The 56077-nt window shown below is 71.2% G+C and carries 54 protein-coding genes and 1 pseudogene (2 of these 55 cut by a window edge); 26 read left to right on the forward strand and 29 right to left on the reverse strand.

Annotated features, from left to right (window positions below):
• From ABZ796_RS07820 to ABZ796_RS07840, 5 genes are all read left to right on the forward strand, one after another.
• Positions 1 to 277, forward strand: partial view of a RidA family protein gene (locus tag ABZ796_RS07820; RefSeq protein WP_357335956.1) — the 3' portion only. 245 nt of this gene lie to the left of the window's left edge; the window shows 277 of its 522 coding nt (coding positions 246-522); its start codon lies off the left edge, out of view; it ends in the stop codon at positions 275 to 277.
• 147 nt (positions 278 to 424) lie between these two features.
• Positions 425 to 2206, forward strand: a complete 1782-nt coding sequence (locus ABZ796_RS07825; protein WP_357335957.1) for a BCCT family transporter — start codon at positions 425 to 427, stop codon at positions 2204 to 2206.
• A 25-nt stretch (positions 2207 to 2231) separates the two neighbouring features.
• Positions 2232 to 4514 (forward strand): FdhF/YdeP family oxidoreductase, encoded by a 2283-nt coding sequence (locus ABZ796_RS07830; protein ID WP_357335958.1) that lies wholly within the window; start codon positions 2232 to 2234, stop codon positions 4512 to 4514.
• A gap of 145 nt (positions 4515 to 4659) precedes the next feature.
• On the forward strand, positions 4660 to 4947 hold the full coding sequence (locus ABZ796_RS07835) for a WXG100 family type VII secretion target (RefSeq protein WP_008356172.1): 288 nt from the start codon (positions 4660 to 4662) through the stop codon (positions 4945 to 4947).
• Between the two features lie 250 nt (positions 4948 to 5197).
• Complete coding sequence (locus ABZ796_RS07840; protein ID WP_357335959.1) at positions 5198 to 6490, forward strand: hemolysin family protein; 1293 nt, start codon at positions 5198 to 5200, stop codon at positions 6488 to 6490.
• On the opposite strand, the gene ABZ796_RS07845 is transcribed toward ABZ796_RS07840, so the two are convergent.
• From ABZ796_RS07845 to ABZ796_RS07855, 3 genes and pseudogenes are all read right to left on the reverse strand, one after another.
• A complete protein-coding gene (locus ABZ796_RS07845) occupies positions 6441 to 7415 on the reverse strand; it encodes a 2-hydroxyacid dehydrogenase (RefSeq protein WP_357335960.1) in 975 nt (324 codons plus the stop codon). The two genes, ABZ796_RS07840 and ABZ796_RS07845, sit on opposite strands and share 50 nt — an antisense overlap.
• Positions 7416 to 7441: 26 nt before the next feature.
• The gene (locus ABZ796_RS07850) at positions 7442 to 7633 is read right to left on the reverse strand and encodes a hypothetical protein (RefSeq protein ID WP_357335961.1); all 192 of its coding nucleotides are present in this window, start codon (positions 7631 to 7633) and stop codon (positions 7442 to 7444) included.
• Between the two features lie 58 nt (positions 7634 to 7691).
• Positions 7692 to 7934 (reverse strand): annotated as a pseudogene (locus tag ABZ796_RS07855) (dihydrodipicolinate synthase family protein); the annotation flags it as partial.
• Positions 7935 to 8260: 326 nt separating this feature from the next.
• Between ABZ796_RS07855 and ABZ796_RS07860 the strand changes: the two are divergent.
• The 6 genes from ABZ796_RS07860 to ABZ796_RS07885 are packed head-to-tail and all read left to right on the forward strand — an operon-like array spanning position 8261 to position 14502.
• Positions 8261 to 9814 (forward strand): ABC transporter substrate-binding protein, encoded by a 1554-nt coding sequence (locus ABZ796_RS07860; RefSeq protein ID WP_357335962.1) that lies wholly within the window; start codon positions 8261 to 8263, stop codon positions 9812 to 9814.
• A 31-nt stretch (positions 9815 to 9845) separates the two neighbouring features.
• Positions 9846 to 10775 (forward strand): ABC transporter permease, encoded by a 930-nt coding sequence (locus ABZ796_RS07865; RefSeq protein WP_357335963.1) that lies wholly within the window; start codon positions 9846 to 9848, stop codon positions 10773 to 10775.
• A gap of 13 nt (positions 10776 to 10788) precedes the next feature.
• Positions 10789 to 11763 carry an ABC transporter permease gene (locus ABZ796_RS07870; protein ID WP_357335964.1) on the forward strand — a complete coding sequence of 325 codons (975 nt, stop codon included), beginning with the start codon at positions 10789 to 10791 and terminating at the stop codon, positions 11761 to 11763.
• Between the two features lie 44 nt (positions 11764 to 11807).
• A complete protein-coding gene (locus ABZ796_RS07875; protein WP_357336028.1) occupies positions 11808 to 12767 on the forward strand; it encodes an ABC transporter ATP-binding protein in 960 nt (319 codons plus the stop codon).
• A complete protein-coding gene (locus ABZ796_RS07880) occupies positions 12764 to 13777 on the forward strand; it encodes a dipeptide ABC transporter ATP-binding protein (protein ID WP_357335965.1) in 1014 nt (337 codons plus the stop codon). Before ABZ796_RS07875 ends, ABZ796_RS07880 begins: the two co-directional genes overlap by 4 nt.
• A complete protein-coding gene (locus ABZ796_RS07885) occupies positions 13777 to 14502 on the forward strand; it encodes a sulfite exporter TauE/SafE family protein (protein WP_357335966.1) in 726 nt (241 codons plus the stop codon). Before ABZ796_RS07880 ends, ABZ796_RS07885 begins: the two co-directional genes overlap by 1 nt.
• 2 nt (positions 14503 to 14504) lie before the next feature.
• Here the strand turns inward: ABZ796_RS07885 and ABZ796_RS07890 are convergent, their stop codons facing one another.
• Genes ABZ796_RS07890 through ABZ796_RS07905 form a run of 4 tightly spaced genes read right to left on the reverse strand, consistent with a single transcriptional unit; the run spans position 14505 to position 17411 of the window.
• Positions 14505 to 15509: a 2-hydroxyacid dehydrogenase gene (locus tag ABZ796_RS07890; protein ID WP_357335967.1), complete on the reverse strand. Its 1005-nt coding sequence runs from the start codon at positions 15507 to 15509 to the stop codon at positions 14505 to 14507.
• A gap of 50 nt (positions 15510 to 15559) precedes the next feature.
• Positions 15560 to 16387, reverse strand: coding sequence for an IclR family transcriptional regulator (locus ABZ796_RS07895; protein WP_357335968.1), 828 nt, complete (start codon positions 16385 to 16387; stop codon positions 15560 to 15562).
• 21 nt (positions 16388 to 16408) lie between these two features.
• Positions 16409 to 16741 (reverse strand): alpha/beta hydrolase, encoded by a 333-nt coding sequence (locus tag ABZ796_RS07900; protein ID WP_357335969.1) that lies wholly within the window; start codon positions 16739 to 16741, stop codon positions 16409 to 16411.
• A complete protein-coding gene (locus ABZ796_RS07905; protein ID WP_357335970.1) occupies positions 16728 to 17411 on the reverse strand; it encodes an alpha/beta hydrolase in 684 nt (227 codons plus the stop codon). The genes ABZ796_RS07900 and ABZ796_RS07905 overlap by 14 nt, the downstream gene beginning before the upstream one ends.
• A gap of 92 nt (positions 17412 to 17503) precedes the next feature.
• On the opposite strand from ABZ796_RS07905, the gene ABZ796_RS07910 reads away from it, so the two are divergent.
• Together ABZ796_RS07910 and ABZ796_RS07915 are read left to right on the forward strand one after the other, a co-directional pair.
• Positions 17504 to 18127 (forward strand): superoxide dismutase, encoded by a 624-nt coding sequence (locus ABZ796_RS07910; RefSeq protein WP_357335971.1) that lies wholly within the window; start codon positions 17504 to 17506, stop codon positions 18125 to 18127.
• Positions 18124 to 18390, forward strand: a complete 267-nt coding sequence (locus ABZ796_RS07915) for a hypothetical protein (RefSeq protein WP_357335972.1) — start codon at positions 18124 to 18126, stop codon at positions 18388 to 18390. The genes ABZ796_RS07910 and ABZ796_RS07915 overlap by 4 nt, the downstream gene beginning before the upstream one ends.
• 42 nt (positions 18391 to 18432) lie before the next feature.
• On the opposite strand, the gene gdhA is transcribed toward ABZ796_RS07915, so the two are convergent.
• The 12 genes from gdhA to ABZ796_RS07975 form a co-directional block, all read right to left on the reverse strand.
• Positions 18433 to 19770 (reverse strand): NADP-specific glutamate dehydrogenase, encoded by a 1338-nt coding sequence (gene gdhA, locus ABZ796_RS07920; RefSeq protein WP_357336030.1) that lies wholly within the window; start codon positions 19768 to 19770, stop codon positions 18433 to 18435.
• A 250-nt stretch (positions 19771 to 20020) separates the two neighbouring features.
• Positions 20021 to 21346, reverse strand: a complete 1326-nt coding sequence (locus tag ABZ796_RS07925; protein WP_357335973.1) for an MFS transporter — start codon at positions 21344 to 21346, stop codon at positions 20021 to 20023.
• 194 nt (positions 21347 to 21540) lie between these two features.
• Positions 21541 to 21993 (reverse strand): MaoC family dehydratase, encoded by a 453-nt coding sequence (locus ABZ796_RS07930; protein WP_357335974.1) that lies wholly within the window; start codon positions 21991 to 21993, stop codon positions 21541 to 21543.
• Complete coding sequence (locus ABZ796_RS07935) at positions 21993 to 23216, reverse strand: acetyl-CoA C-acetyltransferase (protein WP_357335975.1); 1224 nt, start codon at positions 23214 to 23216, stop codon at positions 21993 to 21995. The genes ABZ796_RS07930 and ABZ796_RS07935 overlap by 1 nt, the downstream gene beginning before the upstream one ends.
• Positions 23213 to 24100, reverse strand: a complete 888-nt coding sequence (locus ABZ796_RS07940; RefSeq protein WP_357335976.1) for a MaoC family dehydratase N-terminal domain-containing protein — start codon at positions 24098 to 24100, stop codon at positions 23213 to 23215. Before ABZ796_RS07940 ends, ABZ796_RS07935 begins: the two co-directional genes overlap by 4 nt.
• A complete protein-coding gene (gene fabG, locus ABZ796_RS07945; RefSeq protein ID WP_357335977.1) occupies positions 24097 to 24834 on the reverse strand; it encodes a 3-oxoacyl-ACP reductase FabG in 738 nt (245 codons plus the stop codon). Before fabG ends, ABZ796_RS07940 begins: the two co-directional genes overlap by 4 nt.
• Position 24835: 1 nt before the next feature.
• Complete coding sequence (locus tag ABZ796_RS07950) at positions 24836 to 25993, reverse strand: acyl-CoA dehydrogenase family protein (RefSeq protein WP_357335978.1); 1158 nt, start codon at positions 25991 to 25993, stop codon at positions 24836 to 24838.
• A complete protein-coding gene (locus ABZ796_RS07955; RefSeq protein ID WP_357335979.1) occupies positions 25990 to 26814 on the reverse strand; it encodes a CoA ester lyase in 825 nt (274 codons plus the stop codon). Before ABZ796_RS07955 ends, ABZ796_RS07950 begins: the two co-directional genes overlap by 4 nt.
• Entirely contained in the window at positions 26811 to 28058 is a 1248-nt protein-coding gene (locus ABZ796_RS07960) for a CoA transferase (RefSeq protein ID WP_357335980.1), read from the reverse strand. Before ABZ796_RS07960 ends, ABZ796_RS07955 begins: the two co-directional genes overlap by 4 nt.
• Positions 28045 to 29427, reverse strand: a complete 1383-nt coding sequence (locus ABZ796_RS07965; RefSeq protein ID WP_357335981.1) for an MFS transporter — start codon at positions 29425 to 29427, stop codon at positions 28045 to 28047. Before ABZ796_RS07965 ends, ABZ796_RS07960 begins: the two co-directional genes overlap by 14 nt.
• Positions 29424 to 30203 carry a CoA-transferase gene (locus ABZ796_RS07970; protein WP_357335982.1) on the reverse strand — a complete coding sequence of 260 codons (780 nt, stop codon included), beginning with the start codon at positions 30201 to 30203 and terminating at the stop codon, positions 29424 to 29426. Before ABZ796_RS07970 ends, ABZ796_RS07965 begins: the two co-directional genes overlap by 4 nt.
• The gene (locus tag ABZ796_RS07975) at positions 30200 to 31138 is read right to left on the reverse strand and encodes a CoA-transferase (protein ID WP_357335983.1); all 939 of its coding nucleotides are present in this window, start codon (positions 31136 to 31138) and stop codon (positions 30200 to 30202) included. The genes ABZ796_RS07970 and ABZ796_RS07975 overlap by 4 nt, the downstream gene beginning before the upstream one ends.
• A 162-nt stretch (positions 31139 to 31300) precedes the next feature.
• Between ABZ796_RS07975 and ABZ796_RS07980 the strand changes: the two genes are divergently transcribed.
• Positions 31301 to 32209, forward strand: coding sequence for an acyl-CoA thioesterase domain-containing protein (locus ABZ796_RS07980; RefSeq protein WP_357335984.1), 909 nt, complete (start codon positions 31301 to 31303; stop codon positions 32207 to 32209).
• Between the two features lie 7 nt (positions 32210 to 32216).
• On the opposite strand, the gene ABZ796_RS07985 is transcribed toward ABZ796_RS07980, so the two are convergent.
• The gene (locus ABZ796_RS07985; protein WP_357335985.1) at positions 32217 to 33134 is read right to left on the reverse strand and encodes a LysR substrate-binding domain-containing protein; all 918 of its coding nucleotides are present in this window, start codon (positions 33132 to 33134) and stop codon (positions 32217 to 32219) included.
• Positions 33135 to 33217: 83 nt separating this feature from the next.
• Here ABZ796_RS07985 and ABZ796_RS07990 point away from each other — a divergent pair, with 83 nt between their 5' ends.
• From ABZ796_RS07990 to ABZ796_RS08005, 4 genes are read left to right on the forward strand one after another with little or no spacing between them, the layout of a single operon-like run.
• Positions 33218 to 34438 (forward strand): CaiB/BaiF CoA-transferase family protein, encoded by a 1221-nt coding sequence (locus tag ABZ796_RS07990; protein ID WP_357335986.1) that lies wholly within the window; start codon positions 33218 to 33220, stop codon positions 34436 to 34438.
• Positions 34439 to 34461: 23 nt separating this feature from the next.
• Positions 34462 to 35610 carry an acyl-CoA dehydrogenase family protein gene (locus ABZ796_RS07995; protein ID WP_357335987.1) on the forward strand — a complete coding sequence of 383 codons (1149 nt, stop codon included), beginning with the start codon at positions 34462 to 34464 and terminating at the stop codon, positions 35608 to 35610.
• Complete coding sequence (locus ABZ796_RS08000) at positions 35607 to 36386, forward strand: enoyl-CoA hydratase-related protein (RefSeq protein ID WP_357335988.1); 780 nt, start codon at positions 35607 to 35609, stop codon at positions 36384 to 36386. The genes ABZ796_RS07995 and ABZ796_RS08000 overlap by 4 nt, the downstream gene beginning before the upstream one ends.
• Before the next feature lie 55 nt (positions 36387 to 36441).
• Positions 36442 to 37761: a TIGR01777 family oxidoreductase gene (locus ABZ796_RS08005; protein ID WP_357335990.1), complete on the forward strand. Its 1320-nt coding sequence runs from the start codon at positions 36442 to 36444 to the stop codon at positions 37759 to 37761.
• A 3-nt stretch (positions 37762 to 37764) separates the two neighbouring features.
• On the opposite strand, the gene ABZ796_RS08010 is transcribed toward ABZ796_RS08005, so the two are convergent.
• Genes ABZ796_RS08010 through ABZ796_RS08020 form a run of 3 tightly spaced genes read right to left on the reverse strand, consistent with a single transcriptional unit; the run spans position 37765 to position 40479 of the window.
• A complete protein-coding gene (locus ABZ796_RS08010; protein WP_357335992.1) occupies positions 37765 to 38889 on the reverse strand; it encodes a glycosyltransferase in 1125 nt (374 codons plus the stop codon).
• Between the two features lie 40 nt (positions 38890 to 38929).
• The gene (locus ABZ796_RS08015; RefSeq protein ID WP_357335993.1) at positions 38930 to 40006 is read right to left on the reverse strand and encodes an alcohol dehydrogenase catalytic domain-containing protein; all 1077 of its coding nucleotides are present in this window, start codon (positions 40004 to 40006) and stop codon (positions 38930 to 38932) included.
• Positions 40003 to 40479, reverse strand: coding sequence for a DUF4334 domain-containing protein (locus tag ABZ796_RS08020; RefSeq protein ID WP_357335994.1), 477 nt, complete (start codon positions 40477 to 40479; stop codon positions 40003 to 40005). The genes ABZ796_RS08015 and ABZ796_RS08020 overlap by 4 nt, the downstream gene beginning before the upstream one ends.
• 228 nt (positions 40480 to 40707) lie before the next feature.
• On the opposite strand from ABZ796_RS08020, the gene ABZ796_RS08025 reads away from it, so the two are divergent.
• Positions 40708 to 41922: an oxygenase MpaB family protein gene (locus ABZ796_RS08025; protein ID WP_357335995.1), complete on the forward strand. Its 1215-nt coding sequence runs from the start codon at positions 40708 to 40710 to the stop codon at positions 41920 to 41922.
• Between the two features lie 13 nt (positions 41923 to 41935).
• Here the strand turns inward: ABZ796_RS08025 and ABZ796_RS08030 are convergent, their stop codons facing one another.
• Positions 41936 to 43084, reverse strand: coding sequence for a TetR/AcrR family transcriptional regulator (locus ABZ796_RS08030; protein ID WP_357335997.1), 1149 nt, complete (start codon positions 43082 to 43084; stop codon positions 41936 to 41938).
• Between the two features lie 35 nt (positions 43085 to 43119).
• Positions 43120 to 44064, reverse strand: coding sequence for an SDR family oxidoreductase (locus tag ABZ796_RS08035; RefSeq protein ID WP_357335998.1), 945 nt, complete (start codon positions 44062 to 44064; stop codon positions 43120 to 43122).
• A 134-nt stretch (positions 44065 to 44198) separates the two neighbouring features.
• On the opposite strand from ABZ796_RS08035, the gene ABZ796_RS08040 reads away from it, so the two are divergent.
• The 5 genes from ABZ796_RS08040 to araA all read left to right on the forward strand — a co-directional run bounded on the left by ABZ796_RS08040 (position 44199) and on the right by araA (position 49687).
• Positions 44199 to 44492 carry a hypothetical protein gene (locus tag ABZ796_RS08040; RefSeq protein WP_357336000.1) on the forward strand — a complete coding sequence of 98 codons (294 nt, stop codon included), beginning with the start codon at positions 44199 to 44201 and terminating at the stop codon, positions 44490 to 44492.
• A gap of 42 nt (positions 44493 to 44534) precedes the next feature.
• Positions 44535 to 45551, forward strand: a complete 1017-nt coding sequence (locus tag ABZ796_RS08045) for a LacI family DNA-binding transcriptional regulator (protein WP_357336002.1) — start codon at positions 44535 to 44537, stop codon at positions 45549 to 45551.
• Positions 45552 to 45809: 258 nt separating this feature from the next.
• Positions 45810 to 47444, forward strand: a complete 1635-nt coding sequence (locus tag ABZ796_RS08050; RefSeq protein ID WP_357336003.1) for an FGGY-family carbohydrate kinase — start codon at positions 45810 to 45812, stop codon at positions 47442 to 47444.
• A complete protein-coding gene (locus tag ABZ796_RS08055) occupies positions 47444 to 48133 on the forward strand; it encodes an L-ribulose-5-phosphate 4-epimerase (RefSeq protein ID WP_357336005.1) in 690 nt (229 codons plus the stop codon). Before ABZ796_RS08050 ends, ABZ796_RS08055 begins: the two co-directional genes overlap by 1 nt.
• Positions 48134 to 48160: 27 nt before the next feature.
• Positions 48161 to 49687 carry an L-arabinose isomerase gene (gene araA / locus ABZ796_RS08060; protein WP_357336007.1) on the forward strand — a complete coding sequence of 509 codons (1527 nt, stop codon included), beginning with the start codon at positions 48161 to 48163 and terminating at the stop codon, positions 49685 to 49687.
• Here araA and ABZ796_RS08065 read toward each other — a convergent pair.
• The 3 genes from ABZ796_RS08065 to ABZ796_RS08075 form a co-directional block, all read right to left on the reverse strand.
• A complete protein-coding gene (locus ABZ796_RS08065) occupies positions 49663 to 50655 on the reverse strand; it encodes an NAD-dependent epimerase/dehydratase family protein (protein ID WP_357336009.1) in 993 nt (330 codons plus the stop codon). The two genes, araA and ABZ796_RS08065, sit on opposite strands and share 25 nt — an antisense overlap.
• Before the next feature lie 76 nt (positions 50656 to 50731).
• Positions 50732 to 52129 carry an FAD-binding oxidoreductase gene (locus ABZ796_RS08070; RefSeq protein ID WP_357336011.1) on the reverse strand — a complete coding sequence of 466 codons (1398 nt, stop codon included), beginning with the start codon at positions 52127 to 52129 and terminating at the stop codon, positions 50732 to 50734.
• 38 nt (positions 52130 to 52167) lie between these two features.
• Complete coding sequence (locus tag ABZ796_RS08075) at positions 52168 to 53415, reverse strand: alpha-hydroxy acid oxidase (RefSeq protein ID WP_357336012.1); 1248 nt, start codon at positions 53413 to 53415, stop codon at positions 52168 to 52170.
• Between the two features lie 76 nt (positions 53416 to 53491).
• Here ABZ796_RS08075 and ABZ796_RS08080 point away from each other — a divergent pair, with 76 nt between their 5' ends.
• Together ABZ796_RS08080 and ABZ796_RS08085 are read left to right on the forward strand one after the other, a co-directional pair.
• Entirely contained in the window at positions 53492 to 54613 is a 1122-nt protein-coding gene (locus ABZ796_RS08080) for a mandelate racemase/muconate lactonizing enzyme family protein (RefSeq protein ID WP_357336014.1), read from the forward strand.
• Entirely contained in the window at positions 54610 to 55296 is a 687-nt protein-coding gene (locus tag ABZ796_RS08085; RefSeq protein WP_357336015.1) for a FadR/GntR family transcriptional regulator, read from the forward strand. The genes ABZ796_RS08080 and ABZ796_RS08085 overlap by 4 nt, the downstream gene beginning before the upstream one ends.
• 104 nt (positions 55297 to 55400) lie before the next feature.
• Here ABZ796_RS08085 and ABZ796_RS08090 read toward each other — a convergent pair whose 3' ends face one another.
• On the reverse strand, positions 55401 to 56077 hold the 3' portion of the coding sequence (locus ABZ796_RS08090; protein WP_357336017.1) for an NAD(P)-dependent oxidoreductase. It continues 151 nt past the right edge of the window; only the last 677 of its 828 coding nucleotides appear in the window; its start codon lies off the right edge, out of view — the gene reads right to left on this strand; its stop codon occupies positions 55401 to 55403.

Consider the following 56077-nt stretch of genomic DNA (forward strand, 5'->3'; position numbering starts at 1 on the left):
GGACGGTCAGGCCTGTGCGCAGTGGTGCGTGCTCAACGCGCTGTCCGCGATCAGGTCCGAGATCGGCGATCTCGGGCAGGTGAAGCGCGTCGTCAAGGTCGTGGTCTATGTCGCCTCGGGTGCGCTCTTCACCGATCAGGCCCTCGTCGCCGACGGTGCCTCGGAGCTCCTCGGCCGGGCCTTCGGCAGCGCGGGGCGGCACGCGCGCTCCACGGTGGGCGTCTCGGCGTTGCCCCTGGATGCGCCTGTCGAGGTCGATCTCGTCGTCGAGATCTGACTCTTGCCTCGTGTGATGCATCACATATAAGGTAACTAGTATATCAGCGTCTGATCGAGTGGTGCCCCACTGAAGTGCCGCCACCCGGAGCCCCATGTGGCACCGACGGATGCTGCTCATCCCAAGAGCCCTCGATCGGAGTGCGTCATGAGATCATCTGCAGGTGGCGGAGACCTTTCGCCGATAGCGTCGCCGCGCCACAGGTCCGTCAGCCAGAACGGAAGCCCCGCCCATCCGGCCCTCGACTGTCCTCCCGAGGAGACGGCCAAGAACGCCGGGGGCCTCGATCGCGTCGTCTTCGGGGTGACCGCGCTCATCGCGGTCGGATTCCTGGCGTGGGGATTCGTCAGCACTGATTCGCTGGCATCGGTCTCCGGGCGGTCGTTGTCCTGGGTGATGGGCAACCTCGGGTGGCTCTTCGTCACCGCGGCGTCGACCTTCGTCGGCTTCGTGCTGTGGCTCGCCTTCGGCAAGTTCGGGAACATCCCGCTCGGCAGGGATGGTGAGGAGCCCGAGTTCCGTACGGTCTCGTGGATCACCATGATGTTCAGCGCCGGCATGGGGATCGGCCTGATCTTCTACGGTGTCAGCGAGCCGATCAGTCACTACGTCTCACCGCCGCCGGGTGCTGTCGGCGACGGACAGTCCGAGAAGATCCAGACGGCCATGGCCACGACCCTGTTCCACTGGGGAATCCATCCGTGGGCGATCTACGCCCTGGTCGGCCTCGCGATCGCCTACAGCGTCTTCCGCAAGGGCCGCGGCCTGCTCATCAGCTCCGTGTTCACGCCCATCCTCGGGCGTCACGCCCGGGGCGCGGGAGGCAAGGTCATCGACATGCTCGCGATCTTCGCGACCCTCTTCGGGTCGGCCGCGTCGCTGGGCCTGGGGGCGCTCCAGATCCGGAGCGGACTCGAGATCGTCGGCGGCATCGGCAGGACGGGCAACGGCATCCTGGTCGCCATCATCGCCGTGCTCACGGTCGCGTTCGTCTTCTCGGCGGTCTCGGGTGTGGCCAAGGGGATCCAGTGGCTCTCGAACATCAACATGGTGCTCGCTGTCGGGCTGGCCCTGTTCGTCTTCGTGGCCGGTCCGACCGTGTTCATCCTCAACCTGGTCCCGACCACCGTCGGCACCTTCTTCCAAGAGGTCGCGATGATGTCGGCGCGTACCTCGGCGGAGGGGTCTGAGACCGCCTCCTGGCTGTCGAGCTGGACGATCTTCTACTGGGCCTGGTGGCTCTCCTGGACGCCGTTCGTCGGCATGTTCATCGCCCGGATCTCGCGTGGCCGGACCATTCGCCAGTTCGTGACCGGCGTGCTCCTCGTGCCGTCGCTGGTGAGCCTCGCCTGGTTCGCCATCTTCGGCGGTGCGGCCATCGACCTGCAGCAGAACGGCGTGGACATCGCCGGCGCCGGTGGGGTGGAGACGCAGCTGTTCACCACCCTCGAGTCCTTCCCGCTCGCCACGGTGGCCAGCGTCGTCGTCATGATCCTGGTCGCGCTCTTCTTCGTCTCGGGTGCGGACGCGGCCTCGATCGTCATGGCCACGCTCTCCGAGCGCGGCTCCATCGAGCCGGGCAAGCCGACGGTGATCTTCTGGGGCGTCGCCACTGGTGCGGTTGCCGCGGTGATGCTCCTGGTCGGCGGCTCCGACGCGTTGAGCGGCCTGCAGACCATCACCATCGTCGCCGCGGTGCCGTTCGTGCTGGTCATGGTCGGCTTGTGCGTGTCGCTGGTGAAGGACCTGCGGGAGGACCCGCTGGTCGTGCGTGCCCAGTACGCCTCCAAGGCCGTCGAGCAGGCCGTCGTCTACGGCGTCTCGGAGCACGGTGACGACTTCGTCTTCCGGGTCTCCCGTGATCCCGATGCGCCCGCCGACGAATCGGCCGACGACGAGGACCTCGAGGCCGAGCTGCCGGCCAGCTAGCTCGGGTCGCGAAGGGAACGGTGTGGTGAAGCGAGACGTGGATCCGGTCGATGCGCTCAGCGTCACGGAACCGAAGACCTGGGCCGCCGGCGTGCCGGCGGTGCGGAAGGCGATCGAGTACTCGCTGACGCAGACCTCGGTGCGGCGTACGGCGTTGACGTTGCTGAACCTCAACCAGGCCGGCGGGATGGACTGCCCGGGGTGTGCGTGGCCGGAGCCGGGCCACCGGCACAGGAACGAGTACTGCGAGAACGGTGCCAAGCACATCGCCGACGAGGCGACCTCGCGCCGGGTGACGCGCGAGTTCTTCGCGCGGCACTCGGTCGCGGAGCTGGACCGGAGGTCGGACTACTGGCTCAACCAGCAGGGCCGGCTGACCGAGCCGATGGTCAAGCGGCCCGGGGCGACCCACTACGAGCCGATCAGCTGGGAGGACGCGTTCGGGACCATCGCCGCGGAGCTCAACGGCCTGGACTCTCCCGACGAGGCGATGTTCTACGTCTCGGGCCGGCTCAACAACGAGGCCGCGTTCCTGCTGCAGCTCTTCGCCCGCGCGTACGGCACCAACAACCTGCCCGACTGCTCCAACATGTGTCACGAGTCGAGCGGCTCGGCGCTCAACGAGACGCTGGGGATCGGCAAGGGCAGCGTCCAGCTCGACGACATCTACAACGCGGACCTGGTGTTCGTGGTCGGTCAGAACCCGGGCACGAACCATCCGCGGATGCTGTCCGCGCTGGAGGAGACCAAGCAGCGCGGCGGCAGGGTGATCGCGGTGAACACGCTGCCCGAGGCGGGCCTGATGCGGTTCAAGAACCCGCAGAAGGCCCGCGGCGTGGTCGGCCGGGGCACCCAGATCGCGGACCAGTTCCTGCAGATCCGCCCCGGCGGTGACCTCGCGCTGTTCCAGATGCTCAACCGTCGACTGCTCGAGGCCGACCAGGACGCGGGTGGTGGCGTGCTGGACTGGGAGTACATCGCGGAGTACACGACCGGGTTCTACGCCTTCGCCGAGCATGCCCGCACGATCACCTGGCAGGCGGCGCTCGAGGCGACGGGCCTGACCCGGGAGGAGATCGAGGCGGTCCACGAGCAGGTGCTGGCCAGCCGTTCGGTCATCGTGTGCTGGGCGATGGGGCTGACCCAGCACAAGCACGGGGTGCCGACGATCCGCGAGGTCGTCAACTTCCTCATGCTGCGCGGCAACATCGGCAAGCCCGGTGCGGGCGTGTGCCCGGTCCGCGGCCACTCCAACGTGCAGGGCGACCGGACGATGGGCATCTGGGAGAAGATGCCCGACGCCTTCCTCGACGCGCTCGGCGCCGAGTTCGGGTTCGACCCGCCACGCAGGCACGGCTACGACTCGGTCGACGGAGTCCGGGCGATGCGGGACGGGAGGGCGAAGGTCTTCGTCGGCGTGGCCGGCAACTTCGTCCGGGCGATCTCGGACAGCGACGTCGCCGAGGCCGCGCTGAGGAGCTGCAGCCTGACGGTGCAGGTCTCCACCAAGCTCAACCGCTCGCACACGGTGGTCGGGGAGACGGCGCTGATCCTGCCCACGCTCGGCCGCAGCGACGTCGACGTCCAGGCCACCGGTGAGCAGTTCGTGACCGTCGAGGACTCGATGAGCTCGGTGCACGCCACCCGTGGCCGGCTCGCGCCCGCCTCGCCGGACCTGCTCAGCGAGGTCGCGATCGTCTCGCGCCTGGCGAAGGCCACGATCGGGGATCGACACGGCATCCGCTGGGGCGACTTCGAGGCGGACTACGACCGGATCCGCGACCGGATCGCCCGGGTGGTTCCGGGCTTCGAGGACTTCAACGCGCGGATCAAGGACCCGAACGGCTTCGTGCTTCCGAACCCGGTCAACGCCGGTGTCTATCGCACGCCGAGCGGCAAGGCCGTCTTCACGCGCAACGACCTGACCTGGCTGCAGGCCCCGCCGGGTCATCTGATCCTGCAGACGCTGCGCTCCCACGACCAGTGGAACACCGTCCCGTACGCCATGGACGACCGCTACCGCGGGATCCACCGTGCCCGCCGCGTGGTGATGGTCAACCCGGCCGACATCGAGGAGCTGGGGCTGGCCGACGGTGACCGCGTCGACATCGTCGGCGTCTGGGAGGACGGCGTCGAGAGGCGCGCGCCCGGGTTCACCCTGGTCGCCTATCCGGCGAGCCGGGGGTCGGCGGCTGCGTACTATCCGGAGACCAACGTCCTGGTGCCGCTCGACAGCGTCGCCGAGGGCAGCAACACCCCGACGTCGAAGGGGGTCGTGGTCCGCTTCGAGCTCGTCGGCCCGGGCTAGGGCCTGCAAGCCCGTTCGAAAATTTCCGGTAACGTGTCGACGAAGGCTTTACGTTCCCTTCACCGCCGGCCGCTGACTGCACTATCGTTGCCGCCGGCGCCCGGACGGGGCGCGGTGCATCGACAATCTCGGGAAGGCATGATCGATGAGTGATTTCGGAGCAACGTACGACGAGATGACCGGCACTGCCGACAAGCTCGACCAGGGCAAGGACACGATCGAGTCTGCTCTGGACGAGTGCCAGGGCTACGTGGACGAGCTGGTTCAGGACGGGTTCAAGACCGAGAAGGCGTCCGGGAAGTTCCAGGACGGCTACACCGAGATGACGACCGGTCTGAAGGACGCCATCGCCGGTGTCGAGGACATGGCTCAGGCTCTGCGTGACATGGCCACGGCGATCCAGGACCTGGACTCGCAGCTCGCCGGCGGCTGATCGACAGCCGGACAGGTGGTGGGCCGGCGCCCTCCCCGGCACCGGGCGCAGGCGTGGAAGTTCGCGTTCGACGTATGCGTCTCCACCCTGCTCTGGAAGGGGTAGCGCTGGACCCGCCCCAGGAGGCGACCTGCCGGACCGGGCCGTGGAACGCGTCCTTTCGTGGGTCGGCAGGTAGATTCTTCCCTGTGAAGAGGCCTCGAAGTTCCTACCGCTCATCCTGGATCGATACGAGGGGTGAGCGGGCCTGATGGACAGCCAGACATTCCTCAGTCTCGGGCTGGTGCTGGTGTTCGTGCTGGTCGGCGGGGTCTTCGCCGCGACCGAGCTGGCGTTGGTGTCGCTGCGCGAGAGCCAGCTGGCCGCGATGGAGCGGCAGGGGCCCCGCGGGGCCCGGGTGGCGGAGGTCGCCCGTGACCCCAACCGCTTCCTGGCCGCGGTGCAGATCGGCGTGACCGTCGCCGGCTTCCTCTCCGCTGCCTACGGTGGGTCGGCGATCGCTCCCGACGTCGCGCCTTACCTCGAACGCCTCGGCCTGGGTGAGGCGCTCGCCGAGACCACGGCGCTGATCGTGCTCACCCTGTTCATCGCCTATCTCTCCCTGGTGCTGGGTGAGCTGGTGCCCAAGCGGCTGGCGCTGCAGAAGGCCGCCGGTATCTCCCTGGCCGTCGCGCCCGTGCTGGACCGCTTCGCCACTCTGATGCGCCCGGTGATCTGGCTGCTCTCGGTCTCCACCGACGCCGTCGTACGCCTGCTCGGCGGTGACCCCAAGGCCTCGGCCGAGCAGGTCTCCGAAGAGGAGCTGCGCGAGATGGTCTCCACCAACCAGGACCTCGAGGAGGAGGAGCGCCGGATCCTCCGCGACGTGTTCGCCACCACCGAGACGACGCTGAAGGAGGTGATGCGCCCGCGCGGCGACGTCACCTTCATGCCGGCCTCGATGCCGCTTCCCGTCGCCGCCGAGACGGTGCGCGACCTGCCCTACTCCCGCTACCCGGTGACCGGGGAGGGCTTCGACGACATCCTCGGCTTCCTGCACGTACGCGACCTGCTCGGGGTCGCCCCGACCGACCAGCGCACGATCAGGGACGTCTGCCGTCCGGTGCTCGCGCTCCCGGGGAGCAAGCGGGTGATCCCGTCGGTCGCGACGATGCGCGAGGGCGGCACCCACCTGGCCGTGGTGGTCGACGAGTACGGCGGCACCGACGGCATCGTGACCCTCGAGGACCTCGTCGAGGAGATGATCGGCGACATCCGCGACGAGTACGACCACGGCGAGGCCCGTATCCGCGACCACGGCGACCTGTCCCGCATCGACGGTGCGATGACGATCGAGGACTTCGCGGACACCACCGGCATCGAGCTCGAGGACGGCGGCTACGAGACCGTCGCGGGCTATCTCATCTCCCGGCTGGGGCACATCCCGCAGGTCGGGGAGGTGCTGGCCCTCCCGGGCGGCACCCTGGAGGTGGCCGCCCGGAACGGCAACCGGGTCACCGAGATCGCGCTGCGTCCCGAGGTGACACCTCCGGCACCGGAGTGAGGACGGTGCCCTCGGCCAGCCAGCGGTCGAGGTTGTCGAGGGTCAGCTGCTCCATGGCGGCGCGGGTCTCGACGGTGCCGCTGGCCAGGTGCGGGAGGAGCACCACGTTGTCGAGGGCCATCAGCTCCGCCGGGACCGTCGGCTCCTCGGTGTAGACGTCGAGGCCGGCGCCGGCGATGCCACCCTCGAGCAGCAGCTCGACCAGGGCGTCCTGGTCGACCACGGAGCCACGCGCGATGTTGATGAGGTAGCCCTCGGGTCCCAGCGCCTCGAGCACCTTGCGGTCGACGAGTCGCTGCGTACCGCTGCCGCCGGAGGTGGCCAGCACCAGGATGTCGACGTCGGCGGCGAGGTCGGCGGGGGAGGCGGCGTAGGTGTAGGCAGAGCCGGGGACCTCGCGGCGGGAGTGGTAGGAGATCGGGCAGCCGAAGGCCTCGAAGCGGGTTGCGATCGCCTGGCCGATCCGGCCCAGACCCAGGATGCCGACCCGCTTGCCGGAGACCTTACGGGTCAGCGGGTAGGTGACGACCTCGGGCCAGTCTCCTCGGCGGACGAACCGGTCGGCGGCGCTGAGGCCACGCAGGGTGTCGATGGCGAGGCCGAGCGCGGTGTCGGCCACGCAGTCGGTCAGCACGTCGGGGGTGTTGGAGACCAGCACCCCCCGCGCGGCGGCGGTCTCGACGTCGGTGGTGTCGTAGCCCACCCCGAAGTTGATGATCGCGCCGAGTGCGGGCAGCTGCGCCATCAGCTCGGCCGGTACGCCGGTGCGCCCGGTGGTCACCACGGCGCCGATCGAGGGCCCGTGCTCGGCGAGGAACGCGGCGCGGCTGCCGTCCTCGGGCAGCACCAGCGAGTCGTAGCGGTCGGTGAGGGTGGCAGCCAGCGAGGGCTTGAGCGGTCCTACCTGGAGGATGCGGCGGGTCACGGTTTCTCCTGTCGTTCGGGTAGCCGTCAGATGACGGTCTTGACGAGGGCGGTCAGCTCCGCCAGCTCCTGCTCGGTGAGGTCGGTCAGCGGCGGACGTACGGGCCCGGCGGGACGGCCGGCCGCGGTGAGCCCGGCCTTGACGATCGAGACACCGTAGCCGGCCTCGCGGTCCCTGATCGCGATGTAGGGGACGACGAAGTCGCGGAGCCGGCCCAACCTCCTCGCGGTCGCGGTTGCGTACGGCGGTGTAGAACTCGACCGCCCACTGCGGCGCGAAGTTGAAGATCGCCGAGGAGTAGGTGCTGACGCCGAGCTCCAGATAAGGGAGGGCGTAGGTCTCCGCGGTGGGCAGGCCACCGACGTAGAGCAGGCGGTTGCCGAGGCGGGCGTTGAGCGTGGCCAGCAGGTCGATGTCGCAGACGCCGTCCTTGAAGCCGATGAGGTTCGGGAACTCCTCGGCGAGACGGACGATCGTGTCGGCATCGTAGCGGGCGTTGGCGCGGTGGTAGACGAAGATGTGCGCGGTAGCCGTCCTCGTCGAAGGCGTAGTCGGCGGTCGCGTGCGTCACCGGGAACGACAGCAGGCCGGCGCCGAGGGCGTCACGGAGCTCGGTGGGGGAGTAGCGGCCCATGGGTCTCCTCAGGGGCTTCGGCGACGTCGGAGATCCCGAGGCTAGGTAGGCGATGCGATACGCGTCCAACATCGTGACGGCATCGCTCAATGCCCTATGGGCATTGCCAGACGTGCTTGACGTCACATAAAACTCGCTCGTACGGTTCATCCACGAATGACAACGACGTCCACATATGCAGACGTCGCCGATCGACTGGAGGAACAGTCGCATGAACTTTCGTCCCTCGTTGCGCTCCCGCTGCGGCCTCGCAAGCGCCGCACTCATCGCTGTCTCGCTCTCCCTCTCGGCCTGCGGCGTCGCCAACTCCGACACCGCCGGCGCCGCCACCGACACGGTCCGGATCGTGCTCCCGCAGGAGCCGCCGACCCTCGAGCCGTGCGACGCCAACCTGACCTCCACGGGCGTCGTCGTGCGCTCCAACATCACCGAGCCGCTGGTCGAGCGCGACCCGGCCTCGGGTGAGCTCCAGCCGCTGCTCGCCACCGAGTGGGAGCAGACCGAGCCGACGAAGTGGACCTTCACGCTCCGCGAGCGTGTGACGTTCTCCGACGGCTCCGCCTTCGACGCCGAGGCCGCGGCGCACTCCATCGACCGCGCGGTCAACGGCACCTTCGGCTGCAACGTCGAGGGGTACGTCTTCGGTGACGACGACCTCCAGGTCGAGGCCGTCGATGCCACCCACCTCGAGGTGACCACCGCCGAGGCCGATCCGATCCTTCCGCTGCGCCTCTCGTTCATCGAGGTCGTGCCCGCCTCGACGAGCGACACCGCCAAGGTGCGCGAGCCGATCGGCACCGGCCCCTACAAGATCGCGGACTGGCAGAACGGCACCAAGCTGACCCTCGCGGTCAACGACACCTACTGGGGCGAGGCCCCCTCCTTCAAGAAGGCGGAGTACCAGTGGCGTGAGGAGGGCAGCGTCCGCGCCGCCATGATCACCAACGACGAGGCCGACATCGCCACCGGTCTCGCGCCCGAGGACCTCTCCGGCGACGCCGCCGTCCGCTACCCGAACAACGAGACGACCGCGCTGCGCTCGACCGGGACGTACGCCCCGCTGGACGACATCCGGGTGCGGCAGGCGATCAACTACGCGATCGATCGCGAGTCCATCGTCGACAGCCTCTTCGAGGGCTACGCCGAGGTCGCCTCCCAGCTGGTGCCCGAGGGCGTCGTGGGTCACAACCCGGACCTCGAGGCGTGGCCGTACGACCCGGAGAAGGCCACCGCGCTCATCGCCGAGGCCAAGGCCGACGGGGTGCCGACCGACACCAAGATCCGGCTGATCTCCCGCAATGGCCTCTTCCCCAGGGTCGGCGAGACCGTCGAGGTCGTCCAGAAGGCGCTCGAGGACATCGGCCTCAACGTCTCGATCGAGATGATGGACACCGCCGCGTCGGTCGAGTACCAGTCCCGCCCGTACCCCAAGAACACCGGGCCGTACATCATCCTCGTCCAGCACGGCAACCAGGCCGGTGACGCCCAGTTCTCCGTCGACCAGTACATGCTCAGCGACGGCGCCCAGTCGACGTTCGGTACGCCGGAGTTCGACTCCCAGATCGCGGCCGCGGACAAGGCCGAGGGTGACGACCGCCAGGCCGCGTTCGCCGGCATCTTCGCCGACGAGCCGAAGAAGGTCTCGCAGTTCGCCTACATCGCGCACATGACCGGCATCATCGGTGAGTCCGACAACGTCGAGTACGAGCCGAACTCGGCGACCGGTGACGAGATGCGCGTGACCGAGATGAAGCCGGCCGAGTGACCCCGGCCGCGACTCACCCAGGAGGTCATCGATGGTGACGTTCCTCCGCAAGCGAGCCCTCACCTCGCTGCTGCCGCTCGTCGTGGTGCTGCTCGGGGTGTTCTTCCTGGCCCGCCTCACCGGTGACCCGGCCAGCCTGTACCTGCCGGAGAACGCCACCGAGGCCCAGAAGGAGACGTTCCGCGCCGTCAACGGCCTCGACCTGCCGGTCTGGCAGCAGCTGGTCGACTACCTCCAGGGCATCCTCCGCCTGGACTTCGGCACCTCGCTGAGCACGGGTGAGTCCGCGGCCGCGATGGCGTTGCGGGCCTTCCCCGCGACGCTCCAGCTGGCGATCACCACGATGCTCGTCGCGGTCGTCCTCGCCGTCGTGATCGGCTCGTGGGCTGCGTACCGTCCGAACTCGCTGGCCGACCGGTTCGCGTCGTTCCTCTCGATGACCGCCGCGAGCGTCCCCGACTTCTGGCTCGCCATCATGGGTGTCTGGGTCTTCGCGGTGATGCTCGGTGTGCTGCCGACCTCGGGTGTCGACGCCGGCCTGCTGTCGTGGGTCCTGCCGATCGCCACGCTGCTGCTGCGCCCCGTCGGCGTGCTCACCCAGGTGGTGCGGGGCGCGATGGTGGCGGCACTGTCCGCGCCGTACGTCCGGCTGGCCCGCAGCAAGGGTGCCGACAGCCGTCGGGTCGTGGCTCACCATGCCCTGCGCAACGCCGCCGCGCCGGCGCTGACCGTGGCCGGTGACCTGGCGGTCGGGCTGGTCAACGGTGCCGTGGTCGTGGAGTCGATCTTCGGGTGGCCCGGCATCGGCAAGCTGATGATCGACTCGATCACCGGACGCGACTTCGCCATCCTGCAGGCGGCCGTGCTGCTCACCGCGGTGACGATCTTCCTGCTCAACATCGCCATCGACATCTGCTACGCCCTGCTCGACGCCCGTGTGCGCGACAAGGCGATGGTGTGAGAGAGGAGAACCGATGAGCATCTCCACCGATCCCGTCGAGCCCGTCGACGCCCAGCCGGTCGCCGCGCCCAGCCGCTCCGGCAGGGTGAGCTACTGGCGGATGCTGCTGCGCGACAAGGTCGCGACCGTGGCTGCCGTGATCCTCTGCCTCATCCTGCTCGTGGCCGTCTTCGGGCCGGCCCTGCTCGGCAGCGAGGCCAACGCCCAGGACCTGACTCGGGGCAACCGGGCACCGCTCGAGCTCGACGGCTGGCTCTACGTACTGGGCACGGACTCGCTCGGGCGCAGCGTCTTGGCCCGGATCGTCGTCGCGACCCGGACGACCCTCGGCGTCGCCGTCCCGGCGGTGCTGATCTCGCTGGTCGTCGGTTCGGTGATCGGCATGTGGGCCGGCTACCACCGCGGCTGGCGGGAGACCGTCGTGATGCGGATCGCCGACGTGATCCTGAGCTTCCCGTCGCTGCTGATGGCGGTCGTCGTGCTCTACGTCTACTCGCCCAGCCCCCGCAACATCGTCATCGTGCTGGCGATCACCCGCATCCCGATCTACCTGCGCACCGCGCGGGCGGAGTCGGCCGAGCTGCAGAGCCGGGTCTTCGTCGACGCCGCCCGTACGTTCGGGGCGGGCAGCTTCAGCATCATCCGCCGTCACGTGTTCCCGATCGTGCTGCCGACGTTGCTGACGGTCGCCACGCTCGACTTCTGCTACGTCATGCTCGCCGAGTCGTCGCTGAGCTTCCTCGGCATCGGCATCCAGGCACCCGACGTCAGCTGGGGCCTGATGGTCGCCCAGGGGCAGAACTACCTGCAGACCGCATGGTGGCTCTCCTTCTTCCCCGGCCTGGCCATCGTGATCGCGACGGTGTCCGCCGCCGTGCTCGCCGCCTGGGTACGGCTGGCCACCGATCCCGCTCAGCGGTGGCGGCTCACCGTCCCGCGCCGCCAGCGTCGCCGCGCCACCCCGACTGTTACGGAGGACGCCCAGTGAACAGCACTCTGACCCAGAAGGCCGTCGCCCTCGACGTCGACGGCATGAGCGTCGACATCCGGACGCCCCACGGCGTCGTCCGAGCCGTCGACAAGGTGACCTTCCAGGCGCGCCGGGGTGAGACCCTCGCGCTGCTCGGCGAGTCGGGGTGCGGCAAGTCGATGACCGCCACCGCGGTCGTCGGGCTGCTGGAACCGGTCGCCGAGGTGACCGAGGGCGCGGTCCGCATCACCGCAGAAGCCGGCACCACCGACCTGCGGACCGCCTCGGCGAGGCGTCGCCGCGACATCGCAGGCAAGGAGCTGGCGATCGTCTTCCAGGACGCCCTCACCGCTCTCAACCCCGTCTACACCGTGGGTACGCAGCTTGCCGAGCCGTTCCGGATCCACCGCGGCCTGTCCAAGAGGGCCGCCCGCAAGGAGGCCATCGAGCTGATGCGCCGGGTCGGCATCCCCGAGCCGGAGACCCGGGTCGACGCGTACCCGCACCAGTTCTCGGGCGGCATGCGACAGCGGTTGCTGATCGCGATCGGCGTCGCGCTCTCGCCGGCCGTGCTGCTCGCCGACGAGCCGACCACCGCTCTCGACGTCACGGTCCAGGCCCAGATCATGAGCCTGCTCAAGGACCTGCGCGAGGAGCGCGACATGGCGGTCGTGCTGATCACCCACGACCTCGCCCTGGTCTTCGAGCAGGCCGACCGCGTCGTGGTGATGTACGCAGGCAACGTCGTCGAGCAGGGCCTGGTCGAGGAGGTCTTCGGCGCTCCGAAGCACCCCTACACCGCCGGCCTGCTGGAGTCGGTGCCCGTGCAGGCCGAGCGCGGCGCGGAGCTGAGGTCGATCGGCGGCTCGCCGCCCGAGCTGGCCGCGATCCCGGCCGGCTGCGTCTACCAGGACCGCTGCCCGATCGCGCGCGACCGCTGCCGCGACGAGCGGCCCGCGGCCCGTGAGGTCGCCCCCGGCCACCTGTCCGCCTGCCACTTCCCCGACGAGGTGAACCGATGAGCGAGAACCCTCTTCTCGAGGTCCGCGACCTCACCAAGATCTTCCCGGTACGTCACGCCGGCAAGCGCAAGGAGCTGCGCGCCCTCGACGGCGTCAGCCTCGACCTGCACCGGGGCGAGACGCTCGGCCTGGTGGGGGAGTCCGGCTGCGGCAAGTCCACGCTCGCCCGCACGCTGCTCATGCTGGAGACCCCGGACGGCGGCTCCGTACGCTTCGACGGGGTCGACCCGACGACGACCAGGGGTGCCGACCTGCTGGCGTTCCGGCGCCGGGTGCAGATGGTGTTCCAGGACCCGTTCGCCTCGCTCAACGCCCGGATGTCCGCGGGCGACATCGTGAGCGAGCCGTGGCGTACGCACCGGGGTCTCCACAAGACCTCGCGTGAGCGCACGGCCCGGGTGCGCGAGCTGCTGGACCTCGTCGGCCTGCGGGCGGGCGACGCCGGGAAGTATCCGCAGGAGTTTTCCGGTGGCCAGCGCCAGCGCCTGGGCATCGCCCGCGCGCTCGCGCTCGACCCCGACGTGATCGTCTGCGACGAGCCGGTCTCCGCGCTGGACCTCTCGGTGCAGGCACAGGTGCTGAACCTGCTCAACGACCTGCAGCAGGAGCTCGGGGTGGCGTACCTGTTCATCTCGCACGACCTGTCGGTGGTGCGGCACGTCGCCGACCGGGTCGTGGTGATGTATCTCGGCCGGATCGTCGAGCAGGGGGAGACCGAGTCGACGTTCGAGCGGCCCCAGCATCCTTACACCGGTGCGCTGCTGTCGGCGGCGCCCTCGCTCGACCACGAGCGCCGGCGCGAGCAGATCATCCTCTCGGGTGAGATCCCCTCACCGCTCAACCCGCCGTCCGGGTGCCGGTTCCGGACCCGCTGCTGGAAGGCGACCGAGGAGTGCGCCACCGCACTCCCGCCGCTCGCTCTCGACCCGGTCGACGGCGCCCACACGGCCGAGTGCTTCCATCCTCTGGGGTCGCCGGAGCAGGAGCTGGCCGCGGCGAAGGTGGGCTGATGGGGATCTCGATCGGGTCCTTCGCGCTCGTCGCCGTCGCCGTCGTCCTGGCCTCGGCGCTCCAGGCCTCCATCGGCTTCGGCATGGGCATGCTCGCCGCTCCCGTCGTCGCCCTGGTCGATCCGGGGCTGCTGCCCGGCACCCTGGTGATGCTCGCCTTCGTGGTCACGGTCATGGTCGTCGTCACCGAACGGCAGCACATCGATCTCGGTGGCACCGGGTGGGCGCTGTTCGGCCGGGTGCCCGGGACGATCGCGGGTGCGCTGCTCGTCGCGGCGCTGCCGGAGCGGGGTCTCGCGCTGCTGCTGGCCGGCGTCGTGCTGGTCGGTATCGCGCTCAACTCGCTGGGCTGGCAGCCGCGGCCGGTGCCCCGCAACCTCGTCACCGCCGGTGCGGCCTCGGGGCTGCTCGGCACGGCCACCTCGATCGGAGGTCCGCCGATGGCGCTGGTCTGGCAGCAGAAGCACGGCGCGGTGCTGCGCAGCTCGATGAGCACGTTCTTCCTCGTCGGCTCGGTGCTGTCGTTCCTCGCCCTGGCCGCCACCGGGTCCGTGGACGAGCGCACCCTGCTGGTCACCGCGGCGCTCGTGCCCGCGCCGTTCGCCGGCTGGGGGCTGTCGCTGCTGCTCAACCGGGTGATGTCGCCGGTGCGGCTGCGGCGTACGGCGATCGCGGTGTCGATCTTCGGTGCCGTCGTGCTGGTGGTCGACCAGCTCCTGGGCTAGGCCTACCGGGTCACCGGGTTGCGCAAGGGCCGGCCCTCGGCCAGTGCGTCGACGTTGTCGGTGATGTCCTGCGCGCGGCCGGCGAAGACCTCGGCGGTGTGACCCGACTGGTGCGGGGTGAGCACGACGTTGGGCAGCTCGGTGAAGTCGAGGTGGGAGGGCGGGGGAGCGTCGGGGTCGCGGGGATTGCGCCACCACACGTCGATGCCGGCACCGGCGATCGCGCCGGTGGTGAGCGCGTCGTGGAGCGCCTGCTCGTCGACCACGGCGCCGCGGGCGACGTTGACCAGCACGGCCGTGGGCCGCATCGCGGCCAGGGCCGCGGCGTCGATGCGTCCGCGGGTCGCCTCGTTCAGCGGGACGGTCACGACGACCACGTCCGAGGCGGCCAGCAGCTCGTGCAGGGCGGAGTCGGGGCCGACCCAGTCCAGGTCGACGCCCTCGGGCAGCGGTGCATCGGGGTTGCGGCGTACGGCTCGGACCTTCATCCCCATCGCGGCGCCGAGCCGGGCCACGCTCGAGCCGATCTCGCCGAAGCCGACGATGCCGAGGGTGCGGCCGGCCAGCACCCCGCCGAAGGAGTAGTCGCCGGACACGATCGCGTTGCTCCACACGCCGCGGCGCATGTCGGCCTCGGACCGCAGGACGCCGCGCAGCAGCATCATCGACACCATCATCACGTGCTCGGCGATGGAGCGGCCGTGATGGAAGGTGTTGGCCAACCGTACGTCCTCGGGCAGCGCCCCGAGCGGGATCTTGTCCACGCCGGCACCGGTGACGTGCACCAGCCGGAGCCGGGGCATCGCGGTCAGCAGCGCCGGTGTCGTGGAGGAGCAGACCAGCACCTCGGCACTCGCGGCCGCCTCGGTGAGCCGGGGGTCCTCTCCCCACGCGAACGTCCACTCGTGGGGCGAGGCGCCCTCTCGGGTCAGCACGTCGGTGAACCGGGCCATGATCGGCTCGGTCACGAGCACGTGCAACGGCGTGGCTGGGGGAGTCGAGGTCACTCAGGAATTCTGTCAGCGTCTACATCCGTGGACAAGGTCTCCATATGAAGTCAGCCCCAGGAGAGGGAGTTGCGGATCGGGCCGACCACGCGGACGATCCGGTCCGCCGCCTGGCGCAGGGCGGCGATGACCTCGGCCTCCCGTTCGGGGGTGAGCCGGGCGATCGGGATCGAGGCGCTGATCGCGTCGGAGACCGGCTCGCCGTAGTCCAGGGCCACCGCGATGCAGCGCAGCCCGAGGGTGTTCTCCTCGTTGTCGATCGCGTAGCCGCGCCGGCGGGTCGCGTCGAGCTCAGCGGCGAGCGTGTCCCGGTCGGTGAGCGTATGAGGGGTGAGTGGCGCGAGCTCGGTCGGCAGATGGTCGGCGATCTCGTCCTCGGGCCGCGCGGCCAGGACCGCCTTGCCCAGCGAGGTGGAGTAGGCGGGCAGCCTGCGACCGACGCGGCTGTAGGGGCGGAGGTACTGCGACGACTCCCGCGTGGCGAGGTAGACAACGTCGGCGCCGTCGAGGCGTCCGAAGTGGAAGGTCTCGTCGAGCTGCTCGCGCAGCTCGACGAGGAACGGGGTGACCTGGGGGAGATAGGGGTCGGTGTCGAGGTAGCTGGTGCCGGCCAGCAGGGCCCGGATGCCGATGCCGTAGAGCGTGCCGGTGGTGTCGCTGCGTACCCAGCCGTGCTTGGCGAGGGTGCGGAGCAGGGCGTGCAGGCTGCTGCGCGGGACCCCCAGCGCCTCGCTCAGCTCACGTAGTCGCACCGGGCGGTTCTGGCGGGCGGCGAGGAACTCGAGGATCTCGACCGTTCGGGCGGCCGACTTCACCTCCCGGACCCCTCCGGTGGGTGTCGTGACGGCGCCCGTCTCGGGCGCGGCAGCGTCGTTCATGTGTGCAGGGTAGTGCGCAGGTCAGATGGTCGTCCACATATGAAGACGGTGGCCGTCCTGCTCGTCCCGCACGTGTTCGGCGGGGACCTCGGGTCCGGTGCGCAGCCGCGTCTGCCAGGTCCGCTGGTCCCACGTCGCCGGCGTGGTGCCGTGGATGAACCGCTCGACAGTCATCGCGAAACGCTCGGGGTCGGACCGGAACGGGAAGTGGCCGGCACCGTGGAACACGTCGAGCGATGCGTACGGCATCGCCAGCCGCGCCTGTCCGGCGTGTCGGAACGGGACGACACCGTCGCGGTCGCCCCAGATCATCAGCGTCGGGATGTTCTCGACCAGGTAGCTACGGTCGAGCATCGTGACGACCTGGCCGTGCCCGTCGGCGACGGCGCGCAGCGTCCGGGCGAAGGCCTGGCGGGACCGGGCGTCGGGCAGCGCGTCGAGGATCCGGATCAGGTCCAGGGCGTCGACACCGAGGTCGTGGTCGATGCGGCGCAGCAGGGCGAGGGGGGGCGGACAACCCGGTTCGGGAGACCGGAAGCCGCAACAGCTGGAGCACCTCCGGCGCCATCGGCAGCGTCGCCAGTCGCAGCCAGGTCGAGACGCCCTGTCCGGAACCGTCGTTGGAGACCAGCACGATCCGCTCGACCAGTTGCGGGTACTGGTAGGCGAGCTGCATCGCGATGCCTCTGCCCAGCGAGTGGCCGACGAGGGTCACGCGCTCCACGTCCAGCACCGCCAGGAGGTCGCGCATGCCGTTGGCGAACCCGCCGACCGAGTAGTCGGCACGGGGCTTGTCGGAGTCGCCGTGGCCGAGGAGGTCGGGGGCGATGACGAGATGGTTCTCGGCGAGCAGTGGCAGCACGTCCTCCCATGTCTGCGAGCTGTCGCCGATCCCGTGGATGAACATGATCGCGGAGCCGTCGCCGCCGATGCGGTACGCACGCCGGTAGCCGTGGACCATCCGCGACTGCTGCACGATCGCCCCCGTCATGGCTGCACGCTGGTCGTCGCGGGTTTCGGGCATGTTGCGGCTCCTTCCCAAAGGCTTGCCTTACCCCGCTCCTGGCGCGATATCTTCCTTGTTGCAAGTTATTCGCAACAAGAGGAGTCTGATCCGTGGCTGTCTACGCCCTACCCGACCTGCCCTACGACTACGCGGCGCTGGAGCCGTACATCTCGGGCGAGATCATGGAGCTCCACCACGACAAGCACCATGCGACGTACGTCGGTGGGATCAACACCGCGGTCGAGCAGCTGGCCGAGGCGCGGGAGAAGGAGTCCTTCGGGAACCTGTCGACGCTGGAGAAGAACCTCGCCTTCCACCTGGGCGGGCATGTCAACCACTCGGTCTTCTGGCCGAACATGTCGCCCGACGGCGGGGACAAGCCGACCGGTGAGCTGGCCCAGGCGATCGAGGAGTACTTCGGCGGGTTCGACGCCTTCCGTGCCCACTTCGAGGCCAACGCGCTCTCGGTGCAGGGCTCGGGCTGGTCCGTGCTGACCTGGGACATGGTGGCTCAGCGGCCGTACATCATCCAGCACTTCGACCACCAGGGGAACGTCCCGATCTGCATGGTGCCGCTGCTGATGCTCGACATGTGGGAGCACGCCTACTACCTGCAGTACCGGAACGACAAGGCGTCCTTCGTCAAGGGTTGGTGGAACGTGGTCAACTGGGCCGACGTCCAGGCGCGCTTCGAGAAGGCGCGTACGCAGACGGTCGGGCTGATCGTCCCGTGACCGGAGACGAGCAGTCCGCACGGCTCGAAATGGTCGACGCGGCGCAACGGGCGGCCGGGGTGCTGGCCGCACGGGCACGCGGCGACCACGCCGGTGCCTCCTCGCTGATGGCGTCCTTCGAGGACTCGATGACCCTCGCCGGTGGATCGATGCTGCTCGCCGAGCTCGCCCTCGGGCTCTACGAGCGCGAGTCCGGAATCTCGCGGGAGGCGTGCCTGGCCGAGCTGGCGCTACGGTTGGAAGCGAGCGTACGGGCGGGCTGAGGGGCGAACGCGGCGGTCCCCGCGCCGGGGCACGGGATGGCGTCAGATGACACCGAAGGCGAGCATGGCGTCCGCGACCTTGATGAACCCGGCGATGTTGGCGCCGAGGACATAGTCACCGGGGGCACCGTACTCCTCGGCGGTGGCCACACAGGTGTCGTGGATCCCGGTCATGATGCTCTGCAGGCGCTGCTCGGTGTAGTCGAAGGTCCAACGGTCCCGCGAGGCGTTCTGCTGCATCTCGAGGGCGGAGGTCGCCACGCCGCCGGCGTTGGCGGCCTTGCCCGGGCCGAAGAGGACACCGGCGTCCTGCAGGACGGTCACAGCGTCGGGCGTGGACGGCATGTTGGCGCCCTCGGAGACGGCGAGGACGCCGTTGGTGACGAGCGCCTTCGCGGCGGTGCCGTCGAGCTCGTTCTGGGTGGCGCAGGGGAGGGCGATCTCGGTGGGCACGTCCCAGACGTGGCCGTCGGTGACCAGGCGCGCGGTCGGGCGTGAGGCGACGTAGTCGGCAACACGGCCACGCCTGACCTCCTTGACCTCACGAAGGAGGTCGAGGTCGACACCGGCCTCGTCGACGACGTATCCGGAGGAGTCGGAGAAGGTGATCACCTTCGCGCCCAGTTGCTGGGCCTTCTGGATCGCATAGATCGCGACGTTGCCGGAGCCGGAGACGGACGTACGTCGCCCCTCGAACGAAAGACTCCGGGTGGCCAGCATCGACTGGGCGAACATCACCGCGCCGTAGCCGGTGGCCTCGGTGCGGGCCAGCGAGCCGCCCCAGGAGAGGCCCTTCCCGGTCAGGACGCCGGACTCATATCGATTGGTGATTCGCTTGTATTGGCCGAACAGGTAGCCGATCTCGCGGCCGCCGACCCCGATGTCTCCTGCGGGAACGTCGGTGTATTCGCCGATGTGACGGTAGAGCTCGGTCATGAAGGCCTGGCAGAACCGCATGATCTCGCCGTCGGAGCGACCGCGAGGATCGAAGTCGGAGCCGCCCTTGCCGCCGCCGATCGGCATGCCGGTCAGGGAGTTCTTGAAGATCTGCTCGAAGCCGAGGAACTTCACGATGCCGAGGTTGACCGACGGATGGAACCGCAGGCCGCCCTTGTAAGGGCCGAGGGCGGAGTTGAACTCGACCCGGAAGCCACGGTTGATCTGAACCTGACCCTGATCGTCGACCCAGGGCACCCGGAAGATCAGCTGGCGCTCCGGCTCGCAGATCCGCTCGATGATCGAGTGATCCAGGTATTCCGGGTGACGCTCGACCACCGGGCCGAGGGAGCCGAGCACTTCTGCTACGGCCTGGTGGAACTCGCCCTCACCGGGGTTGCGAGACAGGACGATATCCAGGTGGGGCTGCAGGGCCGCGTTGATGCTTGTCACGCGCGAACACTATCGGCGAAGGAGCATCCCGCTGCGCCCCTACCGGCACGTGGACAACGTCATCGATCAGAGCACCACTGGTGGCCCGTCTGCTGTACGCGTCGGGACGGGAGCTGCCCAGGATGCGGATCGAGAATCCGGCCGAGGCGACCGAGGAACGCCTGATCGCCCTCGTTCGAGCACCAGGTGGGGCTCCGCCTCGTGGCACTCGACTGAGGGCGGACAGGGTTGTTGGGAGAGGTCAGCGAGCGGCGGGAACCGTCGTGGCATCGTCGGCGGTCGCCGTCTCGGCTGCGCCCCGGCCGAGCAGAGCGCGGGAGCACACCAGGGAGATCACGGTGGTCACGACGCCGAAGGTGACAGGCACGACGATGCTGCCGGAGGTGTCGAGGAGCCACTGCAGGATCATCGGCGTGGTCCCGCACAGCGCTCCGGAGAGGCCGTACGTCACCGAGATACCGGTGTAGCGGACGCGGGCCGGGAAGGCCTGGGCGAGCATGCCGGCCATGATCGCGTAGAACATCACGTCGGGGATGGTGGCCAGCACCGCGCCGATCATCGCGAGGGTCCAGCTCCCGGTGCCCATCAGCACGAACATCAGCGCGAGCGCGGGGATCTCGAGGCCGAGCAGGACGGTGACCAGGGTGCGCGGGTTCCAGCGGGTGGCGAGCACCGCGCCGAACGGCTGCACGAAGAACTGCACCAGGCTGGCGATCAGGATGATGGTGAGGAAGGAGTCCTTCCCGAAGCCGAGATGGGTGGTGGCCCAGGAGAGGGCAAACGTGTCGCGGGCGTAGACGACCACGAAGACGCACAGGATGCCGAAGACGCCGAGCGTCAGCTCGCGGGAGTTGCTGCGGAACAGCTCGATCACCGGGACCCGGACGACCTCGTTGCGCTCCTGGAGGTCCTTCATCGCCGGGGACTCCTCGAGGCTGAGCCTGATGACGAGCCCGACCACGACCAGTGCTGCCGACGCCAGGAACGGCAGTCGCCAGGCCCACTCGAGCAGCGCGTCGTCGGGGAGCAGACCGGTCACGGCGAGGAAGCTGAGGGTGGCCAGGATCCGGCCGGCGGGGGAGCCCTGCTGAGCGAATGCGCCGAACAGGAAGCCGCGGTCGGCCCGGGTGTGCTCGGTGGCGATCAGCACCGCGCCGCCCCACTCGCCGCCGACGGCCAGTCCCTGGAGCAGCCGGAGCACGATCAGCAGGACCGGTGCCGCGGCCCCGATGGCCGCGTGCGTCGGCAGCAGGCCGACGCCGACGGTGGTGACACCCATGAGGAGCAGCGTCAGGATCAGGGAGCGCTTGCGGCCGATCCGGTCACCGAGGTGGCCGAAGACCACGCCACCGAGCGGCCGGGTCAGGAACCCGACGGCGAACGTCGCGAAGGAGAGCAGGGTCGCGACCGCGGGCTCGGCGTTGCTGAAGAACAGCGGTCCGAAGACCAGCGCGGACGCGGTGCCGTAGATGTAGAAGTCGTACCACTCGATCGTGGTGCCGACGAAGGCGGCGATGCCGGCCTTGCGGGCCATCCGTTCGTCGGGGACGCGCGTTGACTGGGTCATGGGGACTGCTCCTCCGGGGGTCGTGTGTCGTCACGCATCGAGATGCTGTGTGACCGCGTTCACACTAAGAACCCGTGCCATTGCACGTCCAACACCAAATCTGGATGGCATTGATATCGATCGTGAGCCCAATGGTGGCCAGGGCGTGCCGAGGCCGCCGACCCTCGGGAGGAGGATCGGCGGCCTCGTCGGGGTCAGGGAAGGACCAGGGTGATGCTCTCCGCGGCGCAGACCGGTCGCTCGGCTCCCTCCGCCTCGACGGTCCAGGCGACCAGCACCTGGGTCCCGGCCGGGACGGCCCGGATCTCCTTGATCCGCGGTGTGGCCCGGATCTTCGAGCCGACCTTCACCGGCGCGGGGAAGCGCACCTTCTCGAGGCCGTAGTTGAGCCGGGCCGAGCCGGCCTCGATCGTGTAGAGCTCGCCTGCGAAGGCGGGCAGCATCGACAGCGTGAGGTAGCCGTGCGCGATGGTTCCGCCGAACGAGGACGCGGTGGCGCGCTCGACGTCGACGTGGATCCACTGCTGGTCGCCGGTGAGCTCGGCAAAGCGGTCCACACGGTCCTGGGTGATCTGCACCCAGTCGGTGGTGCCGAGCTCGTCACCGACGGCTGCCTCGATCTCCTCGACGGAGGTGAACCTACGCATCAGGCGATCCGCTCGAAGACCGCGGCCAGACCCTGGCCACCGCCGATGCACATCGTCTCCAGGCCGTAGCGGGCCTCGCGGCGGTGCAGCTCGCGGGCGAGCGTGCCGAGCATGCGTACGCCGGTGGCGCCGACGGGGTGGCCCAGGGAGATGCCGGAGCCGTGGACGTTGGTGCGCTCGAGGTCCTCGTCGGTGAACTTCCACTCGCGCATCACCGCAAGCGCCTGGGCGGCGAAGGCTTCGTTGAGCTCGATGACGTCGATGTCGGCGAGCGTCAGGCCGGCCTTCGCGAGGGCCGCCTCGGTGGCCGGGACCGGGCCGATGCCCATCACGTCGGGGCGTACGCCCGCGGCGGCCCAGGAGACGAGCCGGACCAGCGGCCGCAGGCCGAGCCGCTCGGCGACCTCGGCGGTGGTGACCAGGCACATGGCGGCCGCGTCGTTCTGGCCGCTGGCGTTGCCGGCGGTGACGGTCGCCTCGGGGTCGGCTGCGCCGAGGATCGGCCGCAGCCTCGCGAGGGACTCCAGGGTGGTGTCGGCGCGGGGATGCTCGTCGGTGTCGACGACGACATCGCCCTTCCGGGACGGCACCGTGACCGGCACGATCTCCTCGGCGAAGACGCCGCTCTGCTGCGCGGCGACGGCGCGCCGGTGGGAGCTGACGGCGAGCCGGTCCTGCTCCTCGCGGCCGATGGAGTACTCACGGCGCAGGTTCTCCGCGGTCTCGAGCATGCCGCCCGGCACCGGGTGGAAGCGGCCGCCCGGGGTCTGCCGGCCGCGGGTGAGGCCGTCGTGGATCTGCACGCCGGTGCGGGCGCCGCCCCAGCGCATGTCGAGGGAGTAGAAGGCGACGTTGCTCATCGACTCCGCGCCGCCGGCCACCACGATCTCGCTGGCGCCGGAGGCCACCTGCATCACCGCGTTGGCGACGGCCTGCAGCCCGGAGCCGCAGCGGCGGTCGACCTGCTGGCCGCCGACGGTGACCGGGAGCCCGGCGTCGAGCCCGACGACGCGGCCGATCGCCGGTGCCTCGGCGTTGGGGTAGCAGTGGCCGAGGATGACGTCGTCGATCCGCTCCGGGTCGATGCCGGTGCGGGCGAGCAGGCCCTGCAGCGCGGTGACGCCGAGGTCGACCGGGCTGAGGTCCTTGAAGACGCCGCCGTAGCGGCCGATCGGGGTGCGGACGGGCTCGCAGATGACCACGTCGCGGGCGGTGTCACTCATGGTTGGTGCCTTTCAGGGGTGATGGTGGCCAGCTCGGCCCTCAGGCCGACCAGCGCGGTGCCGTCGGGGCGCCGCAGCGCCACCTCGGCCGTGTCGGGGGGTGTGTCGTCGACCGTCACGCGGGCTGGGTCTCCGCAGAACAACGGCGCGGTGTTGCGATGCCGCAGGCGGCGTACGCGGCGGTCGGGGTGGGCCAGCCGGAGCGTCTCGGCGAGCGCGAGGGTGGTGAAGGGACCGTGGACCACGAGGCCGGGATAGCCCTCGACCCGGGTGGCGTAGGGCCAGTCGTAGTGGATCCGGTGCGGGTTGGCGGTCGCGGTGCTGAACCGCATCAGCAGCGTCGGGTCGGTGACGAAGCGCCAGCCGTCGTCCTCGGCCACGAGAGGCGGCCCGGCGGGGGAGAGCTCCGAGGCAGGCTCGGGATCCGGAAACGACGACGGCGCCGGCGCGGCGTCGCGGTAGATCAGGTCCTGCCGCTCCTCCACGAGCAGCTCGTCCCGGCCGGCGTCGAGGAGCCGGGTGTCCGCCGTGACGATCGCCAGCCGTCCGGTCCGACCCGGCTTCTCCTCGACCGAGACGACCTCGGCCTCACGGACGACCTCGGCGCCGATCCGGAGGTCGCCGTGGAAGGTGACCTCGCCGCCGGCGAACATCCGCCTGGGCAGGTCGATCGGGGGCAGGAAGTCACCGCGGCGCGGGTGACCGTCGACCCCGATGACCGACGACGACGGCCAGCGCGGGAGGGCGACCCAGTGCCACAACGGCGGGAGTACGTCCCCGGCGACGGGCACCGCAGCGCCGCTGTCGAGGAGCGCACCGAGGGCGGCGACCGGACCCGCCTCGAGGGTCTCGGCCGACGTCACCCGCCGCGGTCGCCAGCTCACATGAACCTTCCGCCGGTCACCTCGGCGACCGTGCCGGTCATGTAGGAGGAGAGCGAGGAGGCGTAGAAGAGGGCGACGTTCGCGATCTCGGCCGGCTCACCGGCGCGCCCCATCGGGATCTCGGCCATCTTCTCGTCCCAGATCCGCTGCGGCATCGCCTCGGTCATCGCCGAGCGGATCAGCCCGGGCTGGATCGCGTTGACCCGGACCCCGTGGTGGGCCATCTCCTTGGCCGCGGCCTTGGTGAGACCGACGATGCCGGCCTTGGCGGCCGAGTAGTTGGTCTGCCCGACCATGCCGACCTTGCCGGAGATCGAGGAGATGTTCACGATCGCTCCGGACTTCTGCTCGCGCATCCGGGCAGCGGCGAGCCGGGTGCCGTGCCAGCAGCCCTTGAGGTGCACCGCGATCACCTGGTCGAACTGGTCCTCGGTCATCTTCCGCATCGTCGCGTCCCGGGTGATGCCGGCGTTGTTGACGACGATGTCGAGCGAGCCGTACGTCGCGACCGCGGTCTCCAGCGCGCGCTCGACGTCCTCGGCGCTGACCACGTCGCAGGCGACGCCGACGGCCACGTCCGGGCCCAGCTCCTTGGCCGCTGCCTCGGCGGCGGCGCCGTGGAGATCGGCGAGCACCACGCGTGCCCCCTCCGCCGCGAAGCGCTCGGCGACAGCTCGTCCGATGCCCTGGGCGCCGCCGGTGATCACCGCGGTCCGGTTCTCGAGAAGTGCCATGTCAGTTCTTTCCCTTCTGGTCGCGCGCCACCAGCTGGGCCGCGATCACGTTGCGCTGGATCTCGTTGGTGCCCTCGCCGACGATCATCAGCGGAGCGTCGCGGAAGCAGCGCTCCACGTCGTACTCCTTGGAGTAGCCGTAGCCGCCGTGCACCCGCACCGCGTCGAGGGCGACCTGCATGGCCGCCTCCGAGGCGAAGAGCTTGGCCATCCCGGCCTCCATGTCGGCGCGGTCGCCGGCGTCGAGCCGCTCGGCCGCGTCGAGGGTCATCAGCCGGGCGGCGCGCATCTTCGTGCCCATCTCGGCGAGCAGGTTGCCGACCGACTGGTGCTTCCAGATCGGCTTGCCGAAGCTCTCCCGGGTCTGGGCGTAGGAGAGCGCGTCGTCGAGCGCGGCCTGGCCGACGCCGACGGCGCGGGCGGCGACCTGGATCCGGCCGACCTCGAGGCCGCGCATCATGTGGCCCCAGCCAAGATGCGGCGTGCCGCCGAGGACGGCGGTCGCGGGAACCCGCATCTTGTCGAAGGTGAGCTCGCAGGCCTCGACGCCGCGGTAGCCCAGCTTGGGGATCTTGCCCGACACGGTCAGCCCGTCGCCGGGCTCGACCAGCACCACGCTCATGCCCTGGTGGGCGGGCTTCGCCGAGCGGTCGGTGATGCAGAGCAGCCCGATCAGGCCGGCGTGCTGGGCGTTGGAGATCCAGGTCTTCGAGCCGGTGATGACCAAGTCCTCGCCGTCGGCGTCGGCGAAGGTACGCATGCCCTGCAGGTCGCTGCCGCCGGAGGGCTCGGTCAGCGCCATGGTGGCGCGCAGGCTCCCGTCGGCCATCCGGGGCAGGTAGGCCTGTTGCTCCCGGGTGCCGAAGTGGCGGACCAGGTAGCTGATCACCGAGTGGCCGCCGATCGCGCCGGCCAGGCTCATCCAGCCGCGGGCGAGCTCCTCGGTGACCCGTGCGAAGCAGGCGGTGCTCACGTCTACGCCGCCGTGCTCGGCGGGCACCAGGAGACCGAAGAAGCCGAGCTTCTTCATCTCCTCGATGAGCTCTTCGGGGTAGAGATCGTCGGCCTCGAACTCGCGCACCCGGGGGCGTACGCGCTCGTCGACGAAGTCGGCGACGAGCCGGACCATGTCCTGCTCGTCGGGGGTCAGGCTGCTCATCTGGTTGCTCCTGGGGCGGGTCGAGTGAGGGAGAGGATGCGGCGGGCGCGGGCGACGACGGGGGCGTCGACCATCCGGCCCTCGACGAGGGCGACGCCGTCCTCGGTCGCGGCGGCCAGGACGCGCTCGGCCCAGGCGACCTCGTCGGGGGTGGGTGCCAGGGCCGCGGCGGCGGGGGCCACCTGGCCGGGGTGGATGCAGAGCTTGCCGGCGAACCCGAGGGCGGCGGCGGTGGTGACGTCGGTGGTCAGCCGCTCGTCATCGCGTACGTCGCCGGTGACGCCGTCGATCGGGCCGGCCAGGCCGCCGACGGCGGAGGCCAGCACCAGGTTGCCGCGTGCGGGTGCGAGGGCGGGTGCGTGGTCGGGGTCGACACCGAGCTCGGCGGCCAGGTCGTAGCTGCCGAAGGCGAGGCGTACGACTCCGGGGGAGCGGGCCAGGTCGATGGCCCGGGCGACGCCGAGCGCGGTCTCGACCAGCGCGACGACGGCGGAGCCGCCGGGGAGCGCGGCCAGGACGGCCGCCACGGTCTCGGGGCTGTCGGCCTTCGGGAGCACGACCAGGCTCGGCCGGTCCAGGGCCGCGAGCGCGGCGACGTCGGCGTCGTGCCACGGGGCGTCGGCGGCGTTGATCCGCACCGCGACCGTCGTCCCGGCCCCTGTGCGCCAGCCGGTGACGTGATCGCGGGCCGCGTCCTTGTGTGCCGGGGCGACGGCGTCCTCGAGGTCGAGGATCACGACGTCGGGGCCGGCGGCGGCAGCCTTGGCGAACCGCTCGGGTCGGTCGCCGGGGACGAACAGCCAGGTGCGGGCGGCGTTCATCGGGCCACCACGTCCCGGGTGCCGATCACGCCGCGGGCGACCAGATCGTCCAGCCTCTCGGCGGGCAGCCCGAGGGTGCCGGCGAGCACCTCGTCGGTGTCCTGCCCGACGGCGGGTGCCGGCCGGGCCGCGCTCCGGTGGCCGTCGACGGTGATCGGCGCGCCCGGGGCGAGCAGCTCGCCGACGCCGGGCTGGGTGATCGTGGAGAACAGCGGGTGCTCGCGCAGCAGCCGGGCGTCGTCGGCGGCGAGGTCGCGGAAGCTGCGGTAGGGCGACCACAGGATCCGGGTCTGCGCCAGCGCCGCCGTGACGTACGCCGTGTCGTGCTGCTCGAACCAGGCCGCGACCAGGCCGCCCAGCGCGGTGCGGTGCCGGAACCGGGCACCCTCGTCGGAGAAGTCGGCGTCGAGGGCGCGGGCGAGCGCGGCCACCGCGTCGCCGAGGCCGGTGATGCCCAGCAGGTCCGACCACTGCCGCGGGGTGAGGGCTACCAGCATGAAGCGGTCGCCGTCCGCGGTGGTGAAGTCGCGGCCGAAGGTGCCGTAGACGTGGTTGCCGGTCGAGCCGCGCTCGCCGGCCGGGTGCAGCTGTGCCTCGGCGAGGTAGCCGAGGTTGCCGGCGACCGCCAGGGCGACGTCCTCCAGTGCGACCCGCACCTCGGCGCCCTCGCCGCTGACCGCGCGCCGGCGCTCGGCGGCGATCAGCCCGGTCGCGAGGTGGAGCCCGGCCGCGAGGTCCCACGCCGGCACCACGCCGTTGACCGGTGCCGCGTGGTCCTCCGGGCCGGTCACGAGCGGGAAGCCGGTGCCGGCCTGCACGGTGTAGTCGACGGCGGTCCCGCCGTCGTGGCGCCCGGTGAGGAGCACGTGGATGACGTCGTCGCGGCGGGCGCGCAGCGCGGCGTACCCGAGCTCGGCCCAGCGCTCGGTGTTGGTGACCACGATGCCGCCGGACGGACCGCCCGAGACGACCAGGTCCGCGACCAGCTCTCGCCCCTCCGGGTGGGTGCAGTCGACGGCGATGGCCTTCTTGCCGGGGTTGAGCCCGTTCCAGTAGAGGCTGGCGCCGCTATCGCTCAGCGGCCAGCGAGTGCGGTCCGGTGCGCCCTCCAGCGGCTCGACGCGGACCACCTCGGCGCCGAGCTGTGCCAGCGTGGTGCCGCACAGCGGCGTGGCGACGAAGCTCGACACCTCGACGACACGGAGGCCGGCGAGCGGTCCGGATGTGGGGTCAGCGATGGTCATGGGACACCTTTTCTGTGACAGGCCGAGAGATCGTCGCCTGGCCGGGGCCTGCCATCGCCCAGGTCACTGCGACCGCGGCGACCGGGACGCCGTAGACGAGGGAGAGGTTCCCGGTCGGGTAGGCGATCGCGACCCAGGAGTAGCCGACGGCGAGGCCGGTGAAGCGGAGCATGTTGTGGAGCCCGAGCGCGACCCCGTCGGCGGCGGCCGGCGAGGTCATCAGGCCGAGGGCCGATGTCGCCTGCACGACGCCGATCGCCGAGCCGGTCAGCACGAGCGCGGCCACGGTGAGCGCGACGACCGTGCCGGAGCCGGACGCGTTCGCGGCCAGGGGCAGCGCGAGCAGGCCGAGCGCGAGCAGCACCAGCCCGCCGCGCAGCGTGCGCCGGGCGGTGAACCGCTCGGTGACCCGGGAGGAGAGCGGCGCCGCGAGCGTCATCGCCAGGGCCAGCGCGAGCATCGTGACGCCGATGTGCCCCGGGCCGAGCCCGAGGTCGCGGCCCAGGTGCAGAGGAGTGGCGACGATCGCGACGCCGAGGCTGCCCATCACCGTGCCGGCGGCCATCGTGCTCGCCACGAACCTCCGCTCGGTGAGCAGTCCGGGCGGGACGAACGGCCCGGCGCTGGTGCGCCCGAGCTGGGCGTGCACGGCCAGGGCGAGCACGCCCACGGCCGCCATCCCCGCGGCCACCGACACCTCACCGTGCTGCCCGAGCCAGCTGACGGCGCCGACGAGCGCACCGATGCCGACCAGGAGCGTCGCCATGCCGCTGACATGGAGCGGGGCGTACGAGGCGGGTACGTCGGGCACCACGGTCAGGCACAGCACCAGCAGCACGGCGCTGAGCGAGGCATGGGTGAGGAACACCCAGCGCCAGCCGAGCGTGTCGGCGACCAGGCCGCCCAGCGGCGGCCCGAGCGCCTGGCCGACGCCGATGGCGGCCGCCCAGGCGGCCATCACCCGGGCCCGGTTGCCGGCCCAGTGCCGGCCGAGCACCTGCTGGATCGCGGGCGGCACCGCCGAGCAGGCGACGCCCTGCAGGGCACGCATCACGACCAGGAACCCGAGCCCTTGGCTGAACGCAGCGCCCGCCTGGGCGGCCACCATCAGCAGGAGCGACCCGGCGAGCACCCGGCGCGAGCCGAACCGCTGACACATCCAGCCGGAGATCGGCGCGAAGACGACCATCGCCAGGGTGAAGGCGCTGACCGCGAAGACGATCCCGCGCGGCGAGGCCCCGATCGCGTGGGCGATCACGTTGATCGGCGCGCTGATGATCGTGCTCGACAGGGTGCCGAGCGTGGAGCACGCCAGCAGGGCGACGTACGCCGACCGGCGCGGTTCGAGCGGGACGGAGGACGTGCTCATCGGAGGTAGAGCCGCACCGTGTCGATCTCGTCGCGGAGCAGCCTGACCTCCTCGACGGTCGGCCGCGCGGTCTCGCGTACGTCATCAGCGACCGGGATGTCCCACCCGGTCGCGGCGCGGACGTCGTCGACGGTGAGGCCGGGGTGGACCTCGCTGACCTCGAGCTCGCCGAGCTTGTCGGGGCGGCGCAGCACCGCCATCGGGGTGATCACGGTGGAGACCCCGTGGCCGGGAGGCACCATCCGTGGGTCCTCCTCGTGCGCCCGCACCGGGCTGGGCGAGGTGCAGAAGTCGAGCTCTGCCGGCAGGGCACCGGGGTCGTGGCGCCGCAGCACCACGACGCACTCGCCGGCGTTCGGCATGATCTCCGCGGCGCCGCCGGCCCCGGGAAGCCGGACCTCGGGCCTGTCCCAGTCGCCGATGAAGCTGGTGTTGAGGCTGCCCCAGCGGTCGACCTGGGCGGCGCCGAGGAAGCCGACGTCGACATGGCCCCGCTGGAGCACGTACCCGAACAGTGCGGGCATGCTCAGGACCGCCGCGGCGCCGGAGACCAGCACCGAGTCGGCGATGCCCTCGGCCAGGCCCTCCGGCTGCGCGCCGCAGATCCCGGACTCGTAGACCAGCTCGACGTCGGGGTTCACGGTGCGCCGCGCCAGGTCGACGGCGAGCGTCGGCAGCCCGACACCGGCGAAGACGCGGTGCTTGCCGGCGAGCTGACGCGCGGCGACCGCGGCGAGGAACTCGGTGCTGGACGGAGCCACGTCCGAGAAGGTCATGACGCCTCCTGGGCGACCCGGCGGCCGAAGTCGACGGGCTGCGAGAGTCGGGGCGCGACACCGAGCCCGGCCCAGCGCTCCTCGCCTAGCTTGGCGAGGTAGGCGGCGCGGTCCGGCACCCGATGCACCCACTCCTCGAGCCAGCCGAGCACCGCCTCGCGGTCACGGCTGATCGGGGTCCACTCGCGGTAGAAGGCGTTGTCGCGGTCGTAGTGGCCCTGGGTATAGGACGGGTGCGCGCCGCCGGGGCACTCCACCACCGCGGTGACCGCGTGCGAGGGCAGCACGGTCCGGTTGGGGTCGGAGCGGACCACGTCCTCCTCGACGATCTCCTCGACGGTCGCGATCACCGTCTCGGCCGCGTACGCCGCCTCCTGCTGGGCCCCGACGATGCCCCACATCTGGACGTTGCCGGAGCGGTCGGCGCGCTGGGCGTGCACGATCGTCACGTCCGGGCGCAGCGGCGGGACGACGTAGATGTCCGGGCCGCCGTAGGGGTCGGCGACCTTGCGGATCAGCGGGTTGAGCTTCGGGAGGTCGCTGCCGGCGTAGGAGCGGAGCGGGAAGAACGGCAGCCCGGCGGCGCCCGCCTGGTAGCGGCAGACCATGCCGTAGTGGCTGTACTCCTCGACCTCGAGCGGCTCCGGGTCGGCGCTCTCGACGCGACGTCGGACCTCGTGCAGGGATCCTGCCGAGCCGCTGGCGAAGAACGAGGCCACGAGCTTGGAGACGCAGCCGGCGGCGATCATCTGGTCGGCCAGCAGATCGGGAGTCATCCGGCAGAAGGTCAGGTCCCGGCGGCCCTGGCGGATGATCTCGTGGCCCGCGGCGAACGGGATCAGGTGGCCGAAGCCCTCCAGTGCGACCGTCATGCCGTCCCGTACGTGGGTGGCCACCGCCGAGGTGAGATCGGTGACCTTGTCGGGTGCGGCCATGGGTGCTCCTCGGGGCGGACGGGGTGGGTCAGTGGTCCCAGCCTGCCGCCAGCCGCGTGCCGAACTCCAATACTTCTTCCGCAGCCAACTGTTGACGGATGCGTATGAATAGTTCGAGACAGATATCGAAAGTGACGACAAACGGCGGCACAATGAGCCCTTGTGGACACTGCCTCTCCTGCCGCCGGCGCCCGTGCCGCTGTGACCCTCGACGAGCTGCTCGAGCTCCTCGACCTGAGCTGTGCCGACGACCCGGCCGGCCCCGTGAGCCACTGGGTCGGGAAGCCACAGGCGCACCCCGCCGACCGGATCTTCGGCGGCCTGCTCCTCGCGCAGGCCCTGGTCGCCGCCGGCCGCGGCGTCGGGGCCGACCAGCGGATCGTCAGCCTGCAGGCCGACTTCGTCGGCGGGGTGCCGACGGACCGTCCGCTGCATTGGGAGGTCACGGTCGTCTCGGACGCCCCGTCGCTGGCGACCCGGCGCAGCCGGCTGCTGGACGAGACGGGTCAGGAGCTCTTCGGTGCGGTCACGCGCTGGGCGACGGTCCGTGCCGACCTGCCCTCCTACAGCTCGGTCCGGCCTGCGCCCGCTCCCGACCCCGAGACGCTGCCGGACCTGGCCGACCGGTTCGGTTCGGACGAACGGATCCCGACCTGGTGGCGGCTGCAGCGACCGGTCCACTTCCGCCACGCGGTGGCGCCGCCGTACTTCACCGTCGCCGAGCCGAACGACCGACAGACCACCTTCTTCCGGGCGACCGGCCCGCTGCCGGACGACCTGGTCCTGCGGGCGGCCCTGGTCGCGTACGTGAGCGACATGAGCGTGCTCGAGGCGTCGTTCCTGGCGCTCGGCTCGGCTCGGCACAAGCCCGGCGCCCGGATCCTCAGCCTGACCCATGCGCTGACGTTCCATGCCGCCTCCGACCTGAGCGGCTGGCACCAGTTCGACTGCCGGGTGGAGTCGATCGCCCACGGCCGTGCCCACGGGGTCGGTGAGCTGTTCGACACGGCCGGTCGCCACGTCGCCACCGCCTCGCAGGTCGGTCTGGTGAAGGTCTCGACCGACCGCTGACCAGTGGTCAGGCGGGCGGGTCGTTCGGCAGGTCCGGCGTGGGCAGTGCCTCCTCGGAGGCACGCAGCACCGCGCGCAGCGCCGGGCTCCGGTCCTCCTGCCGCCAGGCGAGCTGCTGGAACGTGGGGCGATCGCACTCGCTGATCCGGACCACCTCGATGCCGGTCTGCACGACGTTGGCGATCGCGGTGTCGAGGGTGAAGGTGATGCCGACGCCTGCCGCGACCAGTGCGACCGCGGTCCAGCTGTCCGGCGCGGTCTGCACGATGTTGGGCACGAACCCGGCCTGGGACGCCGTCTCGATGAAGGCGTCGCGCACGCTGGAGCCGGGGTCGGCGGGCAGTGCCACGAACGGCTCGTCCCGGCACTCCGCCATGCTGACCTCCTCGCGGCCGGCCAGCCGGTGGCCGGCGGGGACGGCGAGCACGTAGTGCTCGACCGCGATCACCCGGTGCGCCAGGCCCTGCGGCTCGATCCGCCAGCGCGCGATGGCCAGGTCGAGCTCGCCGTCCTGCAGCGAGCGCAGCGCCTCGTAGTTGTAGGTCGTGCTCTGCAGCATCAGCTCGATGCCGGGGTGCTGCTCGCGGACGATCCGGCCCAGCTTGCCGACCAGCACGTGGGAGGAGGGGCCGGCGAACCCGATCCGGACCCGGCCGGTCTCGCCCCGGCCGGCCGAGCGGACCGCCCGGCGTGCGGTGCGCATGCCCTCGAGCACCTCCTGGGCGGGCCGCACCAGTGCCTCGCCGGCCGACGTCAGCCGCACGCTCCGCGTGGTGCGGTCGAAGAGCTGGGCGCCGAGGTCGCGCTCGAGCTGCTTGATGGTGCGGCTCAGCGGAGGCTGGGCGATGTGCAGCCGCTCGGCCGCCCGACCGAAGTGGAGCTCCTCGGCCACGGCGAGGAACGCCTCGAGATGGTGCAGGTCCATGAGGACAACTCTTGCATCAGTTGGAACAATCATCCAAGGATTAGGTATTGGACGAGCATAAGAAGTCGCGGGATGCTTTCTGCATGACCACCGATCTGCTGCCGCTGGAGGGCATCACCGTGGTCGCCCTCGAGCAGGCCGTCGCGGCCCCGCTCGCCACCCGTCACCTCGCGGACCTCGGTGCCCGCGTGATCAAGCTGGAACGGGTGGGCGAGGGTGACTTCGCCCGCAACTACGACCACGCGGTGCACGGCCTCGCCTCGCACTTCGTCTGGCTCAACCGCGGCAAGGAGTCGGTCGCGCTCGACCTCAAGTCGCCCGACGGCGCCGAGCTCGCGCGCCGGCTGGTCGCCCGCGCCGACGTGTTCCTGCAGAACGCCGCGCCCGGCGCCGCCGAACGGCTCGGGCTCGGTGCCGAGGAGCTCGCCGAACGGCACCCGCGGCTCGTCGTCGCCGGCATCTCCGGCTACGGCACCGGCGGCCCGCTGCGGGACCGCAAGGCGTACGACATGCTGATCCAGGCCGAGTCCGGGCTGATCTCGGTCACCGGCACCCCGGAGACGGCGACCAAGACCGGCGTCCCCAGCTCCGACATCGCCGCCGGCCTCTACACCAGCCAGGCGATCGTCGCGGCGCTGTTCCGCCGCGAGCGCACCGGCAAGGGCGGCATCGTGGACGTCTCGATGTTCGACGCGACCGTCGAGTGGCTCGGACATCCGATGTACATGCAGATGTACGGCGGCCGCCAGGTGCCGCGGATGGGGCTCAGCCACGCCTCGATCGCACCCTACGACGCCTTCCCGACCGCCGACGGGGAGATCCTGATCGGCGTCCAGAACGACCGCGGCTGGCGAGCGCTGGTGACCGACGTCTTCGACCGGCCCGACCTCGTCGACCATCCCCGGCTGGCCACCAACCCGCTGCGGGTCGCCCACCGCGAGGAGTGCGACGCGGTCGTCGCCGAGCACACCCGCGGCTTCGCCACCGCCGACCTCGACGCCCGGCTCGCCGCCGCGGGCGTCCCGGCGGCCCAGATCAACGACATGTCCGGCCTCGTCGACCACCCGCAGCTCGCCGGCCGCGACCGGTGGCGCGAGGTCGAGACTCCTGCCGGGCCGGTCCGTGGCGTACTGCCTCCGATGACGTTCCGCGACGTCGAGCTCCCGATGGGCGCGATCCCCGAGCTCGGCGCCCACACCGATGCCGTGCTCGCCGAGCTCGGCCTCGAGGCCGGCGCGATCGACCGGCTGGCCGCCGGGGGCGTGGTCGGCCGGCCCGGCGACGTACCCGTTCCCACGCCCTGACCCCGCACGAAGGAGCAGCACCCATGGAGCCCGACGAGTTCACCTCGATCCTCGACGCCGTCCGCGCGTTCGTCCGCAAGGAGGTCGTCACCGCCGAGGACGAGATCGAGGAGACCGACCAGATCCCCGACCGGCTCCGGCAGCAGGCCGCGGCCATGGGGCTGTTCGGCTACGCCATCCCCGAGGAGTACGGCGGTCTCGGCTTCACCATGTCCGAGGAGGTCCGGCTGGCGATGGAGCTCGGCTGGACCACGCCGTCCTTCCGCTCGATGTTCGGCACCAACAACGGCATCGCCGGCCAGGTGCTGGTCAACTGCGGCACCGAGCGACAGAAGCAGCAGTACCTGCCCGGGCTGGCCAGCGGTGACCTGGTGGCCTCCTTCGCGCTCACCGAGCCCGAGGCCGGCTCCGACCCGAGCGGCCTGCGCACCCGCGCCGTGCGCGAGGGCGACGAGTACGTCATCAGCGGGCAGAAGCGCTTCATCACCAACGCGATCTGGGCCGACCTGCTCATGGTCTTCGCCCGCACCGGCGACCTCGGCGAGGGCGCGAAGAACATCTCGGTGTTCGTGGTGCCGACCGACACCCCCGGCGTCACCATCGGCCCGCGCGACCACAAGATGGGCCAGCGCGGCGCGGTGACCTCGGAGATCTTCTTCGACGGCGCTCGGGTGCCCGCCGCGAACCTGGTCGGCGAGGTCGAGGGCGAGGGCTTCTCCGCGGCGATGCGATCGCTGGCCAAGGGGCGGCTGCACATCGCCGCGCTGACCGTCGGCCTGGCGGACCGGCTGATCGAGGAGAGCCTGCGCCACGCCACGACCAACGGCCAGGGCGGCCAGAAGCTGGCGGAGTTCCAGCTGATCCAGGCGATGCTCGCCGAGAGCCGGACCGAGGCGTACGCCGGTCGCGCGATGGTGCTCGAGGCAGCCCGCAGCTGGGACGACGGCAGCGACCGCCGCACGGCTCCGTCGCTGTGCAAGCTGTTCTGCACCGAGGCGGTCGACCGGATCGCCGACCGCGCGGTCCAGATCCACGGGGGCCTCGGCTACATGCGCGAGGTGCCGGTCGAGCGGTTCTACCGCGACGCGCGGCTGTTCCGGCTCTACGAGGGCACCAGCGAGATCCAGAAGCTGATCATCGCCAAGCAGATGGTGAAGGAGTTCCAGGGTTGAGCTCGGCGCCACGCACCAAGGCGGTCCGCGTCGAGGACCGTGGTCACGTCCGGATCCTCACACTCGACCGTCCCGAGCGCCGCAACGCGCTCGACCTCGCCGACCGGATCGACCTGCTCGCCGCGCTCCGGGCCGCCGAGGTGGAGGCGCGGGCCGTCGTCCTGACCGGCGCCGGCTCGGTGTTCTCCGCGGGCGGCGACATCCGGTCGATGTCGCAGGACCGCGACGTCGCCCGGCAGCGGCTCGAGGTCGTCAACGCGGTCGTACGTCAGCTGGTCACCGGCGAGCGGCCGGTCCTCGCCGCGGTCGAGGGCGGCGCCTACGGGCTCGGGCTCGCTCTGGCCGCCGCCTGCGACCTCGTGGTCGCCGGCCGCTCGGCGACGTTCTCGACGTCGTTCGGGAAGATCGGGCTCGGCCCCGACACCGGGCTCGCCTACACCCTCCCGCGGCGCGTCGGCCAGGGGAGGGCGCGCGAGCTGCTCCTGACCGTACGCACCTTCGACGCCGCCGAGGCCGAGCGGATCGGCGCGGTCGAGACCGTCGTCGAGGACGGCACCGCCCTCGACCACGCGGTCGAGCTGGCCTCGCGGCTGGCCGAGCTCTCGGCGCCGATGGTCACCGGCACCCGGCGCATCCTCACCCAACCCGACCAGAGCCTCGACGGCGTACTCGCGGCCGAGGCCGACCTCCAGGTCGACCTGCTGGCCGGCCGGCAGTTCGCCGAGGGCCGGGCGGCCTTCCTGGAGCGCCGGCGCCCCGACTTCATCGGCGACTGAGCGCCGGGCCGCCCCGGTGGTTGTACGTCCAGCCGATCCGCGCAAGGCTTCGGGTATGACGTCCCCGCTGGTCCGGTTCCGCTCGCTGACGACACGTGTCGAGGCGCCCGTCGAGGAGGTCTTCGGGTGGCATCGGCGTCCGGGGGCGATCCGCCGGCTGACGCCGCCGTGGATGCCGGGGGAGGTGCGGGTGGAGGCGACCGACCTCGCCGACGGCACCGCGGTGATCTCGCTCGGCCGCGGCGTGGACTGGGTCGCCCGTCACGATCCCGACGCCTACGACCCGCCGCACCTGTTCACCGACCGGCTCGCCTCGCTGCGGCCGCTGACGTGGACCCACCGGCACGAGTTCGCCGCCGACGGCGAGGCGACGCTGGTCACCGACCGGGTCGAGACGAACGTGCTCGGGCGGATGGTGGACCGGATGCTCGGCTACCGCCACGCCCAGCTGACCGCCGACCTCGCGGCCCACCGCAGGACGTACGCAGCGGGCAAGAGGCTCACCATCGCGGTCACCGGCTCTCATGGGGCCGTCGGGCAGGCCCTGGTCCCGTTCCTCACGACCGGTGGCCATCGGGTGGTCAGGCTGGTGCGGCACGCGCCCGCCGGAGATGACGAGCGCCGCTGGGATCCCTCGGCTCCCGGCCAGGACCTGCTCGACGGCGTCGACGCGGTCATTCATCTGGCGGGCGTGTCGATCGCGGGCCGCTTCACCGCGGCGCACAAGGCGGCGATCCGTGACTCCCGGATCGAGCCGACCCGCCGGCTCGCCGAGGCGGCGGCACGCAGCGGCGTACGCACCTTCGTGGCTGCCTCCGCGATCGGGATCTACGGCGCCGACCGCGGCGACGAGGTCCTCACCGAGACATCGGCGCGCGGTACGGGCTTCCTCGCCGACGTGGTCGCCGACTGGGAGGCGGCGAGCCGGGTCGACGGGCCGCGCGTGGTGAACGTGCGGACCGGGATCGTCCAGACCCCGGCCGGCGGAGCGCTTCGGCTCCAACGACCGCTCTTCGCGGCCGGACTGGGTGGCCGGCTGGGGAGCGGCGAGCAGTGGCTGAGCTGGATCGGCATCGACGACCTGGTCGACATCTACCATCGCGCGGTCCTCGACGAGACGCTCGTGGGGCCGGTCGACGCGGTCGCCCCCGAGCCGGTCACCGGCCGGGTCTACGCACAGACCCTCGCGCACGTGCTCCACCGGCCCGCGCTCCTGCCCACCCCGGCGCTGGGCCCGCGGCTCCTGCTCGGCAGGGAGGGCGCGGCGGAGATGGCGCTGGCGAGCCAGCGTGTCGAGCCGTCCGCTCTCGGGAGCCACCACCGGTTTCGTCACCCGACGCTGGAGGCGGCGCTGCGCCACGTACTCGGCCGCTGAGCCTCAGGCCCTGCCGGCGAGCAACAGCTCCGCGGCCCTCGCCGCTCCGTCGACCCGGGCCTCGGCGCCCATCGCGGTCGCCCGCGCGCGGACCTCGGGTTCGAGTACGGCACCGAGCGCTGCGGTGAGCGACTCGACCGTCGGGGCGGCGCCGTCGTGGGCGACCCCGATGCCGAGCGCGGCCACCCGCCCGGCCCAGTAGACCTGGTCACCCGCCTGGGGGACGACCACCTGAGGGGCGCCGGCCCGGTAGGCCGTGGTCATGGTGCCGGCGCCACCGTGGTGGACGACGGCGGCGACCCGGCCGAAGAGCTTCTGGTGGTTGGCCTCGCCGATGACGAAGCAGTCGTCGCGACCGTCGATGACGTCGAGCCCGGCCCATCCCCGCCCGATGACCACCCGCCGGTCGTGGGCGCGGATGGCCTCGACCGCGACCCGCACGCTCTCCTCACCGACCGTGCGCATGCTGCCGAACCCGACATAGACGGGCTCGTCACCGGTCTCCAGGAAGCCCAGCAGGTCGGCCGGGAGCGGGCGGTCGTCCTCGAGCGTCCACGCCCCGGTCTGCACGACGTCGAGGCCGGAGGACCCGTTCCACGGTCCGAGGGTGGGATCGGCCGCGAGGAGCGGACGGGTGGTGAACATGAACTCGGCGACGTCGCCGACCGGGGAGAGCCCGGTCGAGGCCCGGTGGGCGTCGAGGGGCTCCTTGAACAGCGCCGTGAAACCCTGCCCGTCCAGGCCGTCGACGACGTCGGGGCAGAACAGGACGTAGTGATAGGGGATGCCCAGCCGCTCGGCCACCGAGGGTGCGACGAACTGCGACATCGCGGTGGCCACGACCACGTCGCAGCCCTCGGCGGCCTCGGCCACGGTGTCGTACTGCGCCGCGATGAAGTCGGTCACCCGCTGGTGGCGCTCCTCGGCCGTCGGCGGCCGCTCCCGCGACCGCCACGGCTTGAGGAACGGCACGTGCGGCACACCCTCCCGCTCCAGCAGGTCCACGAACTCCTCGTCCGGCGGTGCGCACATCCGCACCTCCGCGCCGCTCCGCTGCAGCTGCACCGCCAGCGCCACCATCGGCTCGACATCTCCCCGCGACCCGTACGTCGACAACAGCACGCGCATCCATGGCTCCGTTCCGTGGGCCTCGGGTCACGCCCGAGAATCAGGGCAGCATAACGGGCTTGAGCACCCTCCCGGCGCGTTGTGCGGCGACCGCCTCATCCCACTCGGAGAGGGGAAAGGTCGTCACCAGCCGGTCGAGGGGGAGCGTGCCAGCGGCGTGGCGGCGGAGCAGCTCGGGAACGAGCTCTCGGGGGACCGCGTCGCCCTCCACGCAGCCACGGAGCGTGAGCCCGCGCAGCATCAGGCGGCGTACGTCGATCTCGGCTCGCGCTGGGCCCAGGCCGACCACGGCCAGGGTGCCGAGCGGGTCCAGCAGGCCGAGGACGCGATCGACGATCTCGGGGCGGCCCGAGGTGTCGAGCGCGTGGCTGATCCCGGGGTCGGCCAGCTCGTCGAGGGACTCACAGGCCTTCGCCCCGAACGAGGCGACCAGCTCGCGACGGGACGCGAGGGGCTCCACGACGACCACCTCTACACCCTCGGAACGTGCCGCGAGCACAGCCGCGGCCCCGACCCCGCCGGCGCCGACCACGAGCAGCCGGTCGCCGGCCCCGGGACGGAGCACGTTGAGGACCGCACCGGCACCGGTCAGGAGCCCGCAGCCGAGGGGCGCCGCGACCTCGGGCGCCGCCTCCCCGACGGGTACGCAGGCGTCGGCCGCCACGAGTGCGTGGCTGGCGAAGGAGGACTGCCCGAAGAACGAGGCGAAGACCGGCCGGCCGTCCACGGTGACCGTGGCGCTGCCGTCGGGGCGGCGCCCGGCGCTGTTGAGCCGCTGGGCCTGCTCGCAGTAGGCCGGAGCGCCGCCGAGACAGCGCTCGCAGGAACCACAGGAGCGGAAGGAGAGCACCACCCGCTCGCCGACCCGGATGCCGGAGGCAGCGGAGACCGCCGCGCCGACCTGCTCGACGATGCCGCACCCCTCGTGCCCGAGCACGGCCGGGGTGGCGCCCAGTGCGGCCCGGGTGGCGAGGTCGGTGTGGCACAGGCCGACCGCCTCGATCCGGACCAGCACCTCGTCCTCGCGAGGCGCGTCCAGCCGCGCGGCCACCAGCTCGGCCGGGGTGTCGATGCCGCGGGTGAGCAGCACCTGGGTCGCGGTTCCGCCACCGCTCATGCGCGCTCCAGCCCGAAGTAGAAGTGCCGCCCGGCTGGGTCGAGGACGACGGCCGGTTTGCCGTTCATGATCCCCATCAGGGTGTCGCCGTCGACCCGCTTGAAGTGGTCGAGGACCGGCATCCCGTCGTAGACCATGGTCGCGGTGACCTCCCCGCGGAACTCGACGTTCCACAGGCTCGCCTCGCCGCGTCCGGACTTCACGTCGGAGTAGAGCGAGCCGTCCTCGGCGCGGCAGATGAGGGGCTTGGCGTCGTCGAGGGCGTCGAACCGCTTGCCGTACCAGCTGCTCGTGGCGAGCGTCTTCTCGATCGGGTGCCCGGTCGAGAACGCGAAGCCGCGCCACGAGCCGAGGATCGCCGAGGCGGCGACGGTGTCGAGGCCCGCCCAGACCTTGTCGAGCTCGGCCGGGTCGACGGGGCCCTCGACCGCGCGGAGCTCGTCGAAACGTACGGCTGCCTGCAGGGTCACCATCACCGGACTCCGATCGTGCGCGTGAGCCCGGTGAGGGGTGCGGCGAGGTCTTCTCTGGTCGTCATGGCAGCCCATCTCCAGTCCGAATCAACGATTTGCCCGGCCGTCGCGATGAGGCGGCGAAGGTCATTGCGTGACGTGCGTCACTGCCGGTATGTTAATCAAGAATCACATTCGCGCCGACCCCTTTATGGCCGAGCAGATCCCCTTCAAGCGGAAGGTAAGTCAATGGAAGATCTCAGTCGCAGGGGTTTCATCTCGCTGGCCGCGGCGCTGGGTTTCGTCGGCATCGGTGAAGCCGTCGCGCCCACCTGGAGCTGGGCGTCGACCGGGTCGATCGCCGGCACCGACACCTATGCGGACCCGCAGTGGGTCTGGGACGACCGGATCGACGCGATCATGAAGTCCGTGCTCGACAACGGCCAGGTTTCCGCGGTCAACACCGCCATCCGTCCGTGGGTCGACAACAACGACCCGCTGCCCACCGGCCTCCCCGCCGACCTGACGGCATACCTGCGCGACGTCAACACCCTGCCGGCGTGGGCCGACATGGACAAGCTGACCCTGGCCGCCGACTTCAACCGCCGCAAGGACACCTACTTCTTCGCGCTCTACAGCGTCGGCAGCGGCATCATGAGCACCGTCATCCCGCGCGAGGCCCGGTCGGTCTACTGGTCCAAGGGCGGCGCCGACATGCAGGACCGCGCCGCGAAGACCTTCACCTTCGGCTACGACCTGGCGCAGCTGCACGCCTTCGAGCCCCAGGGCCAGTTCGTGGTCACGGCCAACAAGACCCGGATGGTGCACGCGGCCGTACGGCACCTGCTGCCGCAGCTTCCCCACTGGAAGAACGGGGCCACCGAGAACAACCAGATCCCGATCAGCAACGGCGACATCCTGGTCACCTTCCACAGCCTCGGCACCTTCGTGCACAAGAAGTTCAAGGAGTGGCGGATCCCGATGACCCCCGCCGAGGAGGAGGCCTACCTGCACTCCTGGCAGGTCGCCATCTCCCTGCTCGGGGTCCAGGACCAGTTCATCCCGCGCTCGTGGCCGGATGCGTACGCCCAGGCGGCCCAGGTCCTGGACCCGATCCTGGCGCCGACGACCGAGGGCAAGGAGCTCGCCGAGACGCTCCTGGGGCTGCCGTCCTCGGTGGACCTGGGCGTCAGCCGGGGGTTCCTCAACGAGTTCGTCCGCTACACCCTCGGCAACCAGATCTCCGACTGGCTCGACCTGCGTCGCGACTACGCCTCTGCCGCGCTGATCAAGGTCGCCTGGCCCGCCTACATCGCGTTCCGCGAGGGCACGATCGACACCCTTCCGGGGAGCTACTACCTCTTCGACCAGTTCGTGAGGGCGCTCGCGATGGCGTTCCTCAACGGCGGCGAGTCGGGTCAGACCACGCCGATCGAGATCCCTGACATGAACCGTCCCTCGTGAGGTCTCACCGGTCTCAGAGGCCCAGCGCGCGCATCAGGAGGACGGTGACGGTCTCCTCGTTGCCGTCGCCCCAGTGCAGCAGCCGGCCGGACTCGGCGACCACGCCGAGCCCGGCGTGGACCAGCACCCGCGCCGAGCGCGGGTCGAGGTCGTCCCGCGCGGCGAGCAGGTGGTCCTCCCAGACGGCGACATGCTCGCGCTGGGCCCGGATCAGCGGCGTACGCAGCGGCTCGGGTAGCCCGGCGATCTCGGCCGTGCCGACCTGGGTGAGCAGATGGTGGCGAAAGCTGTAGCCGACGTACGCCCGGGCCAGGGCTCCGACCGCGGCGGTCGCGTCGCCGGGGTCGCGCAGTGCTTCGCGGACCGACAAGTCGAGCATCGTCGCGGCCTGCAGGCACGCCGCCGCGAGGATGTCGACCTTGCTCGGGTAGTGCCGGTAGAGCGCGGACGGGGCCACCCCGACGACCTCGGCGATGTGTCCGAGGGTGACGTTCGCGAAACCGTCGCGCGCGAAGAGCGGGATCGCGGCGGCGAGGATCTCGGCGCTGCGGGTGCGGGAGGCCGGGGACTCCTCGACCGGGTGCGTACGTCCCGGGCCGGGAGGCGGTGTCGTCGTGACATCGGTGGCGATCACCCGGAGCGCGGCCTCGGCCAGCAGGTCGACCAGCCGGCGTCTGGCCATGGTGGCGTGGTGGGTGGTGATCGACCCGATCGCCCCCAGCGCGGCGACGGCCCGCAGCCGTTCCTCGGCGGACGGGTCCGGGGCACCGCCGGCGGCCGCCACGACCCGCCGGACGACCCGGTCGACCTTGACCCTGATCTCACCGAGGTCCTCGGCGCTCAGGTAGCGCGACTCCCAGCGGTAGATGCCGCCGTAGCTGCGGTGGTCGACGGTGAGCTCGGCGATCGTCCGCAGCACCCGCTCGAGATCGGCGTCGTCCGGCAGCCCGGAGACCGCCTCGAGCAGGTGGTCGATGAGCAGGTTGGCGCACTCGCGGAACAGGTCGTACTTGCCCGGGAAGTGCCGGTAGAGGGCGGCCGCCGTGATCCCCACGTCCGTGGCGATCTGCTCCATCGAGGCGGCGTGGTAGCCGCGCTCGCTGAAGACCTTGCCCGCCGCCTCGACGATCAGCTGGCGCCGGTTGCGCGGTCGCGTGCTCACGCGCCCGAGTCAACCATGCCGGAGACGTACGTGGGTCAGCTGGTCGGCAGCGCGGTCCGGGTGAGGTTCTCGGAGATCTCCCAGAGCTTGGCGGCGTCCTCGGCACTGGTCAACGGGCGGTAGAGCGGCTGCTCGGCGGGAGCGCCACCGAGGTGTCCGGGGCCGCTGGGGCCGTACAGCCGGCCACCGGTCGCCTCGGGTGAGGTCGCGGCCAGCAGCGCGGGCAGGGCGGCGGTCTCGGGTGTGCCCAGGAGGATCCCGTGGGCCGAGAGCCAGCGGATCATGCGTACCGAGAGGGTGTCGGTCGTACGCCCGATCTCGGGGCGCGCGGCCAGCAGGTTGGTCGGGGCGACGCCGGGGTGGGAGAGGTTGCTGGTGATGCCCCAGCCCTGAGCCCGGCTGCGCCGGTCCAGCTCCAGCCCGAAGAGGCCGACGGCGATCTTGGACTGGCTGTAGGCCTTCATGTCGTCGTAGCTCCGCTCCCAGCTGGGGTCGTCCCAGTTGATCGCGCCGCGCCTCGCGGCGACGCTGACCTGGGACGTGACCCGGGCCTGCCCGGCTCGCAGCAGCGGCAGGATCAGGGCGACGAGGGCGAAGTGGCCGAGATGGTTGGTGCCGAGCTGGAGCTCGAACCCGTCGGCGGTCGTCTGCCGCTCCGGCGGCGTCATCACACCCGCGTTGTTGATCATGATGTGGAACGGCTGGTCCTCGCCCAGCAGGGTCTCGGCGAGCGCCGCGACCGAGGCGAGCGAGGACAGGTCGAGGTCGCGCAGCGAGGTCCGCGCCTCGGGGATCCGTCCGCGGATGATGGCGAGCGCCTTCTCGCCCTTGCCGGGGTTGCGTACGGGCATGACGACCTCGGCCCCGGCCGCGGCCAGCCGGATGGCCATCACCAGACCCATGCCGTCGCTGGCGCCGGTGACCAGGGCTCGCTTGCCGGACAGGTCGGGGATCGTGATGTCGATGGGTCGACGTGGCATCGGTCTGCTCCTGAGGAGAGGCTCTGGGGTCGGATCCATCCTCGGTCGCCCACCAGGTTCTATCCAGGGTCTGCCGATCCCAGCCTGCGACGGGCCGACGCATGGTCCCGGCACGCGGTGGGTACGTCGACAGGGTGAGCAAACGGGACCGCGAGGTCGTGCGACGCCTGCTGGACGCAGGCGGGACGACGTACGCCGAGGAAGCCGGCATCAGGCTCCGGGACAAGCCCTCTCCGCTCTATCGCCTCCTCGTTCTGGCGATGCTCTCCTCGACCCGGATCTCGACCGACATCGCGGTGGCCGCGGCATGGGAGCTGTCGGCCGCCGGATGGCGTACGCCGCAACGGCTGCTCGACTCGACCTGGCAGCAGCGCGTGGACGCGCTCGGCCGAGCGCGTCACGGACTCCCCGATCTCGGGGAGACCTGAGGCGGTCCCCGTGCGCGCGGCGATGCCGCCTAGGATCACCGCATGGTCCACGGGGAGTCGAGGAACGCGCCGAGCATGGCGGATGTCGCGGCCCGGGCAGGGGTCTCGCACCAGACCGTGTCCCGGGTCGTCAACGGCTCCGACGCCGTACGCGGCGAGACCCGCGACCGGGTGCTGGCGGCGATCGACGAGCTGGGTTACCGGCGCAACAAGTCGGCGCGGGCGCTGGTGACCCGGCGGTCGGGGCGCCTGGGGCTGCTCTACACCCAGCCGCACCTCTACGGGCCGGGCACGCTGGCCGCCTCGGTGCACCAGGCCGGGCAGAAGGCGGGCTACGACGTCATCCTGAGTCCGGTGCCGCACCTGGAGGCGACGTCGGCGGAGCGGGCGATCGAGGCGCTCCTCGACGACGCCGTCGAGGCCGTGCTGCTCGGGGTCTCGCACCAGTCGTTCGAGGACCTGGTCGCCCAACTCGCCTCGACGGTCGAGGTCGTGATGATCCACAGCGACCCGCCGGCAGGGGTGCGCTCGGTGGGGATCGACCAGCACGCCGGGGCCGTGCTTGCCACGCAGTATCTGCTGGACCTCGGCCACCGCAACATCGCCCACGTGGCCGGTCCGGTCGGCTGGATCGACGCCCGCCAGCGCCGCGAGGGGTGGCTGGCCGCCCTCCGGGACGCCGGCGCGCAACCCGGACCCGAGATCTTCGGTGACTGGTCGAGCAGGAGCGGCTACGAGGCCGGGGCTGTGATCGCCCAGGACCCTTCGGTCACTGCGGTCTTCGCCGCCAACGACTCGATGGCCCTCGGCGTGATCCGAGCGCTGCACGAGGCCGGTCGCCGAGTCCCTCAGGACGTGAGCGTCGTCGGCTTCGACGACGTCCCGGACGCTGCCTACCTCTGGCCGCCGCTGACCACCGTCCGGCAGGACTTCGCCTCCCTCGGCGAGCTCGCCGTCGAGGTCGCCACCAAGGCCATCGCCGAGGGGGCTGTCGAGACCCCCGCCCTGCTCGCGCCGGAGCTCGTGGTCCGGGCCTCCGCCGCCCCCAAGCCCAACTGACACCCGAGGCGGCAGGTACGTCGGCCGAGTCGGCAGTTAGGTCGGCCGAGACGTCAGGTACGTCGGCTGAGACGGCACCGCGGTGCCAACTCGATCGACGGGGCTGACGTCTCGACCGACGGGGCTGACGTCTCGTTCGACGGGGCTGACGCCTCGGCAGGGGTCTACAGGGAACACGGAGGTAACCCGCCCGTCATATGTTAGCGTTCACATCGCCTCGAACCCCACCCCGAGCCGTCGGGCAGAAACGGAGCCGTGATGACGCAGCGAGCAGGCCACCTGCCTGACCTCGGAGAGACCGCGCTCGGCATCGAGCTGGGCTCCACGACCATCAAGGCGTGCCTGATCGGGCCGGATCACACGCCCCTCGCCACCGGGTCCCACCTGTGGGAGAACGAGCTCGTCGACGGCCTGTGGACCTACTCGCTCGAGGCGGTCTGGGCCGGCGTGCAGGGCGCGGTCGCCGCCCTCGGTGACGAGGTCGAGGGCCGCTACGGCCGCCGTCCGGACACCTTCGGGTCGATCGGGGTCTCGGCGATGATGCACGGCTATCTCGCCTTCGACGAGGCCGGCGAGCTGTTGGTGCCCTTCCGCACTTGGCGCAACACCAACACCGCCGTCGCCGCTGCCGAGCTGTCGGAGCTCTTCGGCACCAACATCCCGTTGCGCTGGTCGGTCGCCCACCTCTACCAGGCGATCCTCGACGACGAGCCCCATCTGCCGAAGATCGCCTCGCTGACCACGCTCGCGGGCTACGTCCACCGCGCGCTCACCGGACGCCATGTGCTCGGCGTCGGCGACGCCTCCGGCGTCTTCCCCATCGACCCGGCCACCGGGACCTACGACCAGCGGATGCTGGAGCAGCTCGGTCACCTGGCCGCCGCCAATCGCCCCGGTCTGCGGGTCGAGGGGCTGCTCCCGCAGGTCCTCCCGGCGGGCGCCGACGCCGGCCGGCTCACCCCCGCCGGCGCCGCGCTGCTCGACCCCACCGGCACCCTCCGACCCGGCATCCTGCTGTGTCCGCCCGAGGGCGACGCCGGCACCGGGATGGTCGCGACCAACTCTGTGGCCAAGCGGACCGGAAACGTCAGCGCCGGCACCTCGATCTTCGCGATGGTCGTCCTCGAGGCACCGCTGGCCACCGTCCACCACGCCATCGACATCGTCACCACCCCGGCCGGCGACCCGGTCGCGATGGTGCACTGCAACAACGGCGCCAGCGAGCTCGACGCCTGGGCCGGGGTCTTCGGTGAGTTCGCGGCCGCGCTCGGCCACCCCTACGAGCCCGACGCCGTCTTCGGCGCCCTGCTCACCGCGGCCCTGAATGGCTCGCCCGACGGCGGCGGACTGCTGGCGTACAACTACCTCGCCGGCGAGCCGATCACCGGCCTCGACGAGGGCCGTCCGTTGTTCGTACGCACCCCCGGCAGTCGCCTCGACCTCGCCGGGTTCGCCCGCGCCCAGGTCTACGGCGTCTTCGGCACCCTCGCCCTCGGCATGCGCGTCCTCGCCGACCAGGGCGTCGAGATCGACGCGATGTTCGCCCATGGCGGCCTCTTCCGCACCGCGGGCGTCGCCCAGCGGCTGCTCGCCGCGGCCACCGGCGCCCCGGTCGCCGTCGGTCGCACCGCCGGCGAGGGCGGTGCCTGGGGGATCGCGGTCCTGGCTGCGTACGCCCGGGCGGCGACGGCCGGTAGCGGCCTCGCCCTGAGCGCCTACCTCGCCGAGCGCGTCTTCGGCGACATCGACCTCGTGGTCGTCGAGCCGGACGCTGCCGACCTCGCCGGGTTCCGGACCTACCTGGAGCGCTACGAGGCCGGGCTGGCCATCGAGCACGCCGCCGTGGCCTCGCTGGCCCACACCACAGCACCCGACACCGAAGGAGACCAGTGATGACCGGCGTACCTGCCGCGCTTCGCACCGCCGTCGACGCCGCCAAGGAGCGCGTCGCCGCGCTGCACGCCGAGCTGCCTCGCTGGGAGCTGGTCGTCTGGACCGCCGGGAACGTCTCCGAGCGGGTGTCGAACCCCGGCGGCGAGGACCTGCTGGTCATCAAGCCCTCCGGCGTCGCCTACGAGGACATCACCGCCGAGGCGATGGTCGTGTGCGACCTGGCCGGCAACCTCGTCGAGGGGGAGCGCTCGCCGTCCTCGGACACCGCCGCCCACGCGTACGTCTATGCCAACATGCCCGAGGTCGGGGGAGTGGTCCACACCCACTCCACCTACGCCACCGCCTGGGCCGCCCGCGGGGATGAGATCCCCTGCGTGCTCACGATGATGGCCGACGAGTTCGGCGGGCCGGTCCCGGTCGGACCGTTCGCGATCATCGGCGACGACTCGATCGGCCGCGGCATCGTGGAGACCCTGCGCGACTCGCGCAGCCCCGCGGTGCTGATGCGGAACCACGGCCCCTTCACCATCGGCAAGGACGGCCGCGCCGCGGTCAAGGCCGCGGTGATGTGCGAGGAGGTCGCCCGCACGGTGCACATCGCGCGCCAGCTCGGCCAGCCCCTGCCGATCGAGCAGGACCACGTCGACTCGCTCTACAACCGCTACCAGAACGTCTACGGCCAGCACTGAGCTGCCTGCACTGAGAGGAACCCCCACATGAGCAAGCCCGCAGCGCTGAAACCCTATGGAGACCGCGAGGTCTGGTTCTTCACCGGCAGCCAGGACCTCTACGGCGAGGAGACCCTGCGCCAGGTGGCCGAGCAGTCCCAGGAGGTCGCCCGCGCCCTGGACGCGTCGGACGACGTACCGGCGAAGGTCGTGTGGAAGCCCGTCCTGAAGGACTCCGCGTCGATCCGCCGGGCGATGCTCGAGGCCAACTCCGACGACAACGTCCTCGGCGTGATCACCTGGATGCACACCTTCAGCCCGGCCAAGATGTGGATCGCCGGCCTGGACGCCCTCCAGAAGCCGCTGCTGCACCTGCACACCCAGGCCAACGTCGAGCTCCCCTGGTCGGAGATCGACATGGACTTCATGAACCTCAACCAGGCCGCCCACGGCGACCGTGAGTACGCCTACATCGCCACCCGCCTCGGCGTCGCCCGCACCACCGTCGTCGGCCACGTCTCCAACCCGGCCGTCACCCGCCGCGTCGGCACCTGGGTCCGCGGCGCCGCCGGCTGGGCCGCCACCCACGGGCTCAACCTGGTCCGCTTCGGCGACAACATGCGCAACGTCGCGGTCACCGAGGGAGACAAGACCGAGGCCGAGCTGCGCTTCGGCGTCTCGGTCAACACCTGGGGCGTCAACGACCTGATGGCGGCCGTCGAGGCCGTCGACGAGGCCGCCGTTGACGCGCTCGTCGCCGAGTACGAGGACCTCTACGACGTCGTGCCCGAGCTCCGGCGAGGCGGCGACCGCCACGACTCGCTGCGTTACGCGGCTCGCCAGGAGATCGCCATGGAGGCGTTCCTGGTCGAGCGGGACGCGAAGGCGTTCACCACCAACTTCGAGGACCTCGGCGGACTGCGTCAGCTGCCCGGCATCGCCGTGCAGCGGCTGATGAGCAAGGGCTACGGCTTCGGCGCCGAGGGCGACTGGAAGACCGCGGTCCTGGTCCGAGCCGCCAAGGTCATGGGGGAGGGCCTGCCCGGCGGCGCCTCCCTGATGGAGGACTACACCTACGACCTCACCCCGGGCGCGGAGGTCATCCTCGGCGCTCACATGCTCGAGGTCTGCCCCTCGCTGACCACCTCCACCCCGCGCGTCGAGATCCACCCGCTGGGGATCGGCGGCCGCGAGGACCCGGTCCGGATGGTCTTCGACGCCGACGCCGGTGAGGGTGCCGTGGTCGTCTCGCTGGCCGACATGCGCGACCGCTTCCGGCTGACCGCCAACGTGGTCGACGTCGTACCCCCGACCCAGGCGCTGCCCAACCTGCCGGTCGCGCGCGCCGTCTGGGCCCCGCGTCCCGACTTCGCGACCTCGGCCGAGGCCTGGCTGACCGCCGGTGGCGCCCACCACACGGTGATGTCGACCGCCGCCGGGATCGAGGCCTTCGAGGTCTTCGCCAACATCGCCCGCACCGAGCTGCTGGTCATCGACGAGTCCACCACCCGCCGCGGCTTCGCCGACCAGGTGCGCTGGAACCAGGTGTTCTACCGGGTCGCCCAGGGGCTCTGACGCCATACGTCGAGGAGCTCGGCCTCGCGGGTCGGCGAGATGCCGGTGACGTACGCATCGGGGGTGGCCTGCAGCCAGGCGAGGGTGTCGCGGGCGGTCTCGGTGATCGGGCGGGTGGTGAGACCGGCTGCCAGGGCCGAGGTGGTGTCGTGGGCGAGCATCCCGTCGTACTCGGGGCGGGGGAGCCACAGCGGGATCGAGCCGGGGCCTGACCAGGGGTCGACGTCGTTGGCCCGGAGGAAGTCCTGGGAGAGCCAGCTCCAGGTCGGGGTGGTGCCGACGCCGCTCGCGGTCTCCGTCAGCAGGGTGCTGATCGGCATCGACGGACCGGTGGCGTCGAAGGTGCCATCCACCCGGTTGGTGGCGCAGTGGAGGATCCAGTCCGCCAGGTCGCGTACGTCGATGACCTGGGTGCTGTCGTCGGGCGAGCCGGGAGCGAGGATCTCGCCGCCGGCTCTCAGGCGCCGCGGCCAGTAGGAGAACCGGCCGCTGGGGTCCCCTGGGCCCACGATCAGGCCGGGGCGGACGACGGTGGCTGAGGGCGCACCCGCGCGAACGAGCTCCTCGCAGGCGACCTTCATCGAGCCGTATGCATCGGGGTCGTCGTCCTCGATGTCGTCCGTCGCCGGAGCGAGGACAGGGAGTGAGTCCGGAGTGCCGCCAGGGGTGCTGTGGTCGGCGTACACGCTGATGGTCGAGACAAAGACCCAGTGGGCCTCGCTGAAGGCGGCGACGGCAGGGCGAACCCACGAGGGGATCCGGGCCACGTCGACGACCGCGTCGAACTTCGCAGTCGTCAGGGCGGAGGGAGGTGTCTCGGTGCGGTCCCACGGCACCAGCTGCGCGCCCTCCGGGACGGTCCCCGACCGGCCGCGCGCTGCGCACACCACCTCGTGACCGCTGCGTACTGCCGACTCCGCCACTGCGCGGGAGAGGAAGACCGTGCCGCCGAGCACCAGGATTCGCATGAGGACACGCAATCACCGCGAACGCCACGCGGCAAGCAGTTCTGCTTCAGGCAGATCCTCGAGACCGGAAGACCGATCACAGCACCTTGCGAGGGTTCATGACCCCGTCGGGGTCGATCGCCTGCTTCACGGCTCGCAGGAGGTCGACCTCGACCCCCGTCTTGTACGCAGCGGCGGCATCCCGTTTGAGCGCGCCGATGCCGTGCTCGGCGGAGATGCTGCCGCCGAGCGCCGTGACGGCGTCGTAGACGATCCGGGTCAGGGTGGGGGCGTCCCGCTTCAGCGCCACGTCGTCGCCGACGGGCGCGGAGATGTTGTAGTGCAGGTTGCCGTCCCCGATGTGCCCGTACGTCACGAGCCGGACCCCCGGCAGCGCGGCGAGCAGGGCCGGGCCGACGTCGGCGACGAACCGCGACAGGGCCGTGATCGGCAGGGTGACGTCGTGCTTGAGGGTCGCGCCCTCGCTCTTCTGGGCCTCCGAGACGCCTTCGCGCAGCGCCCACAGCGACTCGCGCTGGGTGGGGCTGCCGGCGATCACGGCATCGAGCAGAAGCCCCTGCGAAGCGGCGGCCTCGAGAGCCGACTCGAGCCGCTCGTCGACATCGGTGGAGGTGCCGGCGAGCTCGACGAGGCCGTACCACTCGTGCCGGTCCGCGAACGGGTCACGCACGCCGGGCAGATGGGCGAGGACCAGGTCGAGCGCCTGACGCCCGAGCAGCTCCCAGGTGGTCAGCTGACCGCCGCCGTGCTCGCGGAGCAGCGGAAGCAGTTCCGTGGCAGCCGAGACCGACTCGAGCGCCACGAAGGCGGTCGCGCGGCGCGGTGTCGCGGGCAGCAGCCGCAGCACCGCCGCGGTGACGACGCCGAGGGTTCCCTCCGAGCCGATGAAGAGCTGCTTGAGGTCATAGCCGGTGTTGTCCTTGCGCAGCGGTCGCAGCCCGTCCCAGACCCGGCCGTCGGGGAGCACGACCTCGAGGCCGAGCACCAGCTCGCGCATCATCCCGTAGCGCAGCACCGCGGTGCCGCCGGCGTTGGTCGCGATCGTGCCGCCGATGGTGCACGAGCCCTCCGAGCCGAGCGAGAGCGGGAAGAGCCGCCCGGCGGCCGCGGCGACCTCCTGGACGGTGGCCAGCGGGGTGCCGGCCTCGACGACGAGCGTGTCGGCGACCGCGTCGACCTCCCGGACGCGCCGCATCCGGCCGAGGGAGAGAACCACCTGGTCGCTGCCGGAGTCCGGCACGCCGCCGCCGACGAGGCCGGTGTTGCCGCCCTGCGGGACGACCCCGACACCCGCCGCCGCGCACAGCCGGACCGCCGTGGCCACCTCGGCGGTCGAGGCCGGGCGCACCACCGCGAGGGCGGTGCCGGTGAAGCTGCCGGTCCAGTCGGTGACGTACGCCGCCATCTCGGCCGGATCGGTCAGGACGGCGCTCTCGCCGAGCGAGGCTCGCAAAGAATGGACTAGGTCGGACACGGGGTTCTCCTTGGACGGGGTGGGGGAGACGGCGGGGGTCATGCCGACCGCAGGCGTACGTGCTCGGGGCCGATCGCGGCGATGTCGGGAGTGCCGAGCAGGCACATCGCCCGCCGCAGCTCCTCGACCAGCAGCCTCAGGGTGGCGTCGACGCCCTGCTGCCCGGCGACCATGAGTCCGTAGAGGTAGGGACGGCCGATCACCACGCCGTGGGCGCCGAGTCCGAGCGCTGCCGCGATGTCGCCGCCGGAGCGGACGCCGGAGTCGAGATAGATCTCGGTCCGGTCGCCCACCGCGTCGACGACCGCCGGCAGCAGCTCCAGCGGCACCGGTGCCCGGTCGAGCTGACGGCCGCCGTGGTTGGAGAGCACCAGCGCGTCCGCACCGGCCTCGGCACAGGCCACCGCGTCCGCGACCGAGAGCACGCCCTTGACCACCACCGGACCGTCCCAGTGCTCCTTGAGCCAGCCGATGTCCGAGGGCCGGATCGCCTGCTCGCGCAGCTCGTTGGACATGCCCCAGCGGCCGTAGTGCGATCCCTCGGGGAAGGTCGCGAACCGCAGCGGCTCGGTGGTCAGGATGTCGGCGACCCAGCCGGGGTGGCGGGCCATGCCAGCGAACGTACGCAGGCTCAGCTGTGGCGGGATCGCGAACCCGTTGAGCTTGTCCTTGCGCTTCATTCCGGTCACGGTCGTGTCGATGGTGAGCATCAGCGCCTCAAAGCCCTGCGAGGCCGCCTCGGTGATGTGGTCGAGGGTCACGGCCCGGTCCTTCATCAGGTAGACCTGGAACCAGTTGCGCCCCTGCGGTGCGGCGCCGGCGACGTCGGTGATCGAGGTCGTCGCGTACGTCGAGAGGGTGTAGGGCAGCCCGGCCGCGGCTGCTGCCGCGGCGACCGCGCGCTCCCCGGTGTGATGGCTGAGCCGGGTGTAGCCGGTCGGCGCCAGCACGATGGGTGCCGCCGCAGGGCGCCCGAGGATCGTCGTACGCACCTCCGGCTCGGCCACCTGGCCGAAGGCCGTGGGCCGCAGCTCCACGCGGTCGAAGGCCGCCCGGTTCCGGTGCATCGCATGCTCGCCGTCCGAGCCGCCGTAGACGTAGTCCCACACCGCCGTCGGCACCCGCCGGCGGGCAGCCAGCTCGAGGTCGTCGACGCTGAGGCAGCGGGCCAGCCGCCGCTCGGCCGCGCGCCAGTGGAACGGCCGCGGCCGCAGGAAGGGCGCGAGATCGCGCCATCGGGGGACCTGCCGGACCACCTGCCGGGCAACCGGGGAATTGGCGGGCACGCTCTGGACTCCTCATCACTCATCAGATAAGTTCTGTACTTGTCATACAACTTAGCCCATCGAGGAGCATCCCGCCATGGCCGCCGACCGCATCAGCTCACTGACCCTCTCCCACGTCGTCCTCCCGCTCGAGAACCCGGTCAGTGACGCCAAGGTGCTCACCGGGCGGCAGAAGCCGCTCACCGAGACCGTGCTGCTCTTCGTCGAGGTGAGGACCGAGCAGGGCCTCGAGGGCATGGGCTTCAGCTACTCCAAGCGGGCCGGTGGCCCGGCGCAGTACGCGCACCTCAAGGAGATCGCCCAGGTCGCCATCGGCCAGGACCCCTCCGACATCGCCAAGATCTACGAGTCGCTGATGTGGGCCGGCGCCTCCGTCGGCCGCAGTGGTGTCGCGACCCAGGCCGTGGCCGCCCTCGACGTGGCGCTCTACGACCTCAAGGCGCGTCGCGCCGGCCTCCCCCTGGCCAAGCTGCTCGGCGCCCACCGCGACTCCTGCCGTGTCTACAACACCTCCGGCGGCTTCCTCCAGGCGAGCGTCGAGGAGATCAAGGAGAAGGCCGCCGCGTCGCTCGAGGCCGGCATCGGCGGCATCAAGATCAAGGTCGGCCAGCCCGACTGGGCCGAGGACCTGCGCCGCGTCGCCGCCCTGCGCGAGCACCTCGGCGACACCCCGTTCATGGTCGACGCCAACCAGCAGTGGGACCGCGCCCGCGCCCGCCGGATGTGCCGCGAGCTCGAGCAGTTCGACCTGGTCTGGATCGAGGAGCCGCTCGACGCCTGGGACGCCGTCGGCCACGCCGACCTGTCGCGTACGTTCGACACGCCCATCGCGACCGGCGAGATGCTGACCTCGGTGCCCGAGCACATGGCGCTGATCGACGCCGGCTACCGCGGCATCGTGCAGCCCGACGCCCCGCGCATCGGCGGGATCACCCCGTTCCTGAAGTTCGCCACCCTCGCCGCCCACGCCGGTCTGGCGCTGGCGCCGCACTACGCGATGGAGATCCACCTGCACCTCGCGGCGGCCTACCCGACCGAGCCGTGGGTCGAGCACTTCGAGTGGCTCAACCCGCTCTTCGAGGAGCGCATCGACATCCACGACGGTCAGATGTGGGTGCCGGACCGCCCAGGTCTCGGCTTCACGCTCAGCGACCAGATGCGCAAGCTGACCGTGGAGACGGCTAAGTTCTCGGCATGACGACTAGCGCCGGGCTCGCCGACCGCGTGGTCTCCGGGATCAAGGACCAGATCCTGTCCGGAGACCTCGCGCCGGGAGCGAAGCTGCCCTCGGAGTCCGACCTGGTCGCGACCTACGGGGTGTCGCGGACCGTGGCGCGCGAGGCGGTCACCCGCCTGCGCGCCGAGGGCCTGGTCGAGACGTTCCAGGGGCGCGGCTCCTTCGTCCTGGCGGTGCCGGCGCCGTCGCCGTTCGCGCTCGAGTCCTCCGCGATCCGTACGCAGCACGACGTGCTCGACATGGTCGACTTCCGGCTCGGCGTGGAGTGCGAGGCGGCGGCCCTGGCCGCCGCCCACCTCGACGAGCAGGGCTCGCGCGCCATCGAGGAGGCGCTCGCCGCGCTGGCCACGGTGCATCCGGACGGCGCGGTGGAGGCCGACTTCGCCTTCCACCGCGCCGTCGCGGCCGCGACCGGCAACCGCTTCTACCTCGACCTGATGGACTCGCTGGGTCCGATGATGATCATGCTGCCCCGCACCCGGCTCGGCGACGCCTACTCGCCCAGCGACGCGCTCCACGTCGAGCGGGTGCAGCGCGAGCACGACAACATCGCCGCCGCGATCCTCTCCGGCGACGCCGACACCGCCCGGGCCGCGATGCGGGTCCACCTCGGCAGCACCCGTCGGCGCCTGCAGCAGCGTTGACGGTTGGTCTAGGTATGCAGACCAGCCGTCGCTTCCCCGGCGGAGCTCCGCACGGGAAGCGACGGTTCGGCTGCATACCTAGACCAACAGACCGCCCGGCTGCGCTACTTCATGTGCTCCCCGAGCGGGGTGAAGCAGAACTTCCCGCCGGCCAGGCGCTCCTCGGGGCCCTGCGGGCCGTCGTCGACCGCGTCGCCGAGCAACTCCGCGGCGTAGACCTCGGAGTCGTCCCGCGGGTGGTAGCCGATCGCCTCGCCCTCCGCCAGCGACCGCCAGCGCCGGGTGTTGCGGGAGATGCCCCACACCACCCGGAAGCCGGGCTCGGGGGTGGCCAGGCACGCCTCGAGGAGCCGGGCACCGTCGTCGGGCGACATCCACGTCCACAGCGAGCGGCGGTCCCACGGCTTCTCGAAGCACGAGCCGATCCGTAGCGCGGTCACGTCGATGCCGTAGCGGTCGTAGAAGAGCGAACCGAGCGCCTCCATCGCGACCTTGCTGACCCCGTAGTAGGTGTCCGGGCGCGGGAAGGCGTCGGCGGGCAGCCCCTCGGCGGGCACGTTCTCCAGGTCGTAGAAGCCGGTCGCGTGGTTGCTGGAGGCCAACACGACGCGACGGACCCCGGCATCCCGGGCGGCCTCCATGACCACCCGGGTGCCGTCGATGTTCGCGGAGAGGATGTCCTCCCAGGGGGCCTCGACGCTGATCCCTCCCAGATGGATGACCGCCTCGACACCCTCGCAGGCGGCGCGCATCGCCGCCTCGTCGGTCACCGACGCCTCGA

Source organism: Nocardioides sp. NPDC047086 (assembly GCF_040643685.1).
Taxonomy (GTDB): domain Bacteria; phylum Actinomycetota; class Actinomycetes; order Propionibacteriales; family Nocardioidaceae; genus Nocardioides.

Coding starts and splice junctions, on each gene's coding strand:
- ABZ796_RS07825 (WP_357335957.1), top strand. CDS start 425: ATGAGATCATCTGCAGGTGGCGGAGACCTTTCGCCGATAGCGTCGCCG.
- ABZ796_RS07835 (WP_008356172.1), top strand. CDS start 4,660: ATGAGTGATTTCGGAGCAACGTACGACGAGATGACCGGCACTGCCGAC.
- ABZ796_RS07840 (WP_357335959.1), top strand. CDS start 5,198: ATGGACAGCCAGACATTCCTCAGTCTCGGGCTGGTGCTGGTGTTCGTG.
- ABZ796_RS07860 (WP_357335962.1), top strand. CDS start 8,261: ATGAACTTTCGTCCCTCGTTGCGCTCCCGCTGCGGCCTCGCAAGCGCC.
- ABZ796_RS07865 (WP_357335963.1), top strand. CDS start 9,846: ATGGTGACGTTCCTCCGCAAGCGAGCCCTCACCTCGCTGCTGCCGCTC.
- ABZ796_RS07870 (WP_357335964.1), top strand. CDS start 10,789: ATGAGCATCTCCACCGATCCCGTCGAGCCCGTCGACGCCCAGCCGGTC.
- ABZ796_RS07875 (WP_357336028.1), top strand. CDS start 11,808: ATGAGCGTCGACATCCGGACGCCCCACGGCGTCGTCCGAGCCGTCGAC.
- ABZ796_RS07880 (WP_357335965.1), top strand. CDS start 12,764: ATGAGCGAGAACCCTCTTCTCGAGGTCCGCGACCTCACCAAGATCTTC.
- ABZ796_RS07885 (WP_357335966.1), top strand. CDS start 13,777: ATGGGGATCTCGATCGGGTCCTTCGCGCTCGTCGCCGTCGCCGTCGTC.
- ABZ796_RS07895 (WP_357335968.1), bottom strand. CDS start 16,387: ATGAACGACGCTGCCGCGCCCGAGACGGGCGCCGTCACGACACCCACC.
- ABZ796_RS07900 (WP_357335969.1), bottom strand. CDS start 16,741: ATGCTCGACCGTAGCTACCTGGTCGAGAACATCCCGACGCTGATGATC.
- ABZ796_RS07905 (WP_357335970.1), bottom strand. CDS start 17,411: ATGCCCGAAACCCGCGACGACCAGCGTGCAGCCATGACGGGGGCGATC.
- ABZ796_RS07925 (WP_357335973.1), bottom strand. CDS start 21,346: ATGACCCAGTCAACGCGCGTCCCCGACGAACGGATGGCCCGCAAGGCC.
- ABZ796_RS07930 (WP_357335974.1), bottom strand. CDS start 21,993: ATGCGTAGGTTCACCTCCGTCGAGGAGATCGAGGCAGCCGTCGGTGAC.
- ABZ796_RS07935 (WP_357335975.1), bottom strand. CDS start 23,216: ATGAGTGACACCGCCCGCGACGTGGTCATCTGCGAGCCCGTCCGCACC.
- fabG (WP_357335977.1), bottom strand. CDS start 24,834: ATGGCACTTCTCGAGAACCGGACCGCGGTGATCACCGGCGGCGCCCAG.
- ABZ796_RS07950 (WP_357335978.1), bottom strand. CDS start 25,993: ATGAGCAGCCTGACCCCCGACGAGCAGGACATGGTCCGGCTCGTCGCC.
- ABZ796_RS07955 (WP_357335979.1), bottom strand. CDS start 26,814: ATGAACGCCGCCCGCACCTGGCTGTTCGTCCCCGGCGACCGACCCGAG.
- ABZ796_RS07960 (WP_357335980.1), bottom strand. CDS start 28,058: ATGACCATCGCTGACCCCACATCCGGACCGCTCGCCGGCCTCCGTGTC.
- ABZ796_RS07965 (WP_357335981.1), bottom strand. CDS start 29,427: ATGAGCACGTCCTCCGTCCCGCTCGAACCGCGCCGGTCGGCGTACGTC.
- ABZ796_RS07970 (WP_357335982.1), bottom strand. CDS start 30,203: ATGACCTTCTCGGACGTGGCTCCGTCCAGCACCGAGTTCCTCGCCGCG.
- ABZ796_RS07975 (WP_357335983.1), bottom strand. CDS start 31,138: ATGGCCGCACCCGACAAGGTCACCGATCTCACCTCGGCGGTGGCCACC.
- ABZ796_RS07985 (WP_357335985.1), bottom strand. CDS start 33,134: ATGGACCTGCACCATCTCGAGGCGTTCCTCGCCGTGGCCGAGGAGCTC.
- ABZ796_RS07990 (WP_357335986.1), top strand. CDS start 33,218: ATGACCACCGATCTGCTGCCGCTGGAGGGCATCACCGTGGTCGCCCTC.
- ABZ796_RS07995 (WP_357335987.1), top strand. CDS start 34,462: ATGGAGCCCGACGAGTTCACCTCGATCCTCGACGCCGTCCGCGCGTTC.
- ABZ796_RS08005 (WP_357335990.1), top strand. CDS start 36,442: ATGACGTCCCCGCTGGTCCGGTTCCGCTCGCTGACGACACGTGTCGAG.
- ABZ796_RS08010 (WP_357335992.1), bottom strand. CDS start 38,889: ATGCGCGTGCTGTTGTCGACGTACGGGTCGCGGGGAGATGTCGAGCCG.
- ABZ796_RS08015 (WP_357335993.1), bottom strand. CDS start 40,006: ATGAGCGGTGGCGGAACCGCGACCCAGGTGCTGCTCACCCGCGGCATC.
- ABZ796_RS08020 (WP_357335994.1), bottom strand. CDS start 40,479: ATGGTGACCCTGCAGGCAGCCGTACGTTTCGACGAGCTCCGCGCGGTC.
- ABZ796_RS08025 (WP_357335995.1), top strand. CDS start 40,708: ATGGAAGATCTCAGTCGCAGGGGTTTCATCTCGCTGGCCGCGGCGCTG.
- ABZ796_RS08035 (WP_357335998.1), bottom strand. CDS start 44,064: ATGCCACGTCGACCCATCGACATCACGATCCCCGACCTGTCCGGCAAG.
- ABZ796_RS08045 (WP_357336002.1), top strand. CDS start 44,535: ATGGTCCACGGGGAGTCGAGGAACGCGCCGAGCATGGCGGATGTCGCG.
- ABZ796_RS08050 (WP_357336003.1), top strand. CDS start 45,810: ATGACGCAGCGAGCAGGCCACCTGCCTGACCTCGGAGAGACCGCGCTC.
- ABZ796_RS08055 (WP_357336005.1), top strand. CDS start 47,444: ATGACCGGCGTACCTGCCGCGCTTCGCACCGCCGTCGACGCCGCCAAG.
- araA (WP_357336007.1), top strand. CDS start 48,161: ATGAGCAAGCCCGCAGCGCTGAAACCCTATGGAGACCGCGAGGTCTGG.
- ABZ796_RS08065 (WP_357336009.1), bottom strand. CDS start 50,655: ATGCGAATCCTGGTGCTCGGCGGCACGGTCTTCCTCTCCCGCGCAGTG.
- ABZ796_RS08080 (WP_357336014.1), top strand. CDS start 53,492: ATGGCCGCCGACCGCATCAGCTCACTGACCCTCTCCCACGTCGTCCTC.
- ABZ796_RS08085 (WP_357336015.1), top strand. CDS start 54,610: ATGACGACTAGCGCCGGGCTCGCCGACCGCGTGGTCTCCGGGATCAAG.